The organism is Bradyrhizobium sp. CCBAU 51745 (genome assembly GCF_028128715.1).
In the GTDB taxonomy this organism is placed as follows: domain Bacteria; phylum Pseudomonadota; class Alphaproteobacteria; order Rhizobiales; family Xanthobacteraceae; genus Bradyrhizobium; species Bradyrhizobium manausense.
On the sequence record NZ_LBJP01000071.1, the window covers coordinates 1 to 57,671 of the forward strand.

At 57.5% G+C, this 57,671-nt stretch carries 36 protein-coding genes and 6 pseudogenes (1 of these 42 running past the window's edge); 22 read left to right on the forward strand and 20 right to left on the reverse strand.

Annotated features, from left to right (window positions below; all coding sequences use genetic code 11):
- Positions 1-1,152 (reverse strand): annotated as a pseudogene (locus XH98_RS17400) (NEL-type E3 ubiquitin ligase domain-containing protein); the annotation flags it as partial.
- 737 nt (positions 1,153-1,889) lie between these two features.
- On the opposite strand from XH98_RS17400, the gene XH98_RS17405 reads away from it, so the two are divergent.
- A complete protein-coding gene (locus tag XH98_RS17405) occupies positions 1,890-2,105 on the forward strand; it encodes a type IV toxin-antitoxin system AbiEi family antitoxin domain-containing protein (RefSeq protein ID WP_271619415.1) in 216 nt (71 codons plus the stop codon).
- Positions 2,106-2,283: 178 nt separating this feature from the next.
- On the opposite strand, the gene XH98_RS17410 is transcribed toward XH98_RS17405, so the two are convergent.
- From XH98_RS17410 to XH98_RS17425, 4 genes are all read right to left on the reverse strand, one after another.
- Entirely contained in the window at positions 2,284-2,490 is a 207-nt protein-coding gene (locus XH98_RS17410) for a cold-shock protein (protein ID WP_027575593.1), read from the reverse strand.
- Between the two features lie 731 nt (positions 2,491-3,221).
- Positions 3,222-4,712: a prolyl oligopeptidase family serine peptidase gene (locus XH98_RS17415; protein ID WP_271619374.1), complete on the reverse strand. Its 1,491-nt coding sequence runs from the start codon at positions 4,710-4,712 to the stop codon at positions 3,222-3,224.
- Between the two features lie 37 nt (positions 4,713-4,749).
- A complete protein-coding gene (locus XH98_RS17420) occupies positions 4,750-5,256 on the reverse strand; it encodes a hypothetical protein (RefSeq protein WP_271619375.1) in 507 nt (168 codons plus the stop codon).
- A 1,768-nt stretch (positions 5,257-7,024) separates the two neighbouring features.
- On the reverse strand, positions 7,025-7,237 hold the full coding sequence (locus tag XH98_RS17425; protein ID WP_271619376.1) for a helix-turn-helix domain-containing protein: 213 nt from the start codon (positions 7,235-7,237) through the stop codon (positions 7,025-7,027).
- 529 nt (positions 7,238-7,766) lie between these two features.
- Between XH98_RS17425 and aepX (XH98_RS17430) the strand changes: the two genes are divergently transcribed.
- A complete protein-coding gene (gene aepX, locus XH98_RS17430) occupies positions 7,767-8,693 on the forward strand; it encodes a phosphoenolpyruvate mutase (RefSeq protein WP_271619377.1) in 927 nt (308 codons plus the stop codon).
- Between the two features lie 323 nt (positions 8,694-9,016).
- Entirely contained in the window at positions 9,017-9,787 is a 771-nt protein-coding gene (locus XH98_RS17435; RefSeq protein ID WP_271619416.1) for a phosphocholine cytidylyltransferase family protein, read from the forward strand.
- 491 nt (positions 9,788-10,278) lie between these two features.
- Here the strand turns inward: XH98_RS17435 and XH98_RS17440 are convergent, their stop codons facing one another.
- Complete coding sequence (locus XH98_RS17440; protein ID WP_271619378.1) at positions 10,279-11,787, reverse strand: alkaline phosphatase family protein; 1,509 nt, start codon at positions 11,785-11,787, stop codon at positions 10,279-10,281.
- Positions 11,788-11,893: 106 nt separating this feature from the next.
- Positions 11,894-14,476 carry a CaiB/BaiF CoA-transferase family protein gene (locus XH98_RS17445; RefSeq protein ID WP_271619379.1) on the reverse strand — a complete coding sequence of 861 codons (2,583 nt, stop codon included), beginning with the start codon at positions 14,474-14,476 and terminating at the stop codon, positions 11,894-11,896.
- A gap of 1,102 nt (positions 14,477-15,578) precedes the next feature.
- Between XH98_RS17445 and XH98_RS17450 the strand changes: the two genes are divergently transcribed.
- From XH98_RS17450 to rpoN, 6 genes and pseudogenes are all read left to right on the forward strand, one after another.
- Entirely contained in the window at positions 15,579-16,178 is a 600-nt protein-coding gene (locus XH98_RS17450) for a methyltransferase (protein WP_271619380.1), read from the forward strand.
- Between the two features lie 35 nt (positions 16,179-16,213).
- Entirely contained in the window at positions 16,214-16,429 is a 216-nt protein-coding gene (locus XH98_RS17455; protein WP_271619381.1) for a hypothetical protein, read from the forward strand.
- 66 nt (positions 16,430-16,495) lie between these two features.
- Positions 16,496-17,269 (forward strand): thiamine pyrophosphate-binding protein, encoded by a 774-nt coding sequence (locus tag XH98_RS17460; RefSeq protein ID WP_271619382.1) that lies wholly within the window; start codon positions 16,496-16,498, stop codon positions 17,267-17,269.
- Positions 17,155-17,637, forward strand: a complete 483-nt coding sequence (locus tag XH98_RS41145) for a thiamine pyrophosphate-dependent enzyme (protein ID WP_442868603.1) — start codon at positions 17,155-17,157, stop codon at positions 17,635-17,637. The genes XH98_RS17460 and XH98_RS41145 overlap by 115 nt, the downstream gene beginning before the upstream one ends.
- A gap of 199 nt (positions 17,638-17,836) precedes the next feature.
- Entirely contained in the window at positions 17,837-19,279 is a 1,443-nt protein-coding gene (gene phnY / locus XH98_RS17465) for a phosphonoacetaldehyde dehydrogenase (protein ID WP_271619383.1), read from the forward strand.
- Positions 19,280-19,706: 427 nt separating this feature from the next.
- Positions 19,707-21,111 (forward strand): annotated as a pseudogene (rpoN, locus tag XH98_RS17470) (RNA polymerase factor sigma-54).
- Positions 21,112-22,279: 1,168 nt separating this feature from the next.
- Here the strand turns inward: rpoN and XH98_RS17475 are convergent.
- Together XH98_RS17475 and XH98_RS17480 are read right to left on the reverse strand one after the other, a co-directional pair.
- Positions 22,280-22,469 (reverse strand): annotated as a pseudogene (locus XH98_RS17475) (cold-shock protein).
- Between the two features lie 801 nt (positions 22,470-23,270).
- Complete coding sequence (locus XH98_RS17480; RefSeq protein ID WP_271619384.1) at positions 23,271-23,486, reverse strand: helix-turn-helix transcriptional regulator; 216 nt, start codon at positions 23,484-23,486, stop codon at positions 23,271-23,273.
- Between the two features lie 447 nt (positions 23,487-23,933).
- Here XH98_RS17480 and aepX (XH98_RS17485) point away from each other — a divergent pair, with 447 nt between their 5' ends.
- From aepX (XH98_RS17485) to XH98_RS17495, 3 genes are all read left to right on the forward strand, one after another.
- A complete protein-coding gene (gene aepX / locus XH98_RS17485; RefSeq protein ID WP_271619385.1) occupies positions 23,934-24,860 on the forward strand; it encodes a phosphoenolpyruvate mutase in 927 nt (308 codons plus the stop codon).
- A 1,302-nt stretch (positions 24,861-26,162) separates the two neighbouring features.
- Positions 26,163-27,212 carry an SIR2 family protein gene (locus XH98_RS17490; RefSeq protein ID WP_271619386.1) on the forward strand — a complete coding sequence of 350 codons (1,050 nt, stop codon included), beginning with the start codon at positions 26,163-26,165 and terminating at the stop codon, positions 27,210-27,212.
- Entirely contained in the window at positions 27,209-28,945 is a 1,737-nt protein-coding gene (locus XH98_RS17495) for an ATP-binding protein (protein WP_271619387.1), read from the forward strand. Before XH98_RS17490 ends, XH98_RS17495 begins: the two co-directional genes overlap by 4 nt.
- A 694-nt stretch (positions 28,946-29,639) precedes the next feature.
- On the opposite strand, the gene XH98_RS17500 is transcribed toward XH98_RS17495, so the two are convergent.
- Positions 29,640-30,353, reverse strand: a complete 714-nt coding sequence (locus XH98_RS17500) for a hypothetical protein (protein ID WP_271619388.1) — start codon at positions 30,351-30,353, stop codon at positions 29,640-29,642.
- 500 nt (positions 30,354-30,853) lie between these two features.
- Between XH98_RS17500 and XH98_RS17505 the strand changes: the two genes are divergently transcribed.
- Together XH98_RS17505 and XH98_RS17510 are read left to right on the forward strand one after the other, a co-directional pair.
- On the forward strand, positions 30,854-32,494 hold the full coding sequence (locus tag XH98_RS17505; protein ID WP_271619389.1) for a class I adenylate-forming enzyme family protein: 1,641 nt from the start codon (positions 30,854-30,856) through the stop codon (positions 32,492-32,494).
- Between the two features lie 820 nt (positions 32,495-33,314).
- Positions 33,315-34,637 carry an aspartate aminotransferase family protein gene (locus XH98_RS17510; protein ID WP_271619390.1) on the forward strand — a complete coding sequence of 441 codons (1,323 nt, stop codon included), beginning with the start codon at positions 33,315-33,317 and terminating at the stop codon, positions 34,635-34,637.
- Between the two features lie 250 nt (positions 34,638-34,887).
- Here the strand turns inward: XH98_RS17510 and XH98_RS17515 are convergent, their stop codons facing one another.
- From XH98_RS17515 to XH98_RS17540, 6 genes are all read right to left on the reverse strand, one after another.
- A complete protein-coding gene (locus XH98_RS17515; protein WP_271619391.1) occupies positions 34,888-35,922 on the reverse strand; it encodes an ABC transporter ATP-binding protein in 1,035 nt (344 codons plus the stop codon).
- The gene (locus XH98_RS17520) at positions 35,919-36,923 is read right to left on the reverse strand and encodes an ABC transporter ATP-binding protein (RefSeq protein ID WP_271619392.1); all 1,005 of its coding nucleotides are present in this window, start codon (positions 36,921-36,923) and stop codon (positions 35,919-35,921) included. The genes XH98_RS17515 and XH98_RS17520 overlap by 4 nt, the downstream gene beginning before the upstream one ends.
- A gap of 1 nt (position 36,924) precedes the next feature.
- On the reverse strand, positions 36,925-37,806 hold the full coding sequence (locus XH98_RS17525) for an ABC transporter permease (RefSeq protein WP_271619393.1): 882 nt from the start codon (positions 37,804-37,806) through the stop codon (positions 36,925-36,927).
- Position 37,807: 1 nt separating this feature from the next.
- Positions 37,808-38,749, reverse strand: coding sequence for an ABC transporter permease (locus tag XH98_RS17530; RefSeq protein ID WP_271619394.1), 942 nt, complete (start codon positions 38,747-38,749; stop codon positions 37,808-37,810).
- 7 nt (positions 38,750-38,756) lie between these two features.
- Complete coding sequence (locus XH98_RS17535) at positions 38,757-40,361, reverse strand: ABC transporter substrate-binding protein (protein WP_271619395.1); 1,605 nt, start codon at positions 40,359-40,361, stop codon at positions 38,757-38,759.
- A 121-nt stretch (positions 40,362-40,482) separates the two neighbouring features.
- Positions 40,483-41,892, reverse strand: coding sequence for an amidase (locus XH98_RS17540; protein WP_271619396.1), 1,410 nt, complete (start codon positions 41,890-41,892; stop codon positions 40,483-40,485).
- 928 nt (positions 41,893-42,820) lie between these two features.
- Between XH98_RS17540 and XH98_RS17545 the strand changes: the two are divergent.
- Positions 42,821-42,938, forward strand: a pseudogene (locus XH98_RS17545) (IS630 family transposase); the annotation flags it as partial.
- Positions 42,939-43,394: 456 nt separating this feature from the next.
- Here XH98_RS17545 and XH98_RS17555 read toward each other — a convergent pair.
- The gene (locus XH98_RS17555) at positions 43,395-43,574 is read right to left on the reverse strand and encodes a hypothetical protein (protein WP_271619397.1); all 180 of its coding nucleotides are present in this window, start codon (positions 43,572-43,574) and stop codon (positions 43,395-43,397) included.
- 1,005 nt (positions 43,575-44,579) lie between these two features.
- On the opposite strand from XH98_RS17555, the gene XH98_RS17560 reads away from it, so the two are divergent.
- Complete coding sequence (locus XH98_RS17560) at positions 44,580-44,813, forward strand: hypothetical protein (protein ID WP_271619398.1); 234 nt, start codon at positions 44,580-44,582, stop codon at positions 44,811-44,813.
- A gap of 295 nt (positions 44,814-45,108) precedes the next feature.
- Positions 45,109-45,669, forward strand: a pseudogene (locus XH98_RS17565) (integrase core domain-containing protein); the annotation flags it as partial.
- Positions 45,670-46,329: 660 nt separating this feature from the next.
- Here XH98_RS17565 and XH98_RS17570 read toward each other — a convergent pair.
- Both XH98_RS17570 and XH98_RS17575 read right to left on the reverse strand, forming a co-directional pair.
- Positions 46,330-47,583 (reverse strand): aminotransferase class III-fold pyridoxal phosphate-dependent enzyme, encoded by a 1,254-nt coding sequence (locus XH98_RS17570; protein ID WP_271619399.1) that lies wholly within the window; start codon positions 47,581-47,583, stop codon positions 46,330-46,332.
- 228 nt (positions 47,584-47,811) lie between these two features.
- On the reverse strand, positions 47,812-48,879 hold the full coding sequence (locus XH98_RS17575) for a KamA family radical SAM protein (protein WP_442868604.1): 1,068 nt from the start codon (positions 48,877-48,879) through the stop codon (positions 47,812-47,814).
- Between the two features lie 1,412 nt (positions 48,880-50,291).
- Between XH98_RS17575 and XH98_RS17580 the strand changes: the two genes are divergently transcribed.
- From XH98_RS17580 to XH98_RS17600, 5 genes and pseudogenes are all read left to right on the forward strand, one after another.
- Positions 50,292-51,197, forward strand: coding sequence for a GHMP family kinase ATP-binding protein (locus XH98_RS17580; RefSeq protein ID WP_271619401.1), 906 nt, complete (start codon positions 50,292-50,294; stop codon positions 51,195-51,197).
- Between the two features lie 8 nt (positions 51,198-51,205).
- Positions 51,206-52,243 carry a pyridoxal-phosphate dependent enzyme gene (locus tag XH98_RS17585; RefSeq protein WP_271619402.1) on the forward strand — a complete coding sequence of 346 codons (1,038 nt, stop codon included), beginning with the start codon at positions 51,206-51,208 and terminating at the stop codon, positions 52,241-52,243.
- 11 nt (positions 52,244-52,254) lie between these two features.
- Entirely contained in the window at positions 52,255-53,463 is a 1,209-nt protein-coding gene (locus tag XH98_RS17590; protein ID WP_271619403.1) for an ATP-grasp domain-containing protein, read from the forward strand.
- Complete coding sequence (locus XH98_RS17595; protein WP_271619404.1) at positions 53,396-54,916, forward strand: lyase family protein; 1,521 nt, start codon at positions 53,396-53,398, stop codon at positions 54,914-54,916. Before XH98_RS17590 ends, XH98_RS17595 begins: the two co-directional genes overlap by 68 nt.
- 60 nt (positions 54,917-54,976) lie before the next feature.
- Positions 54,977-56,147: pseudogene (locus XH98_RS17600) on the forward strand (IS3 family transposase).
- 443 nt (positions 56,148-56,590) lie between these two features.
- On the opposite strand, the gene XH98_RS17605 reads toward XH98_RS17600, so the two are convergent.
- A protein-coding gene (locus XH98_RS17605; RefSeq protein WP_271619405.1) for a class I adenylate-forming enzyme family protein crosses the window boundary here: on the reverse strand, positions 56,591-57,671 show its 3' portion. Its footprint extends 569 nt past the window's final position; only the last 1,081 of its 1,650 coding nucleotides appear in the window; its start codon lies beyond the right edge, outside the window; it ends in the stop codon at positions 56,591-56,593.

Below are 57,671 nucleotides of genomic sequence, written 5' to 3' on the forward strand. Positions count from 1 at the left end.
CAAATCGGAAAGGTGGGCGACATCGTCTCGGAATCCCCGGGCGACTTCATATCGGTACACCCGGGCGACTTCGTCGGAATCCGCACTGCCGAGGGCAAGCGACTGAAGTCCGGTCGGTAAGGTGTCGGGTAGGCGGGTCAACAGGTTGCCGCGGACATCGAGGTCCTGGAGCCCGGCCGGCAGGTTGTCTGGCAGGCTGGTCAACCGATTGCTGCAGACGGCGAGTGTCGAAAGGCTCTCCGGAAGCGTTTCGGGCAGCCCGCTCAGCTGGTTGCTGCCGATGACCAGAGACTGAAGTCCGGTCGGGAGGGTGTCGGGCAGGCCGGTTAACCGATTGTTGCTGGCGCCAAGCGTCCGGAGGCCGGACGGGAGGGTGTCAGGCAGGCGCACCAGCTCATTGTCGCTGACGTTGAGCGACTGCAGCCCGGGCGGAAGGGCGGCAGGCAGTGTCGTCAGTCCCAGATCATGCAGCTCCAGCCCTGCATAGACGTCGCCTGCCTCTGCCCAGGCTCTTATTCGCCTTACGGCCTCTTGGCGGTCTTCGTCTTGCGTCTGCCCCTCCTCGCCGGCCCAGGTGTCCAAGATGTGGTCGAGCCGCGATTGCCTGAGGACGGGGTCTTCAAGGTCCGTCGTACTGCCATCGCCCGGTCGACCAAGGATTGATGCTCCGAGATTTTGCTGCCAAGGAATTGCCGTGGTCGTTGGCCACTCAGGCACCGCATCACCGGCATCCGCCCAGCAATGCTCCTCCTGATCGAGACTTTGCGTCGGCCAATCGGCAGCTCCATCCATGCCGTGCCAACTATCCGTCAGACTGAAACTGTCGGTTGGCAACTGGCCACCCCGATCCGCGGCCGGAAAAAGCAGATCTTGATTGATCCCTTGTCCAGAGAAGGCGGGCGAATCCGAGGGCAACCGCGAGGTGCCTTGTCCGGCGCGATCCCCGTGCGGCATTCTCAAAAAATCCGCATCTCTGTTCGACGCAACGCGGTCGCCGAGGCTATTTGAATTCTGGGGCGGGCGCTCGTGCGGATGCCACTCGTTCAGGTGCTGCTGAAACCCCGCCCGGTACTCCTGCTGCTGTTCCAGCTCGTCGTCATACGCCTCGACATCTGGGGCCTCGAATGGGTGGAGGTGGTTGAACGGATCCATCCAATTCTCCTGTCTGAGCAGCGAACGCCGAACCTGGATAAACACGTTCTCGCTACGAGGCTTAGCTTTCGAGAAGCTGACGGGGAACCGAAATGATTGTAACTGCCCTGTTAGATCTCTGTGGGAGGCTTAGCACTTGAATGCCCGTAACGCAGTTCGACATGCGGAGCTCGGACCATCTCGGGGTTTCGAGAAGCCGTTTTCTGAGCCTCTCAAGAACGTCCGCGCTTGTGGGCGCCGGGCAATTCATGCTGAGAAGCATCGCAATGTCGGGACCCCCGTGGTCCACTGAACGTAAGGTCATATGTCCGTCGCTGCATGTTCCAGATCTTCCACCGCCTTGCTAGCGACCTTCTCCGGTCCTGCGCGACCTTGTCAGAGATCGGCCAATTGCTCCAAAGCGAGAGCCATGACCTAAGTAAAGACTCGCACATTGCCCCTGTCGCGGCTGGTAGAAGACCTTGTCTGCTGCGGGCAGATTGAGCTCGCGCCCCAACAGCCATTCGTAGAGAAACCAGATCCAGCGCGTGTAGAGCCGCGTCCGCTTTTTGGTTCACAAGGTGCGCAATCCTATCCCCCCTCACGGTGAGGAAGAGCCGCTTCAGGATGGCCCTCGCGGCGCTCCGCCGCGCCGGTTGAAATCGCAGGTTTGAAATACAGCTAAAATACTTAATACGACTGAGCGTTTTGGCAGAAAGCCAAACCTCCTCGAACATGCCTCCCGGCTGTTCGACGAGCTGGCGCATAGCGAGAGCTTCCAGGAGGCCGAGATGCTTGTTGATAGCTTGTGCAAGCTCAATCCCCACAAGCTGCAAAAGCTGCTGGGCAATTCCAGAAGCATGAAAGTCAAAAGGCTGTTCTTGTTTGCCGACCGGCACAACCATTTTTGGCTGAAGCAAATAGACCGTGACAAGGTCGATTTGGCACTGCGACCTGGCTGGGAAAGGCTGTAACTCTGGCTGCAGCGATTGGTCAACGGCTTCAGGAGATCGAGGCTCTCAAATGTTTTGCGAGACAGCCCATGCCTGGAAGAGGAGGTCGAAAGGCCGAATGCCCGGCACTGTGACACGGCATCGCCGGGCAGGTGCGAGAACATGCTTTGCAGAGTCCAGTTTCCGGAGACAGGTCAGATCAGCCCACCCGGAGATCCTCAGCCGACATCTTACCCGTACGCCCGGCCTTGAGCTGATAACTTACCCGGGCCCCCTCTTCGAGGGTGGTGTAACCGGCTTTTTCGACGGCACTGATGTGCACGAAGACATCGGGACTTCCGTCCTCAGGCCTGATGAACCCATAACCTTTGGTCGAGTTGAACCACTTCACAATACCCATTGCCACGGCGGCATCTCCATAGTGAACCGTTGTGATCTAGCGAAGAGTCTCCCGGCCATCAAGAGGGTTGGCAAGAGACGAGTCGCCGCGCTGCTCACGTGGGTGTTTTATCGCGTGGTCTAGCTGCGGCCGCATTGTGCAAGCGACAGAAGGGTCCTGACGTCAACGACACTTTGCCTCACGGCTTCAGCCCAGATGACGTTTGACCTTCGTTTCACTCGCCGCACGCGACTGGCTTGCAGAAGACCTGGGGAGCCTCGAACATGCCGCGCTCATCCAAACCGGCGGAATCGTTTTCATCGACGTTGAACGACAGGGCGGTCGTGAACTCCTTTGCGCAGCGCCGAGCAGGACTATCAATGCGAGCATGCCTGTATCGAAGCCACCTGACATGCTTTCTCAAGCGAAGACGCCGCAGGGCTGCGCTTTGGCGGTTCGTCTTCGGATGTCAATAGCACGTCGCGCCCTGTCGAACGAACAGGGTCCGCCGAGACAATCCTGAAGGAAGCCCATTTGGCAAGTTGTCCGCTCGTCTCGTTGTATTTGGGAAGCCGGAAAACCCGCTCGTCACCGGGGGAGCCTGTTCAAACCGGTAACTTGCGCCTCTGACGAACTTCATCGCGCCGCCGGCGGCTCTTCAGCCTCTCGCCTTGGGTTCCGACGAACTGAGCACCGTGAAGGCGTTGAGATAACCGATGGTCTCGATTTGTTTGCTTTGATCAGCCCGTCCACCGACTTTACTCAGAACAAAGCCGCCTCGATGCATAGGTGTATTTCAGGGCGAGTTGACGCGCATCTTCCACGAGATTGGCCATGGCGCTGTGTCCCCCGTCGATGTTCTCGTAATAGAAGTAAGGCTGGCCCAGCGCGGCGAGCTTCGCGGCAGCTTTACGGCCATGCGCTGGATGCGCACGGTCGTCCTTGGTGGAGGTAAGAATTAAGGGAGCGGGATAGGTCTTGCCCGCCACCAGCTTCTGATAGGGCGAGTAGCCTTCGATCCCCGCACGCTGCTCGGCAATGGCGGGATCACCGTACTCGCCGATCCAGGCGGCGCCCGCGCCCAGTTTGGTGTATCTAAGCATATCAAGCAGCGGCACCTGGATGATCGCCGCGTTGAAGAGCTCGGGACGTTGGGTGATTGCGGCGCCAACGAGCAGGCCGCCATGGCTGGCGCCAATCGCACCTAGCCGGCACGGACTTGTGATGTTCCGGCGGATCAAGTCCTCGGCAACGGCAATGAAATCATCCCATGTCGTCTGCTTCGTTGCTCCCTGCGCCGCTTGGTGCCATTGTGGACCAAACTCGCCGCCCCCGCGCAGATTCGCAACGACATAGGCATTGCCCTGTTCGAGCCAGAGCCGCCCCACCGGTCCCAGATACGATGGCAGAAGCGACTCCTGGAAACCGCCATAGCCATAGAGAAGTGTCGGAATCGTGCAGTCAAACTTTGCGTTTTTCGGCCGCACCAGAGAATAGGGAATTGACGTGCCATCGCGCGAAGTGGCTTCGAGCTGCTCCATGACATGATTGGACGCATCGAAGGCAGTCGGTGTCGTCTTCAATTCCTCTAGGCTTTTGCTTTCGGCATCAAAATACCAGACTGAGGTTGGCCTGAGATAGCTCGAAACTGTGAACATGGCCTGGTCCGCTTCATCGGAGATGCCTGACAGGCCGACATTTGCATGTTCCGGCAGCGGGATCGGCGTCGCCGACCAAGCTCCCTGATCGTACGTATATGCGAACGCTTTGCTCTGAATGTTTTCGAGGATCGTCAAGATCAACAAATTCTTTGTGGCGCCTAACCCGCTCAGGGCCTGCCGGGGCCCAGGTTGGAAAACAAGCGAAGGTCTGGCGCGCAGCGGATCCTGTTTCCATTCGTTGAGGTCATACGAGATCAGCGATCCGGCGGCGAAGCTGATATTGCCTGGCGGCATCCAATCTTCAGCAAGCGTTACAAGCAGGTTACCACCCGCTAGGCCATTCATCGCTGCCTTCTTCGGCAGATTGAGCTTGACGGGCCCATCGGCGCGGAAGACCACATACTCGAACTCAAAAGAGCTGATCGCGCGGCCCGCGCCGGTCGCATGAACATGACCCCTGCTGTCACGAACCACGAAGGGGTACGTCAGAACGTCGGTGGGCTCGCCACGAAAGATCTCACGAGCCTCACTGAGCGGCTCAGCGCGTTTGAGCTCCTTCACCACAAAGGGGTAGCCGGCTTCCGTCAAAGTCCCCTCACCCCAGTCCCGTGCAACAAGAAGTGTGTCACGATCGACCCAGCTGACGTGCTGCTTGCCTTCTGGGAGAGAAAAGCCGTGGTACGAAGGTCTTGGCGTCGCGGTCGAACTCTCGTATGGACACGGCATCCTTGCCGCCATCGGAAAGACTAATCAGGCAGAGGCGATCTTCAGGCGGAAGGTAGTTCGCACCTTGAAAGACCCAGTTTCTTTTTTCGGCGACGGCCAAGGCATCCACGTCGAGGATGGTCTCCCACTTTGGATCTTGACAACGATCGCTCTCAGGCGTGGCGCGCCGCCAGACGCCGCGTACGTGGTTCTCGTCTTGCCAGAAACTCTCCAAATCGCGCCCTTCCAATCGAACATCTGCGATCTGATCCTTGGACTGCAGGATGGAGAGCGCCTGTTCGTAGAAGCGCCGATAGCGAGGATCCGACTGGAGCACCCCGAGCGTTTTCTCGTTCTCGGCGCGAACCCAAGCCAACGCGCTTAGCCCTTCGATCTCCTCGAGCCAAAGGAATGGGTCGTCAGTCACCGCCGCATCCGCTCGCTCCTGTGAAAGCGCCGTGGAGGTGATGCAGGCATTCGAAAGCAGCGGGGGCGGAGAAGAGTGATGTATTCATGGACTTGCTCCGGCGGAGGTCGAGCGGTCAGGCTCGCGGGCCCTGGCGCGTCATGCAGAAGCGGCGGAAAGCACGCAAGCGCATGACATAGCGCGGCTTGCTCTATGTCGCGGGCCATCCATTGCAAGCTGCGTGCCGGCTAAAGAGACGCGAGTTTCAGCCGTTCGGGGCTGCACGAGCCTGTCCGGTTGCCGACATTAGATGCCAAGCGGACATCGCACCGTGTGGGTGGACCGCCTGTCGGACGACGTCAGCATTTTCGGTATCCAGTGGCAAAGACTCGGAAAGCAAAGATGCCGCTTTACCTCCGGATCTGAGGTCCTCCTTGCTGGCGTCTCCGGGCGGTCCTGTCGACGGGGCATCATCACGTGAAAAACCAGCGCATTGATCATCAGCCAGATTGACATCATGTAGTATGGTTGGCGATCTCCGACCCGTTGGTTGCAAGCATAGTGAAGTTGGAGGAGCTTTTCCCTGCAAAACACACGAGTGGGTCGATAACTCGCTTGCTTGACTGACTGCGGAGAGGATTGTGCTCAAGACCAGGAGAGTAGAAAGCGACGAGAATCGGTCTACGCTGCAATACGTTTTGAGATTGAGCCAACAATCAACAACAGGTACAAGCACCAGATCAGGTTCTTCGGCGGGCCGCCCGCTCCGACATCCCGACGGTACGATATGGACGGCCCAATAGGGCTCCTGGCGTCGTCCTCCGTGGCGCGTCAGCGCATCCGATGCGAGGTAGAAACCTGCAGAGAAGCCTCTTTCAAGCTGCCGCGGCCAGGAGCTTGGCTCTATCAGGTTGCGGCCCTGTGCGGTGATACGATCCCTTCCCATGACATGCCCCTTTCATACCGTGAGGAGGATACCTCCGATGTGGTCGGCTTGATGCTCTGCAGGCGGCACAAACAATGGCCAGCTCCCGACTATGCGACAGCGAAATTGCAGCTCGAATGTTTGACCAGTTTAATGGGGGCGTGCGTCGTTAATGGCTCCGTACGAGGCGTACCCACCTCGCGGAGATGTATATGAGCTGTTCATTGCGTACCGATTTGTGGTCGTGTTCCGCGCCTCGAATCCTCCTCAACGCCGTCCTGATAGTGCCAATTCGACGTCTCTGGTCGTGGTCCAACTCAGCCACATCGACTTCGGGTCACCTGCCGCAGAAAAGGCCGGATCGCGGCTCGCCGCAACGTGTCCAGCTTATGGCTCGAATCCGCTAGATTACCGAGAAACGCAACCTTCGCATTACCGGTCCGCGAAAGGATAGTTCAATCAGCTAGCTACGGTTGCGACGATCGCCCGCACTTGGTTGAGCGCGCAGAGCGCTCGCGTATGGTGCAACGTCTACCAGCGGCACGCTTTCGGAACTGCGTTACGAACTATCACTGCCGTCTGCCTATCCGGCCCAGGCCGTCTACCCCGCCGTTCCGATGAGCACGACTTCAGTAGCTAAGCCGCTACGATCACCTCTCTTCAACTTGCGACACGCATACCCGCGTCATCAGCAAAGGGGGGGGCCAGACCGATCACAACGTTAACATAGGGATCCGACGGCCTCGCGCATTGAAGAGCGATATCCGCGGGTGATCTCACCTCGCCTAGTGGTCCACGGCGCCCTGTGACGATCGGCGACGAAATAGAAGCACGCCCTCTTCAGCGGCAACGAAACTGCGGCCGTTAGTCAAGAAGACCCAGACACCGCGCCTTGACGACGCACTGGGTGCGGCTGGTCGTTTCCAGCTTTCGCATCGCATTCTTGATATGAAAGTTAACGGTGTTATAGCTCACGCCCAGGATGACTGCGATGACCCAGGATGACTTCCCTTTCTCCACCCATCGCAAACACTGTCTTTCCCGTTCCGACAGCACAACCTCTTGCACATCCGCCATGAATTTCTCCTGGACTCGAGAGAGCAGGAGAGGCATCAGCAAGTGCCATGCCACTCAATGGCACACGCAAACTCTCGCAGGAGGATAAGTTCTTGGGAGATTGCCGGCCTATTGTCGGGAGACTGCCATCGAACTGCAGCCCCCTCGACGGGATTGCGACATATGTCGCAACGCAATAGCAGCATTTACGACAATCGCAGCAGTCGATATTTCAACATCTGCGTGAGCTGGATATCACCCTTTTGGCTAGGCGCTCCTCCCGCCAAGGCTGAATGCTCTGTGAAGGGCCGTAGCACGTGGCTCACGAGCTCAGATCTTCATTTGCACCAAAGCTTCCCTTTCCAGCGTGTCGGCTCGACGCTCATCCGACCATAACGACAGGCTAGCGTTCGGCGCCAACCCTATGGCGATCATGCAGGCTTTTTGCGCCCCAATAAACTACCAACGCTGGTTATTGATCGACATCACGACAAAACGATATGAACAGTGAAATTTGAGCCAATAGAAGCTCGGCCTCCAGGATTTCCGTATGCAGTATCAGCCACAAGCCGTTCGGCCTAACGCAGGTCATCAATGCACTCGTCCGTCGGCAGTCGAACTACTTCGCGCCCAGGTCTGCTCGAATGATGAGCTCTCGTTTCTGATGGAAGCGCATGATGGTCTGTCCGCCACAATCGCCCAGCGCTCAGGATTTAAGGGGCTCTGGGCGTCCGGTCTGTCGATTGCCAGCTCGCTCGGCTTTCGCGATGCCAATGAAGCTTCATGGACCCAGCTCGTCCAGAGCGCGGAACGCATAGTGGACTCAACCAAGCTACCTGTGCTCGTTGACGGAGACGGCGGCTTCGGCAATTTTAACAATGCTCGCCTCCTCGCACGCAAACTTCATCAGGCTGGCGCGGCGGGTGTCTCGCTTGAGGACAGCTGCTTCCCGAAGCTAAATTCGCTCATTGGTGAACGGCATCCGCTCGCCGATATCGATGAGTTCTCCGGTCGTCTGCGGGCTGTAAAGGATGCGATCGCTGACAATCTTGTTCTCGTGGCCAGGATCGAAGCGCTGATCGCCGGGCACGGATTGAACGAAGCTATCTTGCGTGCACACGCTTATGCCGACGCGGGAGCCGATGCAATCTTAATTCACTCGCGAAAGAGTACCGCGGACGAGATGCTTTCGTTCGTCACCGAATGGCGAAACCGGCTCCCTGTCGTGATTGTTCCGACGACATACTTTCGAACGCCAGTCTCAGCCTACCGCGATTCGCGCATCTCCACAGTCGTCTGGGCCAATCACTCCATGCGAGCTGCGGCAGCTGCAATGCGGCGCATCTGCGACAGCATCGCAGCTCAAGAGAGCGTTGCGAGCATCGAATCTGATATCGCGCCGCTGAGTGAGATATTCGAACTCCTGAGGTATGACGAACTCGCCGTGGCCGAAAAGCAATATCTGCAGCCCAGCTAGTCCATGTCAGCGGGGGTGGCACTTAAAGTTTCCTTTTCAAAACCCAGCCGATGCGCCTCTGACTTCTCGTCGGGTCTCGCTCCAGTGTCACCCAGCAAGGCCGCGACCTAACATCCTGGGCAGCTCCCGACGTGGCTAAACATCTGCCCCTGATGCCTCAAGGAAGCTTACGCAGCGGCTGATGCAGGTGTATGCGTTGATGGCAATTCACGCCTACCCGATTCAATACCTGGTGTGGTCGGAAAAGTCCGCGGCAGGCAACACTGAACAGAGGCGTTCACGATGGTTGCGGAGCGACACTCGGAATGAAGAAGGCGAATGAAATGCCTCTGAATGTTCCCAAGCATGCTCTTATTCTAGCCGCGGGAGTGGGCTGTCGACTACGGCCGCTAACGGAGCTAAACCCGAAACCTCTAGTCCAAATTCATGGCACTCCCATCCTGCACAACGCGCTACATAACCTTGGGCGGGTCGGCGTGGAAGAGGTGACGATTGTTGTCGGGTATCGCAAAGAGGCGATCCAAGACGCCTGCGGCAGCCGCTTTGGCAGTGTTGCAATCAAATACGTAGAATCCCCGGTTTACGACCGTACTGGGAGCGCCTATTCGCTCTGGCTGGCGCGTGACGCGCTCGTTTCCGGGGACCACCTCCTTCTTGAGGGCGACGTCTTCTTCGAGGAAAACGTATTGCGGCGGCTGGTCTTCAGTGCAGCGCCCGACGCAGCTGCTGTCGCTCCCTTCCACGAGCTGATGCAGGGATCAGCCGTCCTGTTGTCCGATCTTGGCTTTATTTCAGAATTTCGTTTGAAACAAACAGTGAGAAATCTTATCGCGGGTGACCCGCCTCTTTACAAGACGATGAATCTGTTACGGCTGTCCGCGTCTACTCTGCGGACAGAAGTCGTTCCGGCCCTAGACGATATGATCAAGGCCGGAGCTACCCAGGGCTACACTGAGGAGCTTCTTTCCTATCTCGTGGAAACACAGGGCCTGCAAATTGCTGCCGTAAGATGCGATGATCTCAGGTGGTACGAAATCGACGACGCGGAAGATCTACGTACTGCAGAACGCATCTTCGCGAAAGCTGACGTTTGATCCAACCGCGCAGGGGCGCGGTTCACGACGATCGCGGAAGGTTTGACGCTGCGCCTTTTTACGACCTGCGCGGCTGGCTGCTCGCGCGGGCGATCTCGGTCGGCGTTTTGCAGTTGTCGCCGAGGAATCTGCGGCTTGAGGCATCTAAGGATCTTGCGTCGCCCTCCCTTACAAGCCCAGTCAGGAGGAACTATACAGTCCTTGGCAAGTAACGGAGCAAGAGCTAGGCTAACTCACTACGCTCGTGCCAACTATGGCCGCCGGAATCTGGCACAGCCCACGATAGCTTGATTGTGCTGGCCTGCTTCTGAAAGCGAACGGCATAGCTCTCTTGCTTCAAATCCGAGAGCATTGCTGTGAGCCCCACCTTGGACAGCCAAGCCGAGGCAATCTGACTCGCTGCCCTGCTTGACGCTTGCAGTTGCGGTCACCAGACCGAAAAGAGCGACAAGCGGCGCTTTTTCATGGGTCGTGATGACCTCCGCGTACGATCAACTCCGGTGATTGGATGAAGAAGCATCCGCCGAATCGACGTAGATTGTCGCGCCAACCTGCACGCGACGCAGTTCCTGCCGGTATCCACCGGCTCTCGCCTTATGAGCCGTCTCGATGGTTGGAGGATCCTCTGCACCGAAAATAAGGAGCTCCGCGAGGACGCGGCCGGTCATCGTGGACGGTCGCGAAATGCCAAGCAGACTGAGTACCGTCGGCGCAAAGTCGCAGATACCCGAAGGCACACGCGATTCCACGCCGCTTCTGATCAATGGGCCCGCTAGGATGCCGAGCGACGACATTTCCTTGGCGTGCAGCCCGCCGTGCACACCGAACCCAACCGGCGAATTCGGGCTCCAGCAGCGGCCGGGAAAGCCAAAGGAATCGAGACCATCGTCTCCCCGAAACGAAAACAATATGTCAGCCGACCGGGGATGATCGGCGAAGACCAGATGACGGGCAAGGCTACCTGAGGCGATCCCATCCTCCCCGCTCTTAGCGGCTGTAAAAACCGGTCCGCACCAAGGCCGTTCCATCATTGCCCCAACCAGGCGGCGGATGGCACGGTCGGATGGCTCCGTCAGGTAAATGGCGCCAACCTGACCCGATATGACGACCGCGTCGATCCCGGGTCCTGGCACTTGGCCACAACGCATCCCAGTCGCCTTCAACGTGTCCAAGAGATCAGCCTGAGCGTGCACCGTGACCTGACCATGCTCGGATGCGACGATAAGATGCACACCTTTGGGCGCACCTTCAGATTCCCACCAATCAAGCACCCGGCCGAACTGGCGGTCGAGAAAGCGGATCGCCTCCAGCGTCGGCGTCGCGCCGATTCCGCAATGATGCGAGGAGGTGTCAGGCTCGCCGAAGGAGAGAATTGCGACATCTGGCCGAATTTGAGGCCAGACCTCGTCAAGCAACGCCGAAGTCAGAAAGGCTTGAGCGGCCAGATCCGGCGTACCGTGAGGCGTCGGCGCGGGCGTCGGCCCAAGCCGCGCCTCTACCCTTTCGAGCATTGCGGCCGACGTGGCGACGCGAGCGAAATGACCCGAGAGCGTCACTTGGCTGAGGGATCGCGCCTTGTGGTTCAGCAAGCGAGTTGCTCCGGCCGAATTGGAGGCGAGAACCGCAAACGTCTTGCCGTTCGTTGCGAGGATCTCGCCCAGCGACGGCGCACCGACCAGATGGCCGCCGCTCGCGGCATCGAGGTCCTCGACCAGGCGGTCGTCACTCGTATCGATCAAGCGCGGCGCTGCGGCCACGCGGTCCAGAAACCTGTTGCCGACAATCCCATGACGATCCGGCGTTGCGCCAGTGATAAGGCTCGTCAGTGAATTCAGGGTTTCGCTGGGATAGGTTGTGCGCTGCCGCGCTAGCGTAGCACCGCGGCGCTTGAGTCTGTCCAGATTCGGCGTCAGCGATCGACTAATAAGATCGGGCCGAAGCCCGCTAAATAGCACAATGATAACGCGGTTTGGGCTTGATTGATCAGACATAGTGGTCATGCTCGCTTAGTGGTCATGCTCGCTTAGCTGTATGTTTCAAGGGTGCCCGCGGCTGCTCACTTGAAGCGCCGCGACACGGTGAGAGCTCGGCACAGGCTGGGTGAGACTATGCCACCGATACTTTTCGCGCCGTCCATGTGAACCTATCCGTGATCCCATCACGACTTTCGCCCAGGACGCGAGACCGTGCCGCGATCATCGCACACGACAGCCGCTTCCGGACACAATACCTGGGTCGATTGTCCTGAAGACGCACTCTTTGCCTTAAAGGTCCCTCGCAGAGCACTGTCGTCCCGGTGATGCCTTCTCTCGCCAACTCTGCAGCATCGCTATTGGAGAGCTCGAGAAGCCCAGTCAAGATCTCGCTATTGTGCTGCCCCCACGTCGGCACCGCCGCACGAAAGGTATAAGGTCCGATCCCTTCGCGGATCGGCATTGATGGCTGTAGATGCGCCGCTATGGAAGGGCGCTCGACTTGCGGCAGCAATGCGCGCGACCTTAGATCGGTATCCTGAAGCAGGTCGATTGGATGCCGAGCTACGCCAGAAGCAACCCTTATCGAGTGCAAATCGAACATCGCCTGATCTGCATCACGGCTGCACGTCCAGGCTTCGATAGCGTTCTCGATGTTGTCCTCAATGCTACGGCGGGCTTCTGTAGAATTAAGCGAGGCGTCCATGGCCCACTCTGGTCGACCAATAAGACTGGCAAGCCTCTGCCACATCTCATTGTCGGTGGCGACTACTACAAGCCAGTTATCCTCGCCCGCGCATCGAAAGCAGCCGTGAGGCACGAACTGCGGATGTCGATTGCCGTACCTTTTCGGCGGCATAGGATCGATCGACTGGATAGTGAGCCATGGCGCCGCAAATGGCAGCATGCATTCGATCTGGGCAAGGTCAATAAGCTGCCCCTGCCCGGCATCACGGGCACAAATCAGCGCGATCAGAACTGCGGCGCAGCCGTTCAATCCGCCGATAGCATCTCCGAAGGCAACATGGCTCATCACGGGCGGCAAGTCGGACTTTCCGACCACAGTCGGCAAGCCCGAGCCCTGTTCGAGAGTCGAGCAGTACGCCCGACAATCGCGATAAATACTATCCGAGCCAAACGACATCGACAGCTTAACCAGTCGAGAGTTGAGCGCTCGGAGCACATCACAACCAAGTCCGAGCTTCGGCAGGACATCCACTGAAAAATTATCGACAACAATTTCACCTTGCGCCAAAAGGCGCTTAACAAGAGCGAGACCTCGTGGCCGCGTGAGGTCGAGTGTAATTCCTCGTTTGTTGCGGTTCATGATGCAGAAGCATGGCGCCTGCTCGTACATTTTGTCTTCGATGAAAGCTGGGCGTCGGTCAACGCCGCGCCACCAATCCGGGCGTTGGATGGCCTCGATTTTGATGACGTCCGCACCAAGATCCGCCAGGATGCGCGTACACAACGGTCCTGACCACCCCATCGAGAAGTCTATTACACGAACTCCATCCAACGGCGGGCGTCCGGCATCAGTGCAGGCCGCTGAAGGTGAAGGCAGACGCCTCCGGACGTTCGTGATAGCTTGCTGTTCGCCTGGAACCGGAACCTTACCACCTCGGCGCGGCGGCGTTAACGTCAAGCGTTGCATCGGGCCCGCGGTCAGGCCCTGTTCTTCGTCAATGAGAAAAGGCACGATCGCGCCGCGCTCCTTCATCTCACCGTCGTGGAGAAGATCAGACATTTGGGGTACTGGCACGATAGGAATCTTACGTTTACGCCCCTCGGTAAACCACTGCTGCGCTGTACGCGTTTTCAGCCTCGGTGCGAATTGTTGTTCGATCTGTTCAATGTCCTGCAGACGCTCCTTGCCAAGGAGCAGATCCGAATTGTCTGCAAGTTCGGAAAGGTCGAGCATATCGCAAAACGCTCTCCACTGAGCCGGTGTGAAGGCTGTAACGCCAAGCCATCCTTTTTTTGTTTCGTAAATACCCGCTGGAAAGATCGGGCAGAAGCGATTGACGCCAAGACGGCGTACGACGTCGCCATGCGCCGAGGCCTCAAAGATGAGGTATTCACTCAGAGCGATACTCGATTCGAAAATATTGAGTGACCAGCCCCGGCCCTGCCCGCCGCGCATTCGAGCAACCACCGAAGAAGCCGCGGCTATAAAACCCCATAGGCCAGCAAGAACACCCGTCTGGAAATCTGGAGCGTGCGAAGGCGGCCCCTCTGCCGGCCCAACCAGCTTGACGAGGCCAGCAAGTGCACGGACGGTCGAATCTGTCGCTGCGAAGTCTGCATAGGGTCCTGCACGCCCGAACCAGCTCGCCTCAACGTGGATCAAGCCGGAGCGCCGGTCACGGATCGCAGCGACATCAATGGGCGGGCAATACGCGGACTCAACATCCCGACCATCGATCAAGACGTCGCAATCCTCGATCAGTGCAGTTAGACGCGTGATCGCGCCCGCCTCCGCAGGATCGATGATAGTGCTTGATTTGTTCAAATTGAGAAATGCGAAGCACGCACTATGGCCTCTGGGAGTGAGTGGCGCAGTACGGCGCATTCGATCTCCCCCCGGCGGCTCGATCTTCTGAACGTCAGCCCCAAAATCTGCGAACAATCGAGCGCAATAGCTGCTTGCGTCCGAGCTGCCGATCTCGATTAATCTCAGATGTGACAATACCCCCGGTTTCCTTTTGCTATCCATACCATGCCCCACATATCACTTGCCGAATCCGCATCTTTACGAGCGAGCGCGCCGCTGCTTAGCAGGCCATGAGTATCCGGCCGTCGTGGTACAGCGATCAAGGGCCCGTCGTGTAGCCGGTACTCGGAAGCGAGCCTGAGCACGGCGGAAATCACGTGGACCCGAGCGACAATGACTAGGACACTCAAGATCCGGCTCGAAGAAGCAAAATGCCATTAAGTGGCCGGCACTTGCCTGTCCACGGCGGGATGAACTGCCGAATCTATGCAGAATGCAGGAACAGCTAGATGCAGACAAGGCTGTATGCGCTCTTTTTGCTCTCGTAGAGGAAGTGAGGCCAACGCAGCAATAATTGTACCAATCGCGTCCAGCACGAAATTGATGACGCGAGACAAGGGCTAGACTTTGCATCTCGTCGGACTCAATGGCGCATTGAAGTAACTACCACAAAATGTGCGGAATGAGACAACGCGTCCGCTTGCGCTCGGCTATCTGCCGAACAAGATCTAATATGGTGGCGGCGTGTCGCTCTGTTCTTCTAGTCAACTACCAACCCTCGCAATTGATTCAGTGGAAAGACTTGCGTTACTGCAGATTAGGGCGAGCGCTTGCGTACCGTCAGCGGTCGAATGCAGCAGGAGCTCTCTAGCTCATGGAAGCGCATAATGGCTCGGACGCGCATTCGGCAAGCACGCTGGCTCAGATGTCACCGGAGATATTTCTGGCGTTCGTGCTGCCGATCGGTCCGCTCTCAGCCGCCGCATCCTCAGCGTCTTTCGTGCGGCCCCGGCTCCCTCAGAGGTGGCGGCCTTGATGAGAGATCTCATCTACTCTGAATGACTTTGATCTAGAGGGACATGCGATCATGCAATCGTCTGCATTATCATCTGGCGCCGCGTCAATATCGCAAGGCTCGCCCGATGGCCCTACTTGCGGGCCTGAGTTAGCGCAGATAATCAGGTGGCGTGACAGCTCGTATGCCGCGGATCTCTATATTGCGGGTGTCTCATGGCTTGATCTTTTCACCTACCTTGACGGTCATCCGGTAACGGAGGAGGAGCTTCGGGTCCATTTCTCCCTTCGGGAGCGTCCGACGCGGACCATGCTTCGCCTCTTTGAATCGTGGGGCCTCATCACCAACGAAGCCGGCCGGCTGACCGCAACCGCAGCGTCCGCTCGGTATCTGAGTGGCAAATCCCCGGACAGCGTCGCATCGTATATTGCAACGATGAAGTATAAGTCTTCTGTTCGAGAGCTTTACGAAGTTTTACGAGATGGAGGCGCCAACACCTGGCACGTTTGGCGCGGCGTGACAAAGAGCTGGGACGCCCTGATGCAGACCGACGAGTTCGCTGACCTGAACACACGCGGGATGGAGGAGCGAGGGCAGGTTTTTGCGCCACACCTCGCAACTCTTCTTGATTGCACGGATGAAAGTTCCATCATCGACGTGGGCGGTGGATCGGGCGTGTATTCCGCTTATTTGCTAATGCGCTATCCCGCACTCACAGCAACGATTCTGGAACGGCCGCCCGTTGATCAGCTGGCGCGGAGATGCCTCACGGAGCGGAAGCTTTACCCCGATCGCGCCCGAGTCATAGCTGGAGACATGTTCGTTGACCCGCTACCAAGGGACGCAAGCCTCCATCTTTATTCGCACGTTCTTCACAATTGGGGATCAGACAAGGTCCGCCTTTCCTGAACAAGTCCTACGACGCTCTTCGTTTAGGCGGGCGCGTGGCGATTTTCAGCTGCCACCCGGACGACCGTGGAGGCCATCCGTCTCCGGCTGCTGAAGCAGAATATTCCGTGCTGCTCACGGCAGGGTACGAGGGCTGCTGTTACAGCTTCGAGGACATCCGCACGATGCTTGAGGACGCTGGCTTCGAGCAAATCGGTTATCACAAATCCATCTGCAACCGCAGCTTGGTTGTCGCGCGAAAGACCACCTAAAAGATCAAGACAGCTCGAGGACGCATTTTATGCTGCCGCTGCTCTTCTTCAATTCGTGAGTGCGACATGCCGATTCAGACCAACGTTCTGTTGTCGAAGCTCCGGACGGCTGGGTACAGTCTCTTCTCCGGCGTCCCCTGTTCACACTTTGCTGACCTGTTCGACGAAGCAGCTCGTCAGCCTGGATTCCTGGCTATTCCCGCAGCTAATGAAGGCAGTGCAGTTGCCTTGGCCGCGGGTGCGGTGCTGTCTGGTCGCCGAGCGGTCGTGGCGCTTCAGAACTCCGGTTTCGGAAATATCATCAACCCGCTGACGTCACTATTAATGGTCAGCGAAATACCTGTCCTGCTCCTCCTATCCGTCCGCGGTCACCCCGATGAGCCTGCGGATGAGCCACAACACCTGATTATGGGGGCCAAGACAATGGCCCTCTTGGACTTGTTCTCTATTGAGTGGTGCGACTTCGATGGAACTGATACCGGCACGGATCGCGCGATCGCGCGTAGCGACGAACTATTACGCATAGGGGCACCGTTTGCGCTGCTCTTTCGGACTGGCCAGCTATCCAGTTGCAACGCAGTAAAGCGACCGCCTAGCACGATGGACCATGGGCTCAGCGTCGGGGAAGTCATCGAGACGATTTGCAAGCAGATCGACTCCGATACCCTCATTCTTTCTACGTCCGGATTTATCTCTCGTGAGCTGTCCGGGTCTGGGATCGCCCGCTGCATTTCTATGTCCAGGGCTCGCTCGGGCATTGTGGCGCGGTCGCTGCAGGACTTGCTCTTACGGCGCCTGCCAGAACGGTCCTGGCATTGGATGGAGATGGCAGCGTACTGATGCACATGGGGGCTCTGTCGACCATTGGCTACGCAAGCCCAAACAATCTGATCCACCTGGTGCTAGACAACGAAGGCTACGTTTCAATAGGTGGTCAGCTCTCGACCTCACGAACATCATCCCTCGACGCCGTCGCCTCAGGCTGCGGTTATCGCAGCGCCACCCTTTGTAAGCGGTCAGATCATCTCATAGCTGTCACGCAGCAATGCTTGAGGACGAGTGGCCCTCACTTCATAGTCGGCAAGGTCAATCGGCAGCATCCGTCGCGGCTTCCTCGCGTCACCTCTAGATATTCGCCTCTTCAAAACAAGACCACATTCCGGCGAGCGCTGCACAACCACGGCAGCGTGCCAGCTACAGCTTGGTAGAAGGAAATTGTGATGCACCGGAAGCCATCATATACGACTCGGGCCATCCTGCGCTTGGTCTTCATTGGCAATCCTTTCCAAAGCGACCGTCAATCAAACAACCGCCCCGACGGCTTCGCTCGCCGCCAGTGCATCTATTCGCGACGAAGACGCGACACATTCCAGCAATGTCACACTCACATCCCGATTGAGCTATCGCATGCCTGATATCGATCAAGACTATCATCCGATGCTCATAGCAGGTTCGCCTTCCCATTCGGACCTGACGATCGAAGTGAGTAATCCTTTCACGGCGATGCTTGTAGGCAAAGTGCCGCAGGCAAGACCTGACCATGTCCGCAAAGCGTTTGAGGCGGCCGCGCGAACTCGCCCTCGGCTGACTCGCCGCGAACGGACGGATATTCTCCTTGGAACCGCAAGCGCGGTAAGACGAGATCAAGATCAGCTTGCTCGGCTAATTACGTCGGAGACTGGTCTCTGCCTGAAAGACGCCCTGCATGAGACCAAACGCGCCTGCGACGTCTGGTCGTTTGCCGCCCACGCAATGATTCAGAGCGAGGGCGAGATTTATCCATGTGACATCGGCACAACTCCTCACGAACGACGCATCTTTGCCATGCGCAGACCTCTTGTTGGTGTGATCTTCGCAATCACTCCATTCAATCATCCTCTCAACCTTGTCAGCCATAAACTCGCTCCCGCCATCGCGACAAACAACCGCGTCGTCCTAAAGCCATCCGAGCGAGCTCCACTGACTGCCCTGGCACTCGGCAGGATACTATTCGAGCAGGGACTGCCGGAGGAGATGCTTTCAATCCTGACGGGAACCCCGGACTCGTTGGAAGATGCTATGTTCACCGACCCGGATGCGGAGCTCGTGACATTTACGGGGTCCGTTTGCGTGGGGCGATACATCGCCGAGCGGGCCGGATACCGGAAGCTCATACTCGAGCTCGGAGGTAACGACCCAATCATCGTTCTTGAGGATGCTGATCCCGAACGTGCAGCTCATTTAGCCGTCCAAGGTGCAATCAAGAATTCGGGTCAACGATGCACAGCCGTCAAGCGGGCGTTGGTAGCCGAAACTATCGCGGACCATTTTGCAGATCGCGCGCTCCATTACATGCGGCAGCTCATGACCGGCGACCCCAGCGATCCATTTGTGGACGTCGGGACCGTGATCAGCCAAGAGGCTGCTCAACTTATCGCTCGACGGGTTGCCGACGCGATTGATGATGGTGCGGTCCGGCTACTTGGCAGTCGGCCCGACGGCGCATTTCATCCACCTACACTCCTGGATCATGTTCGAGCGACCTCCGAACTTGTAGTTGAGGAAACATTCGGGCCCGTGCTGCCGATCATCCGTTGTCCAAACGATATCGATCAAATCATATCAATCGCGAACGCTACCAAGTTTGGACTTTCCGCGGGTGTTTGCTCTAACCGGATTGATCATGTCACAAGACTGATCAATGGTCTCGACGTAGGAAGCGTGAACGTGTGGGAAGTTCCCGGTTATCGGACCGAAATGACGCCCTTCGGCGGGATCAAGCAATCTGGGCTTGGCTATAAAGAGGGTGTTCTCGAGGCGATGCGCGGGTTCACGCAGCTGAAGACGTACTCACTCCCGTGGCCGGTCTAGGCCTGCAACGGGCTACAGCAGCCCGAAAATTGATTCGTGGAAAAGGCAAGAGCCTGTTTACCGTCAGCACTTGTGGACGAGTTGAGGACCCGCACAGAGCGAGGATTTCCAGTTCATCGTAGCCACCAAGAGCGGAGACGAAGCGGAAATCGGACCAGGTAAAGCGCCGACAGAACAAGTGCTAAAGCATTCAGCGTCAGACACGCCGGCAACGCTCGGAGAAGAGGATCAGCATCATACTGGAACGACGTAAGCATCCGGAGAGCCTTTCAATTATCCACAAATTCCTCCGGCATATCTGCCGTCCTTCCAGTCGTTCGCACGAGACCTCCCACGCCGACTCTGCTTTTGCGCGACATCAAATCGCGTGGATCAGCTCCTGACTAGATGAAGGAACCTCAGCTAAGTTCAGTATTGGTTCTGCTCCATGTCGATCGCGCAGAGACTAGAGTACCGGCGTTCGCAATCGTTGGTCATGTCACCGCAGTCGATGCAAATGATCAAGCTGCTGCAATTGTCCAGTCTCGATCTCACGACCTTCGTGGAGGAGGAGCTCGAGCCCGCCAGCGGCGAGGCATCTGGCGTCGATTTCCTGACTGCCGTCGATGAGGTCTGCGCCGAACAGCGGGCCGAGGCGGCCGCGCGCAATGCCCAGGACGCGGCGCCGACCACCTACACGGAATGGGCGGCGGCGCCTCGGGTGACGAAGACTCTCGAAGCCTTTGTCGCGGCCGAGACAGCGTTGTCGGACCATCTCGCCGAGCAGCTCTCGGTCGCCTTTCACCGCACCCGCGCAGCGCATGATCGGCCAGTACCTGATCGACCTCGTCGACGAGGCCGGCTATCTGCCGCCGGATCTCGGCCAGGCCGCCGAGCGCCTTGGCGCATCGCAAGCCGACGTCGAGTACGTCCTTGCCGTGCTGCAAAAATTCGATCCGCCCGGCGTCTGCGCGCGCAATTTGAGCGAATGCCTGGCAATCCAGCTCCGCGAGCTCGACCGCTACGACCCGGCGATGCAGGCCCTCGTCGAGCACCTTGGTCTCCTGGCCAAGCGCGACATCGCTTCGTTGCGCAAGCTTTGCGGCGTCGACGACGAGGACATCGCCGACATGATCGGCGAGATCCGCCGCCTCAATCCCAAGCCCGGCATGAAGTTCGGCTCGGCGCGGCTCCGGACCATGGTGCCCGACGTCTATGTCCGCCCGGGCCCAGATGGCGGCTGGCATGTCGAGCTCAACAGCGACACCTTGCCGCGCGTGCTGGTCAACCAGACCTATTATTCCGAGCTCTCCAATAAGATCGGCAAGGACGGCGACAAGTCCTATTTCACCGACGCGCTCCAGAGCGCGACCTGGCTGGTGCGCGCGCTCGATCAGCGCGCCCGCACCATCCTGAAAGTTGCGACGGAGATCGTGCGCCAGCAGGACGGCTTCTTCACCCATGGCGTGGCGCATCTGCGGCCGCTGAATCTGAAGGCCGTTGCCGACGCCATCCAGATGCATGAAACCACGGTGTCGCGCGTCACCGCCAACAAGTACATGGCGACAAATCGCGGCACATTCGAATTGAAATATTTCTTCACGGCCTCGATCGCCTCCGCCGACGGCGGCGAGGCGCATTCCGCCGAGGCCGTGCGCCACCACATCAAGCAGCTGATCGATTCGGAAGCGCCGTGGGCGATCCTGTCGGATGACACCATCGTGGAACGCTTACGCGCCTCGGGAATTGATATTGCCCGCCGCACGGTCGCGAAGTACCGCGAAGCCATGCGCATCCCGTCCTCGGTGCAAAGCCGCCGCGAAAGTAACAATCAACAGCCGAGCATCGAGTAGAGCTCGCCGTCCGTGAAGAACTCGCAAGCCGCTGATTGGGAGCCCGAAAGCGACCTTTGTCGTAACTACCGAAAAGGGGCCTTCGACTTCGTTGGGCGTTATTTGCTCGCCTCGGACTGCGTTGGCGAGGAGCGAGACGCGACGACTGAAGTGGTGCGAGATTGGAGAACAAGACGTTCCCGGCTCGGCTCGATCAGATGATCGAGATGAAGTCCGTTGGTAGCGCGGGGCTGGAGGGCAGACGGGGGTACTTGGAAGGCGCCATTCGAGGAGGTTTACATGATGATCTCGGCCGGCGCTGCTACCAAGGTGCGGCTTTGGACTAGATCATGAGTAACATTGCCCGAGGCAATACCGCCGATCGAGATGGGACGCGGCTTCTTCGCCTCAGGGATTTTGCGCTGCAGGTCAATGACGATAAAACTCAGAACGCAGTAGGTCCTACTCTGGTGCGTCTGCAGGGTCCCCCCTGCAAGCAGGTTGGCAAAGCCGCCGGCAGTGGTCTAGACAATTGCGCTAGGATAATCGTAGCCTGCAAACGGCACGAGCGGAAGCGGCACGGGCACCTCGCTTTTTTCGAGCCGGCGGCGAAGCCCGTCAGCTTCTCGCAGGGTTTCCGGCGTAACGGTGCCGTCCTTGTTTACGAAAGACGTGGTGAGCCCGGGACAATCACACCCATATGAGAGGGCGCTTTTGATGAAGGTCCAGCACTGCGTGGAATGATCGTGAGCCGGCCAGACGTCGCAAGAGGCCCTTGATCAGCAATTAGCGAATGCTCGCGAAACTTGCGCGATCCCGTCTCAGGTCGTGCTTACCAAGAAATAGATTGACGGAGCATCTTCAGCAGGCAATCCAGCCAGAGAAAACGCGCGGACCCACAGCCAGAGCACGGCGCGGAGCTAGTGGTGAAAACATCGCTGCGCCGGGAGCACGGTCACCTACTGGCACACGCCGAGAGACCTTTTTGTCCCGCGATAAGCGGGTGGCTCCTGCGTCACCCGCGCTTCACCTCTATTACGATCGCATGCGCCGGCGGTGCGGCCTAATCTACGTTCCTTACGCGGAAAGGGGCGGTCACGTCAGCGAGACGTCGCCACCACTGCACAATCATCCTCACAAGTTCAAGACAAGCCGTGCTCTCGTTTAGGGCGTCATCGGCGTGCTCGTATTAGCCAACCCGGAGATCCTCAGCTGACATCTTGCCCGTACGGCCGGCCTTTAGCTCGTAACCTACGCTGGCTCCCTCTTCGAGGGTGGTGAAACAAGCCTTTTCAACGGCACTGAGGTGCACGAAGACATCGGGGCCTCCATCCTCGGGCCTTGGTCGGATTGAACCACTTCACAATACCCATTGCCACGGCGGCACCTCCATGGTGAACGCTTGTGATCTAGCGAAGAGTCTTCCGATCATCAAGAGCAGCGATAACTAACGCCGCGGGCTTGATGCGAAGGGCTCGCGCTCTTTTTTGTCGGATGGCCTAGCTCTGCTCAATGGCGAACGATAGAAACCTCCCTGACGCAACAACACTTCAATTCCAGGCCTTAGGGTCCTGATCACGCCTTTGCCTCTGCTTCCGTTGCTGTGACTAACGGTTAACAGGAGAATTGCATGCATAGCACACGCAGCTCTAATCACTCAAAAGACGAGCTCGGGATTGGTGGGCCGCGAAGATCGTTCACCAAGCCAGCGCAGCTCCGTGGGCATCACCCGAATCAGGCGAGGCGTGTAGATCCGTAGAGTTCGAGCAACGTCTACGAGCAGCACGTTTTGGAAATGCGTCTGCCGACTATCACTGCCGCCCCCAAAGTCCGGCGCCATGTCCAAGCCGCCTTTAAATAGCTATAACTTCAGGACGTCTGCCGCTATGATCACCGGACTTCAACCTGTGACAGGTATATGCCCAGTGGGCTCGCAACCGGGAGACAGGCGATTGGGGCCGGGCTCACCGTCGAGCTTTCAAGAGTGTGACGCGCCGGCGGCACTACGTCGGCTCGCTCGTCCGCGTTGCGCCTCACCATTACGATAGGCGACGACATGGAAGCACGCCATGTTTATAGTATAGCGCCTCTTTGATCGCAGTACAGTTGGCAGGCCGCAATTTGCTTCGTATTTCGCCACAGCAATCCACGGCCTAATAAGCCCCGCCGCGAACCGCGGTCTAAATAAGACCCAGGCGTCGCGCTTTGACGACACACTGGGTCCGGGTGCTCGTTTCGAGCTTTCCCATCGCATTCTTGATATGGAAGTTGACGGTGTTCTCGCTGACGTTCAGGATGACCCCTATCGACCAGGATGACTTCCCCTTCTCGACCCATCGCAAACACTGTCTTTCCCGTTCCGACAGCACAACCTCTTTCTCATCGACATCCGCCATGACTTTCTCCTGGGCTTGAGAGAACAAGGACGGAATCAGCAAATGCCATACCATTCAGTCGCCCAGGCACACTCTCGCCGAATCAGAGCGAGTTCTTCGGAGATAGCGGCTCCACTTTCGCGAGGCTGCCATCTCAAGCCGGCCATATCGAGGAGCTCTCGCGCCATATGTCGTAAACGCCACAACGGCATTAGGACAATCGTAGGGTCGATATCAAACTTTGTGTGAAACATCACCACTTCACTAAGCGTTCCTCGCGCCAGAGAGCGGGATCAACGCCCATGCACTCATAACGGCGACTTTGCGTTTCACGTCAATCCTTGGCAATCATGCATGCCCTTTACGTCAAAACAAACTACCAAAGCTGGTCATTGATCGCCGTCAATCCAAAAGGATATGAACAGCGACGTTTGCTTCAATCGAAGCTCGGCCTTCTAGGATTTGTGCATGCAGTGTCAACCACAAGCCCTTCGGCCCACCGCAGCTCATCAATACACGCGGCCATCGACTGTCGAAAGGCTTCGTGCCGAGGTCTGTTCGAACGGTGAGCTCTCGTTTCTGATGGAGGCGCATGATGGCCTTTCGGCTAGAATTGCAGAGCGCTCGGGATTCAAGGGGCTCTGGGCGTCTGGTTTGTCGATTGCCAGCTCGCTGGGCTTTCGCGATGCCAACGAAGCCTCATGGAGCCAGCTCGTCGAGAGCGTCGAACGCATCGTGGATACGACTGAGGTACCGGTGCTCGTTGACGGGGATGGGGGCTTCGGCAATTTCAACAATGCCCGCCTCCTTGCACGCAAGCTTTGCCAGGCTGGCGCAGCGGGCGTCGCGCTTGAGGACAGCTGCTTCCCGAAGATGAACTCGCTCATTGGTGAGCGGCATCCCCTCGCCGATATTGATGAATTCTCCGGGCGTCTGCGGGCTGTGAAGGATAGGGTCGCGGAACATCTTCTTCTCGTGGCCAGGATAGAAGCGCTGATCGCCGGTCACGGATTGAACGATGCCGTCTTGCGTGCTCATGCCTATGCGGACGCAGGAGCGGATGCCATCTTGATTCACTCGCGAGAACGTACCGCGGATGAGATTCTTTCGTTCGTCACCGAGTGGGGGAACCGGCTTCCTGTCGTGATCGTTCCGACGACATATTATCAAACGCCGGTCTCCGCCTATCGTGATGCGCGCATCTCCACCGTCGTTTGGGCCAATCACTCCATGCGAGCTGCGGCAGCTGCAATGCGACGCGTCTGCGATAGTATCGCAGCTGAGGAGAGCGTTGCCAGCATTGAACCTCATATTGCGCCGCTCAGCGAGATTTTCGAGCTCCTGAGGTATGACGAACTCGCCTTGGCCGAACAGCAATATCTGCATCCCCGATAGCCGAAGACAGTAGGTTGACGCCTGACGTTTCCCTTGCTCAAAACCTGCCCGATGCGCTCTCACCTCTCGTCGGTCCTGCTCCGGTATCATCCAACGGGCTGCGACGTAAACTCCCGGAGACGCTATGGACATCGGAAAACCCCTGTCCCTACGACCTAAGGAAGCACACACAGCGGCTGATGCCAGTGTATGCGTCGACCACAAATCATGCATTCCTCGTTCAATCAGCGAGGCGGTCTGACACGTTCGCGGCAAGCTCGAACGGAGGCGTCCACGACGCCTTGAGTCAGGAAATTCGGGATGAAAACGCAAATGAAAAGGCTCTGAGTGCCTCCAAGCGTGCGCTCATTCTTGTCGCTGGAGCGGGCGCTCGTTTGTGGCGTAACGGATCTAAACCCGGAATCTTTGGTCCAGATCCATCGCACTCCCGTCCTACACAACGCACTACACAACCTGCCGCCCGATTGGGCCGAACGGAAGGCGGCTTCATAGAACCGTTTTTGTGAGGACGGAAAAGGAGGAGCTGGACGCCACTTTTCAGAGGCGCTCGTTTCAGCCTCGGCTTATAGCTGCCTCGGCCCGAATTTGGTCAGCCAAGTGGCCGACTTGATCCCCGCACCTCAGCTGGGCAACTCTAGGCATCGACCACACTTTACAAATATCGTTGGGACGCCACGGCTGCGCGCGATGGCTATAGATACCCTGACTCGCGATACCGAAGAGAGAGGTCACTCCACAAGAACCAAAAATCTCAATTCCTGCGGCGAAGCGCTCGTTCAGGCTGGAATTCTTCGTCAAACCTCGCTGCATTCGAAGAATTCAACATCTAGACTTGGTAAGTTGTTCTTGTAAGCCTTTACGCGGAAGCGACAACATCGATTTTGTTCGGCGGTGCGCCTCCCAGCATGAAGTAGCTACCACAAGACTGGCGCTTCGCTGGCGGCCAGAGCGGTGATCGTCTGAGAGCGTGAGCACCAGCTCATCGTCGCCAAAAATCAGAACCGAGGTGCTGTTCTTGGTAACGAAGTTCATTTGCGGAGCGACGCACGGAGCTACCGTTCGTTAGGCTCCCACCCGCCAGCAAACGAGCCTCTGATCTGGGCCCGTGAAGGAAACTACGTTCTAATTCGACCTTCAAGGAACTCAGAGGAACATTCACCCCGGCGCGCCGCTGCAACTCGCTGGTTGACGAGTGAAAAGCCGCGTTACGATTTCATAAACACGAGGTCTGCATTCATTTACCGCACGAGTTACGCTCCGCGGCCGAGCATCAGCCTCAGGATCTGATCGAAGCGAGACGCAATGGCAACAAAGAGCCAGACTGAGTTTGCACAGGAATTTGCACAAAGCGCGCTAAGCGCGGCCCCGGTGATCATCCTCGGAAGCGGCGCCTCGGCGGCGCATGGTGTCCCGGGCATGGGCGCCTTAGCAGCGCGTTTATTAGAGGCTCCGCTTCCAGCCGAATGGACTGGTGAAGAAAAAGCCGAATGGACGTCCTTCCTTGACAAGCTCACAACGGGAGCCGATCTCGAATCTGCGCTCCAGCAAGTACGTCCGACCGAGCGACAAACGCTGTTCGTTGCTGCCGTCACGCGGGAATTTCTACTGCCCTCCGATCTAGCCGCGCTGGCATCCGTGTTGGCCGACCGCCGCTCGTTGCCGCTCACCAGGCTCTATCGTCACCTCTTCGACAGCACTCATGCCACTGTTCACGTTGTGACACCCAACTACGACCGGCTCGCCGAATATGCAGCCGATGCGGCCGATGCGAGCACGTTCACCGGGTTTAGCTATGGCTACCTGCAAACACGCGCACAATCCCCAGACACCCGAGTGACGGTAAATGGACGACAATTACGTACCGTGGCGGTCTGGAAGGTCCACGGCTCACTCGATTGGTTCCAGGACGCCTCAAAGCAAATCATCGGCGTAAGAAGTGCTCTCACGGTCCCAGCCAACTATTCGCCGCTCATGATTACGCCCGGTATCGACAAGTATCGCCTAACCCACGGCGAGCCCTTCCGCACAATCCTGGGCCGCAGCGATGTGGCGTTACAGAATGCGCGCTCCTACTTCTGCGTTGGCTACGGCTTCAATGACGAGCATGTTCAAACAAAACTTATCGAGCGATGCGACCGCAATTCTGTACCCTTGGTTGTCCTCACAAAAGAGTTGACGCCTAGCGCCAAAGCGTTTCTCTCCGGTGGTCGGTGCCGGCGCTATCTCGCCATTGAAGACGGCAAGGCCGGCGCGCGCGCGTATATGCACCATGCACCCGCAGGATTCGACCTCGAGAAGCCGCTTTGGCGTCTCGACAGCTTTCTCGATCATTTCATAGGAGCCGACGCATGAGCATCTTGGACTTTGCTGATCACGAGACGCTCGGCCGCGTCCAATCGGTCGACACTGCCACTGTGATTGTTCGCATCGATGATATCGAGGCCTTGCGAGCCATCCAGGTCAACCGGCTGGTGGCACTGCAGAGCAGCTTGGCAGGCCACAAGCTGATCGGTGTGATATACAAGATTACGCGCACAGCGCTCGAAGAAGCGAAAGTGGCCGACGTTGACCTTGGTGAGGAAGCACACCCCGAGGTCAATCTCGTCCGTGTCACGTTGATTGGCACCCTGCTTGATCGAGACGGTAGCCGATCGAACGTATTTAGGCGCACGCTTGAGACTGTTCCCGAGATAGATGCATACTGCTTTGCTCTCGAAGGTGAACGGCTCACCCGCTTCATGAGCGTCATCTCCGACGTGACCGCCGGTGCCCAGCGTCTGTCGCTTGGAGCCTATACACTTGATCCCAAGGCCGAAGCATATGTCAATGGCAACAAGCTCTTTCAGCGCCATGCGTTGGTTGTGGGCAGCACCGGCTCCGGCAAGTCCTGGACGACCGCCCGCCTCCTGGAGCAAGTGGCCGAGCTCAAGAGCGCCAATGCGATCGTATTTGACATGCACGGGGAATATGCATCCATGGCTGGCGATGGTTTCGTGCATCTTCGGGTCGCAGGTCCGGGCGATATTGACGCGGGCAGAGGGCTATCTGATGGCATTCTTCATCTTCCGTACTGGCTGATGAGTTACGAAGCGCTTGTCTCGATGTTCGTTGATCGCACAGACCAGAACGCGCCCAATCAGGCTATGGTTATGTCCCGCGCGATTGTGGATGCCAAGTCCAGCTTTCTGGCTGATGGAGGACATAGCGAGATCCTGGCCAACTTTACCATCGACAGCCCCGTCCCGTTCGCAATGGGATCTGTACTTGCAACGCTTAACCGCCTGAATATGGAAATGGTCCCGGGCGCCAGAGGTGAGAAGCAGGGCGACTTTTACGGCAAACTCAGCCGTCTGATCCAACGCCTCGAAGGCAAACGCACAGACCGGCGGCTTGGGTTTCTGTTTCCAGCCGCTTCGATTGCCGATGGCTATGAATGGCTTGAGCAGGCGGTGACACTGTTGCTGGGCGGGCGAGCCGCCAAGGGCGGTCGAGGCGGGGTGAAGGTAGTGGATTTCTCAGAGGTGCCCTCGGATATCCTCCCACTTATTGTCGGAATGGTCGCGCGCATGACATTTCATGTGCAACAGTGGAGTGCACAGGGTGCTCGCCATCCCGTTGCGCTGTTCTGCGACGAAGCGCACCTCTACATTCCCCAGGATGCAGCCTCCGCCGCTGCCGAGAATGCGATCGCAATATTCGAGCGCATTGCCAAGGAGGGCCGAAAATATGGCGTCGGCCTGGTCGTGATCAGCCAACGGCCCGCAGAGGTAAATCGTACCGTCGTCAGTCAGTGCAACAATCTGATTGCCATGCGACTGACCAATGGTGACGACCAAGCGGTGGTTCGCCGACTGTTGCCCGACAGCCTCGGCAGTTTCGGCGAATTGCTGCCAGTCCTCGACACCGGCGAGGCTCTGGTTGTTGGTGACGCCATCCTATTACCAACACGTATCCGGATTGCCAAGCCTCTCAACGAGCCGCTCAGCGGCACGATCGAGTTTTGGGACCGCTGGGCAGATCCAGCGGCTGCAGCCGCTCTAGACAAGGCAGTTGAGAGCTGGCGCCGTCAGACGCTCATCAAATAGCAAGCATCACGCGACTACTCATCAGTTCGTCCGCAATAGTTGTTCGACTCTCCGGAGAGGACGGCGCTTGTGGCGAAGGCACTTTTAAGAGGCTGGCCGGTCGGGCCTTTTGTATCGACTCCACAGGAGCGGGCGCACTTGGAGCGGCAAGACGCTCACCGTGTAGCGCAATCGCTACGCCACGCGATCCTGCGGTGTGGTGCTCTGCAAAGCACGTGTGACAACGAAACAGCTGTCACGCGCGCCGGGCTTCGGGAGAAAGTCGATGCCAACATGCCGCGGCAGTGTGGACAAACGTGAATTTCGCATTTTGCGAGGACTCCTCGCTGCCTTTTTCATCAGTCGGAGCACTGAGAAGGCCAAGAAGTTGATGGCAACGGGCCATTTTACCGTTCCGTCCACCATCGACAGAAAGTCATGGTGGTGCATCCGGTGCAAGCCTTCCGCCAACTTGTGCGCGAGAAAGCGGCGAATGCCTCATCGGCATGACAGAACCCCGGCTGACCGGCAGCGCGGCGACACTCCCGCTCCAGCGCACCTTTCTCACAGTGGATGAGCATGCCGCCCCGAACGTAGCTGAACACCGCGCCCGTTCAATTGTCCCCGCACGCACAATCTCCTAATCCCATCGGAGCCAATGAACCACGATCGCCGCCAGCACGTCTTCAGCGTTGCTAGATCAGACCACTATCTTTTACGGCGCGACCAAAGGATCGCAACGGACTTCGCTCTTCAACTCTTCACCAGTTACCCACACAAGCCAATTATCCTCAGCAATATTCTCTCTAACCAGCCGCAAGATCGATCCGTCGGGTTCATGATGATAATAGTGTGGAAGCCCCTTATCCACTCGCCAGCGAGCGACAAGCGCGCATAAGAAATCGGGAGCCCACATAGCATAAGCGATGCGGCGCGTAACTCGGGCTATCATTCTCGGGACACCCTGTCCTCTGAGATCTCTGCGCACCCAAAGATCCCCATTGTAGGCTATTTTTCCGGTCATCTCCTCTGCGGCGGGTGCTATGCAAGCGCAACGATCATGATGATGCGCATGTGTGATCGGCTCACTGTAAAATGCTCTCAGCGACCGAAGATGCTCTGCAAAGTTACTATGCGAAAGGTCATACAGCCGAGTGGCATTTGTAAGCACGACGTCGTTGTTCTTGTCGAGGCCAATGACCCAAAATCCCTCGCCCGGGTGAATTGTCGATCGGTCAGGTCGAAAATTGGGAAATGTTCGTCCTTTTGTCGGAGTTGCTTGCGTAACTGAGACATATTCATGAAAATCGAAGCCCATCAGCAGGTTGATATCCTTCTGAGCGGCGACGATGTCGTATATTGGAATGGACCGTGTAACATCCACGGGAATGTGTGCGCACGTTACTGCCGCACATTCGTCTACCGTCATGAGCCACCTCGTAGGCTAGTAGCGAGCAAATACGATACTCTTGGAATGATGGTTGCCGTACTACCTGTTCTTGTGGCCGGATTTGCAGGGCAGGTTGTGGATGGGTGCCATTTGGCGTGTGGGGGATGCGGCGTACGCAGGTACACACGAGAAGTGCGGTCCATGGAACCTTGTCATTGATGCGCGCCGCTACCGGTTCTTCTTATCCTCACCAGAGTCGGTAGTGTCCAGATTATTGTCGGTGATGTACCGTCAACCACTAATGGCCAACTAACGGGCACAGACGCTGATCACGGACCATAAGGTGCAGCAATTGGAAGGATCGTTCATAAATGTGAGTGAGCCGCGCATTACTGAACTCGAGCTCGCCGTAAGTGCCGCGCCGACAATCAACATCGTATCTGGGGGCATTGATTACGCCCTGCGCCTGGTTGTAGGCAGGCAGCTTGTCACCGGAACCGTTAGTCGGTGTTATTCGTCTCCTGGACCTGAGGATTGTTATGACAACTCCCAACACCTGGACATCAACCCAACTGCACGCGCGCGTGGAAAATGCCTTGCGCAGGAGCGAGGTGCTTGAGGCCGCATATAGAGCCACAACAGTGGGGCAGCTTGTTTCAATGCAGGCGCGAACACACGCGTCCACAACTGCGATCGACATCTTCGAGCGCGGCGAGCGCGCAACCTATTCTGAGTTGGACTGCAGGTCTAACCGCTATGCACATGCGCTGCGCGCATTTGGAGTGCGCAAGTGCGATCGCGTCGGAGTGATGTTGCCCAATCGCATCGAATGGCCGATTGTGTGGTTCGCGCTTGCAAAGCTCGGTGCTGTGATGGTCCCGATCAACGCACAATACACGCCGAGGGAGGTCGAATACATTATCAGCGATACCCAAGCCACATTTGCCATCGTCGACGAATCTGCGTGGTCAACGTTCGGCGCGATGAATCCTTGGCCGCAAGGACTTGCCAAGGAGCGAGTAATTCATGTAGGGCAGCCTCCCGGCGGGACGACTGTCGCGCTCCATCAACTATTCAACAGCGTCAACGATTCGCCGGTGGACCAGGATGTCCGCCCCGAGGACCTGCTGACCATCCAATATACTTCGGGCACGACGGGCTTTCCGAAAGGCTGCATGTTGACGCACGATTATTGGGGAGTCGGCTCGTACGTATCTGCCAGTGTTGTTCCGTTCAAGAAGTATCTGAGTTGGGCATCCTTCTCCTACATCAGTTGGCCATATATTCTTTTGAACTCATATGTACAGGGCGGAACGGTGTACGTCAGCCAGCAAATAGACGCATCGCAATTTATGGATTGGGTGAAGAACTTTCGCATCGAGTGGTGCGCGTTGCCGAGGCTCATAGCAGAACGCGACGATAACGTACCGACGAGCTTGAAGCAGGTGTGGCAGTACGACGGCTGGAGTGTTCAGACGGTCCACCGATATCGCGAACAGTTTGCGGTGCGCGCCAACAACTCTTTTGGCATGACGGAAATCGGAACCGGCACGCAAATTCCTGCTGATCTCGCAGACATAAATGAGACCGGTTCGCTCGGGATTCGCGCCCCTTTTCGGGAACTGCGCTTGGTTGACGACGACGGCAGCGCCACCCCAGTCGGCGGAGTTGGCGAGCTCTGGGTAAAGGGACGCGGCATGTTCAAGGGCTATTGGAATAGGCCAGAGGCAAATGAGGCTTGCTTCGAAGGGGAATGGTTCAAGACTGGTGATCTTTTGCGCCGGGACGACCTCGGCTGCTATTGGTTCGTAGGACGTAAGAAGGACATGATCCGTCGCTTTAGCCAAAATATCGCTGCGTGTGAAGTGGAGGCCGTCATCCGTGAGATTCCAGAGATCGCGGAGGTGGCCGCGGTGCCTGTCCACGATAATAAATGGGGCGAGGAGATCAAGATTTATGTCGAATTGAAAAAGGGACTCACGCCGGCCCACCTGCAGGTGGAGCGCATTCTCGAGCATGCTCGTGCCCGCCTTACGGCATTCAAGGTACCACGTTACATCGCCTTTACGCCGGCGCTTCCGAGAACGGTCACCAGCAATAAAGTGCTCAAGCGTGAGCTGATGGCCATCAGCGATCCCTTGTCGGACACATACGACGCTGAGGAGAACCGCTGGCGCTGATGCCGCTGCTTTGGTCCAGGTTTGCGTGGCCGCGCAGGTAGCTCGATAGTTCAGCGATCGGCCGTGGAATCTCTTGCCGCCAATGAGTGTCGTGGATTTTCCGGTCCAAGCTTCGGTTCGCGTTGCAAGCTTTTGCGGTTTGAGACCTCGGAAGCTTGCAGTTTGACTCTTCAGGAGTCGCTCAAACGAGACTCGTAGTTATATCATGACATCGGAAAGTGCGACGCGAAAGGAACGAGGATCAGGCCTATCTTCTGCGCTCAAGGTTGGACGCTATTATGGAATGACTCGGCGATCCGACCGAAATACGTCGTGGCAGCGCGGTGGCCAATATGGTGGACAACTTGAGAGCATGGCAGCTGATGAGATACCTGAGTGTCACCTTTTACTGAGTAAAATCGGCGCACTTTTACGCTACTCACGAAAAAGGGGTGTGACATATGTGGACTGATGCCGATCATCTAGGATCCCTCCGATCCCCGACACTCACAGTTGCTGGGAAGGCATTGTGCGCGATTTTAACGGCGGCACAGGCTGGCCTATTTGGCGAAAACAACTGGTTTCTCATTGGGCTTGCCGGCACTGCGAGCCTAGGACGGGCTCGGCACCGAGCGTTGGCTGCTCTGACTCGCGCAGTCGTCTTCAGGGGCTGAACCTTCGAAGCGGGGAGTGCAAGAACCGCCCTGTTCTTGCGAATGGTTTCCACGGCACTAATCCGCACTTCATCGAGCCAAATCCCCGGCTCTCAGGCGGCCGGTGCCGATGAGCCGTCTCACCTTGCAAAGACGTCTGGGCTTGAACTGGAAAATGGAAACTCGTGATGAACGAAATTAGGCATAACTTAGATCTCGCTCGCGCTCTGACGGACGCGGAAGAGCGCTACTCCAGACAACACCCGCTGAGCCTCACCTATATGCAGCGCGCATCTCAATTCATGCCCGGGGGAAATACGCGATCCGTTCTGTTCTTTAAGCCGTTTCCTTTTTTCGTAAAGACGAGCTCGGGGTGTCGAGTTCAAGATGTCGACGGCAATGACTATGTTGATTTTTTGTGTGAATACAGCGCGGGGCTGTTCGGACACTCTGAGCCGACGATCAAAGCAGCTATTCAGCATGCTATTGAAACGGGCTGGGTGCATGGTGGACACATCGAAAACGAGGCGCGCTTGGCGGCTTCCCTGTGCTCGCGCTTCCCATCCGTCCAACGCATCCGGTTCACGAATTCGGGCACCGAAGCGAATCTCATGGCGTTGGGGACAGCCAGAGCCTTCACGAAACGATCGCGAATTATGGCTTTTCGCGGAGGTTATCACGGGGGAGTATTGCATTATAAATCTGGCGATTCTGCTCAAAACGCGCCTTTTCCGCTCGTACTCGGCACTTACAACGACATAGAACACACAGTGGCTGCGATTGATCGCGAAGCGCGTGACCTAGCGGCGGTTATCGTTGAGCCGCTGCAGGGTTCGGCGGGGTGCATTCCTGCGAGTCGGGAATTCCTGTCAGCAATTCGCAGCCTTTGCGAACGGCATGGAATCATTCTCATCTTTGACGAAGTGATGTGCTCTCGTCTTGCGCCAAGTGGACTCCAAGGTGTCCTCGGAGTTACGCCAGACCTCACAACCCTAGGTAAGTATCTCGGGGGCGGCGCTTCGTTTGGCGCCTTTGGCGGGCGCGAGGACATCATGGCGCTCTACGATCCAAATCGGCCAACTGCCCTTGCTCACGCCGGCACATTTAACAACAATGCCATCTCCATGGCTGCGGCCGTGGCCGCGGCAACAGTGCTGACGAGCGAACGTCTTGTGCAACTAAACGCCATGGGCGATGCATTGCGGGCGAAGCTCAACGGGATCGCGCAAGCTCGCGCACTGCCCATACAGTTCACCGGAAGGGGTTCGATGATGAACATCCACTTCCGTGAGGGCGACATCCGAACTATCGCGGACACGCAGACCGAAGATCCGAATGCCAAGCCCCTCTTTCACCTGGAGATGTTAGAGCGGGGCCAATATCTGACCCGCAATGGCATGCTCAATCTGTCCCTACCGATGTTGGCGAGTGAGCTCGACGGGGTTGCAAGCGCATTCGAAGATTTTCTGGAGCTGAATGGGAGGTTGATCGCAGCCTCTTGCAGCCCATGACATAACTGCCGAGAGAGAAAGCCCGCGAGAAATACGCAAAGTGGAGTGCGGTCTAGGGCCGGTGGCCCCCTCTTTCGTAGAAGGCCGCTTTTGCTCGTCGAGTCTAAGCCCATCGAGCCGGGCCGACCGGCGAGCGTACGTGAGCGGCGCGATCTTTGCCCGGATGTCATTACTTGCGAGACTGTTCTTTGTGCCGATGTCGATGCTCGTATCGGCGGTGCGCACAAAATATTCGATCACGTCAAAATGTCTATTGCTGTGCCATAGGAGAGAGCGAAGAATTGGCCGTGATTGGCTCGGCCGGAATGCCCATAGTCGGGGCGCGCACATGGCAGGCTACGACGCGCCCGTCAGCCATCGGCACCAAAGGCGGCACTTCGATCCGGCAGCGCTCAACCGCAAGCGGGCAGCGCGGGTGAAACGCGCATCCCTTCGGCGGTTGGATGGGACTTGGCACCTCACCCTGCAAAGGCACCTCCAGCCGGATCCGTGTGGGGTCAGGGACAGGTGCAGCCGCGATCAACGCCTCGGTGTACGGATGAACGGGCCTTGCGAAGAGCGCCTCGCACGGCGCGAGCTCTACGATCCGCCCCAAATACATGACGGCGACTCGCTGGCCGATGTGTTCCACCACCCTGAGGTCATGGGAGATGAAGATAAGGGCAATGCCTGTCTCCTGTTGCAGATCCATGAGAAGGTTAAGGATCTGTGCCTGCACTGAGACATCAAGTGCCGAGACTGCCTCATCGGCGATGATGAGCGATGGCCTAAGCGCCAGCGCCCGCGCAATGCCGAGACGCTGACGCTGACCGCCCGAAAGCTCTGAAGGAAGCCTGTGCATCAGCTCAGGCGACATCCCAACCTTTCGCAGAAGTTCCACAGCAAGGGCTTGACGCTGCCTTCGGCTGAGACGCCCGAAGTTCTCTGCGGGCTCGGTAATAATCTGCCCAGCCGTGAGACGCGGATTCAGTGACGAGTATGGATCCTGAAAGACCATCTGCATCCGCCGTCGCCAATCTCGAAGTAGATTTTTCTTGAGACCGGCAATGTCGAAGCCCTCGATCAGCACACGGCCGGCTGTCGGCTCCACGAGCCGCATTAAGAGGCGCGCAAGTGTTGACTTGCCACAGCCAGATTCGCCGACGATGCACAGCGTCTCGCCGGCCTCAACCGAAAAAGATACGTCGGTGACCGCCTGAACCACCGGGATGGTCTTCTTCAGAAATCCTGCACCGAGCGGATAATGCTTGGTCAGGTTCTCAACTTTCAGAAGAGAGCCGCTCATTCGTGCACTAACTCTTCTGCGCGCCAGCAAGCCGCGGTATGGCCCGGCCCCAAGTTGCAGAGGTTGGGCGTCTTCTCCCGGCATATATCGATAGCGAAAGGGCAGCGGGGCGCAAAGCTGCAGCCCTGGATAGGCTCGCGCAGGCTTGGCACAACGCCTGGAATTTCCGGAAGGCGCGCGCGACCGTGCCCCCGGCCAGGCACCGACCGCATGAGGGCCTGCGTATAGGGATGCTTGGGGCGCGCGAATAGATCAAGTACGGGCGCTTGTTCTACGATGCGACCAGCATACATGACGATCACTCGTTCGCACGTCTCCGCCACGACTCCGAGATCATGCGTGATGAACATCACGGCGGTTCCCATACGCTCTTTCAAATCGAGGATAAGCCGTAGGATCTGCGCCTGAATAGTGACGTCGAGCGCGGTCGTTGGCTCGTCGGCTATCAGCACTTCCGGTGAGCAGGCGAGAGCCATAGCGATCATGACACGCTGCCGCATGCCGCCTGACATCTCGTGCGGATAGTTACTAACGCGACGCTCGGGATCCGCGATGCTGACGAGCCGAAGCACCTCTTGCGCCTTTGCCATCGCATCTGATCGGCAAGCTTTGGTGTGGATCCGCACCGTCTCGGCGATTTGGCGACCAACGGTATAAACTGGGTTTAGACTCGTCATAGGGTCCTGGAAGATCATCGCGATCCCCTCCCCGCGGACTCGTCGCATTTCTCCTTCTGTGAGTTTCAGCAGATCGCGTCCGTGAAACCGGATCTCGCCGCTGACGGTCTTCGCGCTTAGCTTCGGCAGCAGGCGCAGAATGGAAAGGGCCGTGACGCTCTTCCCGCAACCCGATTCGCCCACAATGCCAAGCGTTTCGCCACGCTTGACCTGGAAGCTAATGCCGCCCAATGCGCGGGTGATGCTTTCTTCGCCAAAGAAGTGTGTCTCCAAGCCTCGAACATCCAGGAGCACGTCACCCCCAATGGCCTCTTGCATTTGCATGTCAGGCTCTGCCTTTTGGGCGGGGATCGAACAGGTCGCGCAAGCCATCGCCGAGTAGGTTGACGGCAAGCACCGTGATTACAAGGCAGACGCCGGGAGCGAAGACCGTGAACGGGGCGAGAGCGAGATACAAGCTTGAACCAGAGATCATGTTGCCCCAGCTGGGGATCTCTGTCGGCACGCCTACGCCAAGGAAGCTCAGCCCGGCCTCAGTCAAAATCGCCGACGCGCAGACATTGGCGCTCTGCACCATAAGGGGCGGAATGGTGCTCGGGAGGATATGCCGCCACAGCAGTTTCGGCAGGCGCGCCCCGCCGCAGAGCGCAGCCTCCACATAGGGACGCGTGCGAACGCTCAGAACCACCGAACGGACCAGCCGCGCAACACTTGGAATTGAAGGCATCGTGATCGCGATAATGACGATTCTGATCCCGGCGCCTGTCAGGGAAATAAGCGCGATGGCCAGCAAAATCGTCGGGATCGCCATTAGGCCATCCATGACCCGCATGACGATATTATCGAAGCTGCGACTGTAACCAGCGATGACACCGATCAAAAGCCCGCCCAACGCAGCGCCCACCGCCGAGGTCAATCCTACCATGAGGGAGATGCGGGCCCCGAACACCGTTCGGGCAAACACGTTACGGCCCAGATTATCGCTCCCAAACCACATCTCGGCTGAAGGCGGCTGCAGCCGTTCGAACGGATCCATGTTCAGTGGATCGCTGGCGTAAAGCGGCGCAGCAAGCGCAAGTATGATCAACAGCACCAAGAGCCCACCCCCTGTAAAGACCAGCGGATGTCGCCTTGCAAGACGCGAAAGGCCGGATGGCCGCAGCCAACCGACCGACAGGGATTCAACTGGAGTCGAGAGAAGTGTCATATCAGTACCGGATACGGGGGTCGATAAGGGTGTAAGCTAGATCGACCGCGAGATTGATCAGCACGTACAGGCCCGAAGCGAGGATGAGAACCCCTTGAATAATGGGATAGTCACGATTGTTGATGGCATCGACCACCAACCGGCCGACACCAGGAATGTTGAACACCGTTTCCGTGATGACGACCCCGGAAATTAGATATGCGAAACTTAGGCCGATGACGGTGAGGATGGGGACACCCGCATTCTTGAGGGCGTGGTGGAAAAGCATGGAATATGAAGACGCGCCCTTGGCGGCAGCCGTTCGCATATAGTCTTCCGACAGGACTTCAAGCATGCTCGCGCGCGTGATCCGGGCGATATAGGCGACATACGGAAAACTCAAGGCCAGGGTAGGCAGAATCAGGTGCACAAACCAGGACCCGAGGCCGTGGCCAATCGGCTGGTATCCCTGGACCGGTAGCCAACGCGCGCTGATGGCGAACCAGTAAATGAGAAAATAGCCGACGACAAACACCGGGACAGAAAACCCAAGCGCCGCAAACGCCGCGAGAGTGCGGTCGAAGACGCCGCCGACGCGCCACGCGGCGAGCATGCCGCAAGCGACCCCAGTCAGGACCGAAAGGATCATCGTCGATATCGCAAGGGAAATGGTTGGCTCCAACCGCTGCGAGATGAGGAGGAGAACCGGTCGTCCCGTGAAAATGGAGACCCCGAAATCGCCACCGAGAATGCTCAGCGCCCAATGTAAGAACTGGACTGGCAGCGGATCGTTAAGTCCCAGCTGTTCGCGAATGCCCGCGATCATCTGCGGCGTTGCCGCGTCGCCGGCGATGATGGCCGCCGGGTCGCCAGGCGAGAGCCTGAGAAACAAAAAGATGAAAGTCCCGACCATTGCCATGACGGCAATGGTCGAAAGCATCCTGCGAAGAATGTAAGTGGCCATTGTGCCCTCAAGCCTTCTGCACATTCCACATCGGAAGAGCACTCGGCATCTCGATGAGGCCGGTTAGCATCTTGCGGCGCGCGGCTGGATAGACAACTCGACCCAGCAGAACGGTGGGGACGAAGTCCCACCAGACTGCTTGCATCTTGCGGGCCAGCGCCCGCCGTTCGGCGAGGGTTGCGATATCCGCCCATTGAGCGCGAAGGGCCTCGTATTCGTCGTTCTTCGGCCAGCCAAAGAACCCCTTGTCGCCGTCCGCGGCTAGCACGGGTGTGCCAATCGGATCGCTGAGGGTCACATTGGGTACGCCCGTGATAAAGATGCTCCAGCCCCCTTCCTCAACGGGACCCTTGTTCGCCCGACGCGTGACAACCCCGCCCCAGTCGCTTGGCGCCAGCTCGGCATTGACTCCAATCTTCCGCAGCGCGCCCGCCAGGAACTGCGAGGCATTGCTGTACCCCGTGGTGTTCGTAGGTTGGAGAATGACGACCTTCTCGCCGGCATACCCGCCTTCCTTGAACAATTGCTTGGCTCTTTCCGGATCGCCGCCCTTCTTGTACCATCCCGTATTCTCGTCGTTGGAATAGAGTGTGTCGTTGCCAAACATCGAAGTAACGGTTTTGGAGTATTTTGGATTGGGGGAAATAACGCGCGAGAACGCCTCCTGATCGATCAGGTGAAGCATCGCTTGGCGCGCCTTCACGTTGTCGAACGGCTTCTGCAGACAGTTCATGCGCACAAAATTGACCCATCCCATCTTGTCCAGAATTTGGAGCGCAAGGTTGGGATCGCTCTCGATCGCTGAGTAAAGATCGGCGAGCGGGGTTTCGAGGAAATCAACCTCACCGGCGCGCAAGGCCGCGAAAGCCGTCTGCGGATTGGTGATGTTCTCCCAGATGACACGATCGACCTTGACGATCTTCCCGCCGGCGAATCCGTCTGGCGGCTCGCTGCGGGGCACGTAGTTCTCATTGCGGTCGTAGGTAAAGCTCGCGCCCGGCTTGGCCAGAGCCTCATTGAACTTAAACGGCCCCGATCCGATATTCGCGGTCACCTGCTCGGTCGCGGGTCGACTTGCGTCCTTCTCCCGCATGATGAACAGGAAGGGGGTTGACAAACTCGCCAGTAGATCAATCAGCAATCCCAGCGGCTCCTTGAGCTCGATTGTGAAGGTTTTATCGTCCTTCTTCGAGATATCCTTGGCCCGTGCCATGATCAATTTGCCCGCAGGAGCGACCTCGGCCCACCGACGGATGGAGGCGACACAATCGGCCGCAGTAAGGGGCGTGCCATCATGCCAAGCCAGGCCATTCCGGAGCTCAAACGTATAGGTCTTCTTGTCGTCGGAAACCCTCCACTTGCCCACCATTTGCGGTTGCGGGGTAAGTTTGGAGTCCAGTGCGAACAGCGTATCGTAGATCGCATAGCCGTGATTGCCGGTGATGGTAGCTGTCGTAAAAACCGGATCGAAGACTCGGAGGTCACCCGACATTACCATGCGGACCGTCCGCGCGGCGGTAGAGGCATTCTGTGCAGGGAGGATTGATGGCATCGATACGACGGTGCCGGCAACCAGACTTGTTTTGATGAGGTCGCGCCGAGTGATTCCCATGTTAGTCCCTTCTGAGTCCGTCGCACGGTTGATCTGCGGCCAGTTGCTGGACAAATACAAAGAGGTCCGGCAACGATTGGAGCCTTGCCGTCGTGGGATCATTGATAAGTCGTTTGCAACCTTACCGCGGAGAGCCTGGTGCGCTCCTCGGGGGGGCGAGACGCCCGAATGCACTTTCAAGAACGCGTGCTGCGGACAGGACCGTCATGTCCTTGTAGCGCGCACCCACTAATTGGAGGCCGACGGGAAGGCCGTTGCTATCTAGGCCACAGGGCAAAGAAGCTGCTGGTTGCTGCGTGAGGTTGAAAGGAGTTACGAAAGCCGCCCAATCTGGACGGTTAGAGGGCCGATCCAGTCCGACCGGGAAGGGCGCCACCGACATCGTCGGCGAGATCAGGAGGTCAAATTTTTCATGAAACGCCGCCATCTTGGCAGTAAGTTCGACGCGGGCTTCTTGAGCATCGAGATATTCGGACAGAGTGAGGGACAAACCTCGTTCAGCCACTTCCAGAGTGCTTGCCTCGAGCATGCTACGTTGCTCTTTGTTCAGTCGGCTAAGGAGTCGAGCGGCACCCGCGCGCCAAAACGTGTTGAACGTTTTCTCAGGATTAACAAAACCTGGATTAATCTCGATTACTACTGCGCCGAGGGACTCGATTTTCTGAGCAGCGGCATCAGTAACGCTCAGAATCCCATTCGCCACATCCACATATCCGAAGTCTCGGCTATACGCCACTCTTAGTCCTTTTAATGACGATGCCACGGGGACGTCACCGAATGGATATTCCGGGCCAGCGTATCCGTCCCTCACATCCTTTTGGGCGAGAACCCTCATCATAAGAGCCGCGTCGGCCACTGTGCGAGTCATCGGCCCGATATGCGAGAGCATAGTAAATACGCTTGCTGGCCACTGCGGGACATATCCGAAGGTCGGTTTGAGACCGAAGATGCCCGTGAAGCTTGCAGGTATCCGTATCGATCCACCACCGTCGCTTCCTAGATGCAGACAGCCGAGATTTAGTGCTGCGGCAACCGCCGCTCCTCCGGACGACCCGCCCGGTGTGAGGCTTGGATTCCAGGGGTTGCGAGTGACCCCGTAAAGCGAGCCATGTGTAACTCCTTTGAAGCCGTATTCTGGAGTAGTCGTCTTTCCCAAAATGATAGCCCCGGCCTCGCGCAGACGCGCCGCGGCCGGAGCATCGACGTCCCACGGTCCGTCACCGCGACTTGATCTCGAGCCCCAACGTGTAGGCATTCCGCGATTGAGCGTGACGTCCTTTAAAGTTACCGGAACTCCATCAAGCAAACCGATCGGCTCGCCTCGCATCCACCGAGCCTCTGAGAGTCGCGCTTGGGCTCTCGCTTGTTCAAAGTCAATGAAGCAGAATGGATTGAGCTCTGGATTTGCTTCTTCGATACGCTGCAAGCAGTTATCAATCACATCAACAGGCGATAAGTCGTGGTTCTTATAAAAGGCACGACAATCCTGCGCAGTGAGATCTGCAATCCCCACTGTCGGTTTCGTAAGCATTTGTTCTCCCCCATTGTATTGGCGACCACAGCCGTTTGACGTTGAGGGCGCTTCTGACTAGTATTTCTTGAACATATTCCATACCCGCGCCCGTTTCGTGCAAAACTCTGCCAGCCCTCAGATAAATCCGGCGTTGTGAGCAGGCGAAACGAGGAATACGTACTGAGACTTTCGGCGCGAGAGCGCCTCGAATGGCGTCCACGTCCGGGACAACGCTCATTGCACTTTCTCCTCGTTTAAACCTCCAGCAGCCAAGCCCGTCGGCCACCGTCGCCAAGGTGCTCAACGCCACCTCGCAGCGCTGCCGCGCGTGGTCCGTGAAGCACCAAATTGACTGATTCCGTTCTTGTCGGCGATTTGCGATCGGGGGAGCAAACGAGATCTGGGGCGCAAGGAGAGGATCAGTTAGAGCTCTTCATTACTAGCTCGCTCAAACAGTTCGTCCCAGATGGATCGTGTCGTGTGCTGGCTGAGGAACAGGTCAGCGACTGCTGTTGCGCCAGCGGCGGGTCGGCTGGCTCAGGAAGTCGCGGTGCGGCTGATGCTTGCCGGTCTACTCACCGGGACCGTACACGACCGCAAGCTGATGCGTGGCCTCAGGTCAACATCGCGATTTGTTTGCTGGTTAAGATTCACGAGCAGCAACCGCACCATTTAAGCCTCAGGCGCATCCGTCTGCACTGGGGCGACGAGCGGTTCCGTAGAGTCTTCAAACGAAGGTCGAGGCCTGTTTGAAGGCCAAGATCGCCGCTACCGATGTGATCCAGGTAAATGCGTCGCTGATCCGTGCTAATGTAAGTTGGGACAGCCTCACCGAGCAAATTGTGGTCTGATTGTACTAAGCGGAAGTTCGAAGCGAGGATGAAAGTCAATTATCTGGAACGCAACTTCGTCACATTAGTTGATATCTCTACAGACGAGAGTGCGAGTGGCGAATAAGGGTGAGCGAGGCCGGCCGATCGCGCCGCTCGTGCTGAGTGCGCAGGAGCGAGCGTACTTGGAGGCAGGTTCGTCCTCATCGCGTAGCCCGGTGGCTAGCTGAGCGACGAGTGCGCCCGGTGTGGGCGCGATTGCGCCGAAAGGGCGGGTTAACAAGGCAGTTGTGTCAGTGAGGATTATCCTGCACTGCTCCGCGCCTGCCGCCGCCGCGGGCGATGGAGCAGCCAGGATCGACGGCTCTATCAGCGCCATCGCTGCCGGTTAGGGGACTCCCACGGCGAAACGAAGACCTGGTACGGACTTCCGTGCGCCAGGGGCTCTACCGAATATGAAGATCCAGACGTACTGACGCCCGCCGCCATCAACCTGAAACGGCTGGCAGAATCTCTTCTCCCGCCTGTTCTGCCTCAGATTGTCCCTTATATCGTGTCTTCAGATCATGCTGTAGCGCAGGTTTTAACGCGAGAGCTATGACGAAGCGGGTCGCAGCATGGCGCGAAATCTCTCGGCCGTTTCTTCAACGACCGCCGCGTGGACTTCATGCGCCACGCGCGGGCATGCCGCTAAAACGGCCGGCGCGTCGTTTCCGCCTTCATCGGCACCGCTTTCGCCAGGATGATGCCGAGGCTGCGAAGCAAAAGCTCGCTGATCAACTCCGGCCCAAGCTGCACAAGCTTCCGGCCCGCACTCGAAGATGAGATCGACAGCAATTTCTTCATGCCTGAGACGACGATTGCGGACATCGCTGTGAGTCCATTCTTTTGTTCGGCTGCGCCACGGGCCGTTCCGTCCGGCCACAGATCTGGTAGCCGCCGCGCGCGGGGGACGCCGGCCGCATTTGCGGCCACCGTGCGGCTTGGCCTTGAACACGCCCGCAACCAGTTGGAAGGGACCACATTCCCACATTCCTATCCCGCCTTACCATCAGCCGCGATTATGGTTGTCGGGCGTGGCGCCCCCGTGGCGAAGCGTGATGCGTCGGCTGCAAGCGTCACCGTATTTTGCCTCGCCTAGCTGAGACGCCCGCGGGTCGGCTTTTTGGCCGCCGCGGCTTCCATTGCGACACGAGTCGTCGTATCTTTGCTCCGCGTGGGTGCCGATCAGCATTCTCGCGCTCGCGCAGCGCCTTAATGTTGTAGGCATAGCCTATCGGCTACCTTTCTTTTGCGGATTTTTCGCTTGAAGTTGCATCGAGCGGGCCTTCTGTAACCGGCGTGACGCCCTCTCAATTCCCACAATCTCTGCTCCGACCATGGCGCCCACCGCGATATCCATGAGGCGTGACAGCTTGCGCACATGACGGTATTGCTAGGCGGCGGATCGCTCCTGCGGGCGAGATAACCGCCGAGGCGTGCGATCTTGGTCAGTATTTTCCGTCGAGCTTGCGGTTTTTCATTCACGAGGCCATCGAGCAGGGCGACTTCAAGCGCGGTCAGCGCAAGGCTGGTAGTGCCTGTGGAGTTGGTCGATTGAGCACCGTCATCCAGAAGACACACGCACCAACCGAGGATGCAAAAGGCCTATATCAGGTTGGTTGAACGCCGGCAGTCCGGAGCTTCGATTCCTCAGCTTTGCAGCCTGGTTTAAGGATCTGGTGGAAGCCTTCGATTTCTCAAGGCATACCATTCGAGCCTATAATAGCGTCCGCGTGGGAGCAAAAAGGGCAGATCTTTGATCAGCTTCGACTCGCACTTCTTTCTCTTCCTCGGCCTCACGCGCTCTTCGGCATGGATCCGTCGGGGGTCTGCATGGGACAGCGCTTCTGCTTTCCGATCGGCGGTAAGACGCGAATCCTGACATCTAATCTCGGTGACGGCTTCATCGGTATTGCCGTTGTTGTCTCTGGAGTCGATGCGATGCGGTCATTTAACCGCGACCTCGTCCATTTCGTCGGCGATCGTGTGATCCCCATCCCCAGCCAAGCGCAAGTCCGGATCACGAGAGGGGTTCCAACTTCTCGAGCCGAGCAGAACAGCTCATAGATGTCGCTCTCGCGATTACCAATACGGGTGCATCGATGCATCCTTTCGGATCGCGCAGCAGCTCTGTGTGATCGGCGGACATTGTCCGGCCGTCGAATGCTTTCCTTCTTCTCGATGGGAGTGCGCGTAGGAATGACGCGCGGCAGTCCCTTTGTATTTCTTCCGAGTCCAGGATTTGACAACCGTCAATCCAAGCGGCAGCCCTTCGGTCGTTACCGCCAGGCTCTAGTGCATCAGGATGCCGCAGACGGCGTGCGATCTCAGGCGGATGCCTTGTCGCACCCGCTGTTTACAGTCGTTGGACTTCGTTCATGACCAGTTCGCCAACTGCCGGCGCTTGCGCATTCTCAACGTCGTCGATGACGTGACCAAGGAGTGCCTGGGGGCATTCCGGATAAGTCAATCTGAAGGCGTCGCCCGCGAGCTGACGGCAATCGTCCAGCGACGCGGCAAGCCAGGAATGATCGTGTCCGACCATGGCACCGAATTCACCTGCAACGCCATGCTCGCTTGGCGCAAGGACGCAGCCGTCGATTGGCACTTCATTGCGCCGGGAAAGCCGATGCAGAACGGCTTCGTCGAGAGTTTCAATGGCCGGATGCGCGATGAGCTACTCAACGAGACCCTGTTCTTCGATCTCGATGACGCCCGCGCCAAGATCGCCAACTGGGTCGCCGACTACAATCTCAAGCGTCCCCACTCGTCGCTGAAATACCTGACCCCCGCGGCCTACGCCGCCCACCTCACCGCAACGGACGATCGGCTGCGCAACCCCGACCAGCTCCGCCGATCGTCCGTTGCTCCATCCGCGCCACTTGGCGTACAAAACCCCGAGACTCTAACTACCGCTGGATAAAAATGCAGTGGCAGGTCAGCACCATACCGTCACGCGTCGATTGAAAGTCACCAACCAGCGAGGCAACATTTTTATGCGCTTCCCTCAGCCCACTCGGCTACCTTTTGGTAATTGAAAGCTTCGCCGGACGGATACGCTTTCTCGATCACTGGGTGACAAACGATTGCTTCACCAAGCTTCGCCTGAACCCGCACCGCACCGAACAAAATCGTTTGTGGGGCGCTGCGCGGCCGAGTTTGCTGCCGATGCTACGATGCTCTGACTAGCCTCTGAGTTTGCATTCAGCAGCGACTAGCATCTCACGGGTTCTTGAACTTTGGACTACCCAGAAAGCGTTTTGTCCGTCTGTCACAATGGCCGAAATCTCACTTCCTTGCAGCGCCCTTTCCAGTATCCGGCCGCGGTGCAGGTGAACCGCCGCTGCAGCCCCCGCTGAGGAGCGGGAGCGAACCTCGGCGATCGTGAGCACGCAAGTTTTGTGCCGTCGCCAATTGAGTGCAGATAAATTCCATCGCTTAGGCTCGTTCGATTGTGTGGCCCGCTTGCCGTCCTCGGACAGCTCTGGCTTCCCCGCGCTTGGGCGTTTTGTTGAGCAGTCCAGGCAAATTCCCGATAGATCCGCCGTATCCTGTTTGTCCTGTCGTCAGCCACGGACCAGCTTCAATTTAGGGCCTCCGCCAAGGCTTCTTCAAATATATCTAGGCCCTGATTGAGAGTCGCTCTGTCAATCGTGAGTGCCGGCAAAAATTGTATGACCTCATCAGCCGAAGGGCATCGTTTAATAAACAGCCCCTTGCCGAAGGCGTTACGTGTGGTCGCTTCCGCGATTTCGGACCTCCGGCAATCAAAGCCCAGCGCCAGCCCTCTCCCCCGAATAGAAAAACTGTTTCCCTGGTATGATGCAATGCCATTCAGCCGGCGGCGCGCAAGCTCTCCCATGCGTTGCACCTCCTCCGAAAAGATGCAGTTGCGCCAATAAATATCTATGGCAGCCGTAGCAGCTGCAAAAGCAAGGTCACTTTCCGTACCGGCGTGCTGCACAGGCCACGTGTGGTCGATGTCATCTTTAATCAACAGCATTGACAACGGCAGACCACAGCCACTCAGAGAATTCGACATCACAACAATGTCCGGCGACAAGCCTGCGAACTCGAAGCTAAAAAATTCGCCCGTACGGCCACAACCCATTTCCCTATCGTCAAGTATCAGAAGGGCACCGAAATCTTTCGCGATTGCCTGAATAGACTGCAACCACTCCTTACGAGCTACGCTCATGCCACTCTTTCGCTGTACAGCTTCGACCAGAATGGCGGCTGGGCGATCAATGCCGCTGTACTGGTCCAGCAACATCTTTCGCAAGTAGTCGGCCGTGCTAACGGTTGGCCCAAGATAGCCGTCATAGGGAGCAACGGTTAGTCCGCATGGAGACACCTGAGCGATGGTACGGCGAAGCCAACTACTGCCCAGAGCAATTGATCCTAGACTCACTCCAATCTGGCCGCGCGCGAACAAGACAATGTTCTGACATCCAGTGACTTCGCGTGAAAGATCTAAAGCTGCGTCGACAGCACTGGCAGCAATTGGTTCAGTGAATTGTACATTGTATTGCGGCAGCCCCCGTTCACGAAGCACGACAGACGTGAAAGTATCTACAAAATTGAGCTTGGCGGAAGTAGTCATGTTAAATCCATGGACTACTGCATCTGACACCAGATACTGGGTAATTGCATCCCTGATCTGATGATTGTTGTGACCATAGTTTAGTGAACCAGCTCCTGAGTAAAAGTCGATAATCCTCCGACCATCCACCGTTAAAGCAATGGATCCGCGCGCTCGACTCAAAACGATTGGAGATGACTCCGAACAAAAGCGGCCCTTCAATTCTAGGAACTTCAAATTGTGCATTTCACGCATGCTGCGCAAGCCTTTCGTGCCCTGCGATCCTTTAAATAGCGAACAGCCCGGCGCCCATTTGGCATGACAGCAAGTATTCCCGAAAACAGGCTACCCACTCAACGGAGGAAGCTAGAGCAACCCTATCTACCCCGGCGGGCCACATTCGAACCTACACAGAACTTCATCCTGCCAGCTTGACGTGGTTTCACTCTCGTCTGCACTTTTCGATTCCATTGAGTATTGCTCCTACGCCTGAGTTGAACCATCATTCGGCAGATCATCCAACCAGCAAGCGGACTCGACGTATTGCCTTGAAAAGATCTTCCCGATTTTTTCCGGGATCTTGTTTTGATGATATCGCATATAGATACGTCCATCATCAGCCAGATCAAGAATCTCGATCTTCCCGGTGTAATGCGACATGATGTATTTGAAAGTCTTTTCGATGCCCGCCAGACTTTGGTTGACGCCGTTCGCGATCTCTATTGCGCGACGAAGCGGCACCTGAAAATGGGACGCACCCTTTACCGGCCTTGCTTGAAAGAGATAATAAGGCCGGACCCCAATTTGGTGGCACTTAGCGAAAGTCGCTGTCAAGATCTCCGGATTGTCATTTATGCCTGCAAGCAACACAGATTGGTTGAGGAACTGCACTCCTTGTGCACCCAAGGATCGGATATTCCGCTCAGCATCGACCGAGATCTCACCGATGTGATCGAAGTGCGTGACAAGCACCGCAGTCTTGCCCGCATCACGTATTCGTTGAAAGAGAGCAGGTATAGCGGGATCCTCGAAGCGCTTTGGCTCAAAGGCGAACAGTTTCGTGCCGATTCGAATGGAAGCCAGATGCGGAATCGAGAGCAGATGAGCAAGAATCTCGTTAAGCTTTGCCGTACTAAGAACAAAGGGGTCGCCTCCCGACAGCAGCACGTTTGTCATCTCAGGATGGCAGCTAATGTACTGACCGACTTTCTCCACATCCGGGACGATCTCATCTGATTCTCGGCCGACTAGTCGCTTGCGGAAGCAAAACCGACAATATGAGGCACAACGGTTAGTCACAAGCAGCAATCCCGTCTGTGCGTACTTGTGCTGAAGTCCAGGCACCACGGTATTGTCATGCTCACCACTCGTGTCCAAAACGCCCGGACTGTCGAGCTCCTTAACTGAGGGCTCCACAATATGTCTTAGCTGCTCGTAGTAACCACTGTTGCCGATCTGCTGACGGTAGAATTTTGTGACATGATGACGTGTGATGCTACGGGCTTGCAGCTCCGTCGCATCAATCTTGCGATCGCCTTCTATAAATCTCATGACCACGGTGCGGGGGGATGCCTCTGGTTGGGCGGACGACAAGCGAGGCGAGAGGCCTCCAGCAGCCGTTAATTCGTCTGGTGCACTGCCCGCGTCAGCTGTTTGAGTCAACGGAGAGGGTTTCATTTGAACTCCTTCGGAACGGAGCGAGATCGTTCCGCAATGACGTAATTCGTTAGCCCCCCAGCAATCCGCGTGCCAATAAGACCTGGTGCTCCATGATCGCAACACAGCAGACTCAAGGCGCCTCCCAGGCTGTTCGAGTAAACAGTTGTTGCCTGTTTGTCGGGCATCAAACAGGATGTCCTTAATTGGACATAACTCCGATGAGACAAGAAGGCTCATTCGCTTCGACCATCGACCGGTTGAAAGTCAGGCCGGTCCCACCGATCAGACACCAGGGGCCAATGTTCAACGATCACAGGAAAGAGGTTTTCCTCGCTACGGCGGACTCTCAGAGCGTTGGTAGCAGGCCGTACTCGTCCCATGAGATCGGCGACCGCGAAGGATAGCTCGCTCCGATCGAAATAGACGCCACTTAGATCGTGCGCTTTTCCGCGGAGACCAAGCCACCCAACTAATCGGCGATTCCTGAGCTCAGGCCAAAGACGGATTCGAACAGGAGCAATCGGTCTGCCACGACATTGCAGGGCGAACAACGAGAGCACTACTCCCTCCAGATTTGAAACAATACGAAAATGAACCGCACTGTCCCCCCGGACCACCCTCTTTGAAGATGTGCGCGGTTGCTCGCTGCCTCTACTACATTGCTGCGGCCAACAGGATCAACGAGCGCTGCCGGCCGCCTTGGTAACCTACCAAGTCGAGTTCGCGGAGGCGAATAACTGCAACAAAGATGTAATTCCATCGCGGGGCTTCAATCCAGCCACGCACTGCTCGAAGTTGAATATATCACGGAGCGCCGGGGAACAACAGTGCTTACCGGACATCTCCGTATGCCCCGACGGCCGCTGAGACGTGATTTCGCGAGCCTACTCCCTCTGTTGGTAGGTGCGCACATCTGTACGCCTCGCTAAATGTGTTGCTGCTCTAGTAAGTCAGTCCGGCATGTTACCACGAAAAGCATGCGGTCACCGGAGCGCCGACACACTTATAGCCACGATCGTCAGTTCAAAGGTAGCAATGCAAATCAAGCGCTGGCTGGCCTCAATGGCGTTCTTCATAGACGGACATCACAGGATGAGAGCCCGGTTTCATCGGCTTCTATGCCATCTTCAACGCAAGTCTCTTGCTCCTCCGTCGCGTGGCCGCGGTAGAGGAACGATATGACGGAGACACTTACGAGAACTCCAGGCGACGGCAGGATTGCTAGCTCCTACTCGCTCGCGAAGCCATGCGGAGTGGCAACCTGCCACCCTCACTTCGGCGAGCTGCTACAGGGAGCTTTCGCCGTGGAAAAAGGGGCGGACCGCCGCACGGTGCGCGCGCTCGTTTCAGTTCACATGCCGCATGCCGATGGGTCGGAAGCCCGTGCGACGTTGGAGCCGAGCCGCGTCGGGAAATTTGCGCCTCAAGTCGGCCGCACCGGCATCCAAGTGACACCGAATCATTTCTACAAATGTGAGCTCGCCGCTCGACTTGCCCTCGATGCCTTTGGATTGAGGAATATGGCAGCTACTCTTGAGGTCAGGACTTTTGTTCCGGAAGGCGCCGGCATGGGCTCGTCGACAAGCGGCGTAGTGGCCTCTATCCGTGCGATCGCTAAGTGCGCCGCAGCCTATCGGGGATCACGGTTGCTTCTAGCGCCCCATCTCCAGGCGAAGCTTGCGGTGGCGGCCGAGCATGCGTGCGACTCCCTGATGTTCGATTGCACAAGCAGCACCATTCTTTTCGCCCAACGAATGGGCAAGGTTGTCCAAGTGTTCAACGGTCCTCTCCCGCAAATGTACATTTTGGGGTTTGACACAGGCGCGGCCAACGGTGGCATTGGAACCGACCACCTCCCGCGAGCGCGCTACTCGCGTGATCAGATCGCCGCCTTCGGGTGCGCATTGGCCGTCTTGGAGCGTGCAATTGCAGAGCAGAGCGTCGCACTCGCCGGCCGGGTGGCGACTTTCTCGGCGATACAGAGCGAGACCGCCCTGCAGAACCCACTCAAGAAGCCGAAGTTTGACGAACTCCTCCGCATTAAGGAAGATACCGGATCGGCTGGTATTGTCGTCGCACATAGCGGCACGGTCGCCGGCTTGATCTTCGACCCAAATTTATCCGACCTTCGGAGCCGAATCGATGAGGCTAAAGCCGAGATCGGTCGCCTTGGCTTCGATATCCGCTGTACTTTTTCGACCCCGTATTGAGATGGACGATGGCGCACACGCTCTCCGACACTGTCGACGCCCATTCGCCCCTCAAGATCGTTTCTTTGCGGCCTGAAAACCTGGCCGCGATCGATTTCAGAGTCATGAAGGTATTTCCTGCCTTCAACATCATCGAAGCAGGCCTTCGCGATGGGACAATCGGCCCTAACACCACGATTGTTGAGACGTCGAGCGGAACGATGGCTCTCGGTCTCGCCATCGTTTGCATGCAATTCTCGCTCAAGTTACACATCTTCGGGGACCGCGCTATCGAGCCCCCCCTTAAACGCACGATGGAGCAGTTGGGCGCTCAAGTTCACCTAGTGGAGGCCACAGCGTCGGATGCGAACGTCCAGCAGCTCCGTAAAAAGGCGCTCCTCGACTTTATGGAGCGGACCGGAGCTACTTGGTCACGACAGTATGACAACCTTGGCAACCATTTTTCCTATGCGCGTCCAGCTGCGGAGGCGATGAGGCGCTTCGGCAAGATCGACGTTCTGGTTGCAACCGTGGGCTCCGGAGGCTCATCCTGTGGCCTTGCCCGCTATTGCCGCGCATTCTTTCCCGAAATGAGACTCGTCGGGATCGACACCTTCGGTAGCGTCTTGTTCGGCCAACCGGCGAGGCGACGTGATTTGCGCGGCCTCGGCAATAGCATTCTCCCAGGCAACTTATTCCACGAAGCTTTCGATGAAATCCATTGGCTCGGCGCTAACGAAGCATATCAAGCTGCGCACCGACTTCACCGGGAGACTTCGTTAAAGCGTGGGCCCACGAGCGGAGCGGCCTACCTCGTCGCTAAGTGGTGCGCCGAGCAGTCCCCAAAAAGCAAGGTGCTCGCGGTATTTCCTGACGACAGCAATCGCTACGAGCACAACGTTTACGATCCCACGTGGATGCGCGCCAACGGCTATCAGGCCGCACTCGCCGCGACCGAGCCTGTCCTTGTTTCTCATCCGCTTTATGCTGATAGCGGCTGGTGCCGTTTCAACTGGAGCCGTCGCTCGTTGACCGAGGTGATGGGTTGTCAACCTTGCCCCAACTGAAGCATACACAAGTGACCAACTCAGCTGCGATCTTTATCGAATCCAACACCACAGGCTCGGGCGCCGACTTTATTCTCCGAGCGCGAGAACTTGGGCTCGTTCCGATCTTTGTTACAGCCTCACCTGAGCGATATGGCTTTCTGAGTCGCATTTCGAACGTCGAGCTACACACATGCGACACGTTTTCAGAAAGCGATGTTAGAGCTGTAATCGATAGCATCGCGACGGACATGCGGATTGCGCTATTAACGACTTCCAGCGATTTTTACCTTTACACAGCAGCGTTGGAAGCCAGGCGGCGGGGGCTTACCGGTCCGGATCCAAATGCAATCGCACTTTGTCAAGATAAAGAGCGCCAGGCCACCGCCCTGAGGGCGGCAGGTATCGGCGTGCCCCATAGCGCGACAGTGCGTGCGGAGTGCGATATCAGCCACGCGATCAAGAAAATCGGGTTGCCTGCAGTAGCCAAGCCGATCAGCGGGACCGGCAGCATCGGCGTCACCTTCGTGGACACCGAAACAAGCGCCGCTGACGCTTTGCGCAAGCTACTCGGGACTACGAATGACGTGCGTGGCCGCCCGATCCAGCCCGGTGCTCTTCTTATGTCGTATGTCGCCGGCGAGGAATATTCCGTCGAAGTTCTCGATAGCAAGATCATTGGCGTAACCCGGAAGCACCTTGGACCTTTGCCGCATTTCGTTGAAATCGGACATGATATACCAGCACCGATGCTGTCCAGGTTGCGCGTGAAAATCGAAGATGAGGCGCTCCGTGCCATCCAAGTTCTCCGCCACGTGAAAGGACCAGCTCACGTCGAACTCCGGGTCGGCGAGGATTGTGTCACGATAATCGAGGTCAATCCACGTCTCGCTGGTGGTTCGATCCCCACTCTTTTTCGTTACACAACTGGTTTTGATCCGGTCCTCGCGGTCCTGCGCAGCCTGCTCGGAATGTCCTCGCTCCCTTTGAGGGGAGGCGCTCACGGCTCAATACGATTCATCGTGCCGGCGCGTGAAGGCCCCTTTGCCCTCCCTCAATGCGAGCATCTTGTCGATCGCTTCGGGCTGGCGGAATTCGTACTCTACCATACTCCCCCAATAGAGTTCAGGCGGCGCAACGATTTCCGCGACCGGATCGGTCACGTCATTGCAGTTGGCGACGACCCAGCTGCTGTTGCCCGGCGCGCCGAAGCTGCCGTTGCTTTCATCCGTGGCGCATGAGGAGATATCCTTGCAAAGCACAGGCCGCATCAAATCGACTCTTCATCCTGAAGCCAGCGCTATCGTTTTCGACAGTGATCTACAACGTGCAGCGAAGGACGAGCTACCCTTTTACGCCGATATCGATCGAGCTCAGGCCATCATGCTTGAGCGAGTGGGATTGATCGACCGCAATCTCGCCCGAAAAGTGCTGACCGAGCTCGATAAACTGCAAGCTGAAAACTTTCAGAGCATTGCAACTCGCCTTTCTCCCCGTGGCTCCTATCTCGCTTATGAGGATCATCTCCGTTCAGTAATTGGCAACCGAGCCAGCAATCTACATCTTGGCCGGAGCCGAAACGATATCAATGCGACCCTCCTGAAGCTCAAGCTGAGAACGCCGTATCAGGAGCTGTCAGACGAACTACTAAAGCTTCTGCGACTGCTGTGCAGTCTCGCTCGCGAACACCTTGAGACCGTCTTCCCGCTGCACACCCACCGTCAACCAGCATTGCCGTCCAGTCTTGCGCACCATCTGACGGCCTTCGCCACCGCGCTCGCGCGCGATCTAGATGCGCTTCTGACCGTGCATCCTATTCTCAACATTTCGTGCCTCGGGGCCGGCGCCGGCGGTGGCACGACCTTGCCCATCCTCCCGGAGTTGACAGCCGGGCTGCTCGGCTTCTCGAGCCCGACACTTAACTCGATCGACAGTGTGGCCTCTCGGGATCTGGTTCTTCGCCTACTGGCAGCTTGCACGATCCTAGGATCATCTCTAAGCCGGATCGCCGAGACGTTGTTGCTGTGGGTTGGCGAAGACGGATTGGCCACTCTACCAGACGAACTAGTGGGATCGAGCTCCGCGATGCCTCACAAGCGCAACCCTTTCCTTCTGGAGCAGGTCCAAGGAAAAACAGGCGCGATCGTTGGCTGTTTCGTGGCTGCAGTGACCGCCATGCATAGCACTCCCTTCACGAACTGCGTTGCAGTCGGAACGGAGGCTACGCGCAATGTCTGGCCCGGGATCGACCATTCCATTGGCGCCGCGTGTCTCATCCGGTTATGTTTGTCGGGTTTGACCATCGCCGAAGACAAAGCATCCGCAATGCTCGAAACGTCGTTCGTGAATGCCATGGAAACGGCGACGCGCCTCACGCTCGGCGGGGAAGTTGATTTTCGGTCCGCTCACAATCAAGTCGGGGAGCTCGTTACGATCGCTATCGAACGTGGCTCACCAAGTCTGACGGCGATTGCACAAGATGGCGGGATGCTTAATCCCGACATTTCGCCACCTCCAGGTGTTATTGCGAGAACGGCTCGCGCTGGGGGAGGCCCCGCTCCCGACGCGGTTGCAGCAGCGCTCGAGGAACTCGAAGATGCCATCGAGCAAAACGCTGCGGTCATGGGCAATGTCACCGCTGGCTGGAACCGTGCCCGAGAAGAACTTCGATCCGCAATCGCGCGCCTCCGTTGACCTGCCACTGCGTATTTCCTCCAGAAGGAGTTAGAGTCCGGCCCGAAGAAGGACGGACAGATGAAGCGAGCAAGGTTCACGGAAGAGCAGATTATCGCGGTATTGAAGGAGCATGAGGCCGGGGCGAAGACAGCCGACCTGGCTCGCAAGCACGGTGTTTCCGAGGCGACGATCTACAATTGGAAGGCCAAATTCGGCGGCATGGACGTTTCCGAAGCGAAGCGGCTGAGGGCCTTGGAAGAGGAGAACGGGAAGCTGAAGAAGCTTCTGGCCGAGCAGATGCTCGATGCGGCCGCACTTCGCGAGCTCCTTTCAAAAAAATGGTAGGGCCCGCCGCCAAGCGCGCTGCGATCGCGCATCTGCAGGCCGTCATGAGCCTGTCGGAACGGCGGGCCTGCTCGATTGTGGGGGCGGATCGGAAGATGATCCGCTATCGCTCCAGCCGCCCGCCGGACGCAGTTCTGCGTGGCCGATTGCGCGACCTCGCCAACGAGCGGCGGCGTTTCGGCTATCGCCGGTTGTTCGTCTTGCTGCGGCGGGAGGGCGAGCCATCGGGGATCAACCGGATCTACCGGCTTTACCGCGAGGAAGGGCTTACCGTCCGCAAACGGCGGGCTCGCCGCAAGGCCGTGGGGACCCGTGCCCCGATCCTGGTCGAGGCGAGGCCGAACGCGCGCTGGTCGCTGGACTTCGTCCACGACCAGTTCGCCAATGGCCGACGCTTCCGCATCCTCAACATCGTCGACGACGTCACCAAGGAATGCCTGGGCGCCATTCCGGAGACGTCGATCTCGGCGAACTGACGGCAATCGTCCAGCGACGCGGCAAGCCAGGAATGATCGTGTCCGACCATGGCACCGAATTCACCTGCAACGCCATGCTCGCTTGGTGCAAGGACGCAGCCGTCGATTGGCACTTCATTGCGCCGGGAAAGCCGATGCAGAACGGCTTCGTCGAGAGTTTCAATGGCCGGATGCGCGATGAGCTACTCAACGAGACCCTTTTCTTTGATCTCGATGACGCCCGCGCCAAGATCGCCAACTGGGTCGCCGACTACAATCTCCAGCGTCCCCACTCGTCGCTGAAATACCTGACCCCCGCGGCCTACGCCGCCCACCTCACCGCAACGGACGATCGGCTGCGCAACCCCGACCAGCTCCGCCGATCGTCCATTGCTCCATCCGCGCCACTTGGCGTACAAAACCCCGAGACTCTAACTGCCGCTGGATGAAAATGCAGTGGCAGGTCAATAGGGTTCAAGGATCCGAAACTGATCGGTTTGATCGACACTTACCGCCGGGTGTTATTTGCTGCTGCATCTCATTCTCCGTCCTGATCAAGCAACGATTTGGCAGTCGGCTGCTAGCTGCGCCCAAATCCAGAGCCGAGATCGCACTCAACACCACTTTCTCAAGAACTCGGTCGAGCCGAGGTACAAACGAACTTACGATCGACTCCCTGTTTTCGTCGCTACCAAGTCAAACAACTCTAAAGCGCGTTCAAGGCTTATTGCTAGCTGCGCTGCTGCACAGAAGCGCACAATAGATCACCGTCTGTTGCGGCACATTGGGCTGCCCTTTTTGCAGCGATTGCAAAGGAAGCGCTACGTGTGGAAGGCATAAGCGGTTTCGTGGTAGGCCTTGGCATCTGCTCACGCAAACGGTGAAAAGACGTTCAGCGCCAGCGCTTCTCCTCTGTATCATAGGCGCCGGCAAGCGGATCAGTCACCGCCGTCAGCTCACGTTTGAGCACTTTGTTGCTGGAGGCGGCTCTTGGAAGCTCCCGAGAGAAGCCGATGTAACGCGGCACCTTGAATACCGCCAGGCGCGTGCGCGCATGCTCCACAATGCGCTTAACCATCGAATTGTCTGGCGTGAAGCCTTCCCTCAGCTCGACGTAAATCTTAACCTCCTCGCCCCGCTTGCTATCGGGAACCGACACGGCGGCTACATCTGCAATTTCAGGAATCTCTCGGATGACCGCTTCCACCTCGCGTGCCGCGATATTCTCGCTCGAACGGCGGATCACGTCTTTCATGCGCCCCACCAGCCAATGAAATCCGAGTTCATCGCGACGCATCAGATCGCCGGTCCTGAACCATTCGGACTCGAACGACGCAGCGTTTGCTTCTGGATTCTTCCAATAGCCGCTGAAAACCCCGCGTCCTCGAACCCACAGCTCGCCGATCTCGCCAATCGGCGTGAGGCTGCCATCCTTGTTCATCAACCGCAGCTCCCGAAAAGGTGCGCGAATCCCCACCGAACCCGAGTCGGCTAGTTCGTTAAATTCGTTCGCCATGCGTGTGCCGAAGCCGATTTCCGTCATCCCGTAAGCCTCCTGCGTGGGCACTCGAAACCGCTTCCGGAATTGGCGTATCGTATCCGGACCCCAGCCCCAATTCAGGATCTGCTTTAGGCATGTCACCCCGTCTTCGTCTCTTGCCTCGGCCTGACGTGCCATCAGCTCGGGAAATTGGCACCACTCGATGCGGTGCTGCTTGATCCAACCGACAAATCGACTCGAACTGAGCCGAGGAGCCAGGTAGTGCGTGCCACCTTGTCTATATGTCTGCAGAAGATGCCATGGCCCATCGACATAAAAGAAAGGCTGCCCGGAGAGGTATCTTTGGTACGGCCGCTCGTCCCAACTTGCCGCTTGGTATGAGAACACACTCCAGTAGTCGTGCGTTAACATGCACCCTTTCGGAAAACCTGTCGTGCCTGAAGTATACTGAATGTTCAACAGGTCGTCGGGG

Bases quoted from the DNA above. Each gene is read 5' to 3' on its own strand.
- XH98_RS17425 (WP_271619376.1), bottom strand. From the start codon at position 7,237: ATGGCGGATGTGCAAGAGGTTGTGCTGTCGGAACGGGAAAGACAGTGT.
- aepX (WP_271619377.1), top strand. From the start codon at position 7,767: ATGCAGTATCAGCCACAAGCCGTTCGGCCTAACGCAGGTCATCAATGC.
- XH98_RS17435 (WP_271619416.1), top strand. From the start codon at position 9,017: ATGCCTCTGAATGTTCCCAAGCATGCTCTTATTCTAGCCGCGGGAGTG.
- XH98_RS17440 (WP_271619378.1), bottom strand. From the start codon at position 11,787: ATGACCACTATGTCTGATCAATCAAGCCCAAACCGCGTTATCATTGTG.
- XH98_RS17445 (WP_271619379.1), bottom strand. From the start codon at position 14,476: ATGGATAGCAAAAGGAAACCGGGGGTATTGTCACATCTGAGATTAATC.
- XH98_RS17450 (WP_271619380.1), top strand. From the start codon at position 15,579: ATGCTTCGCCTCTTTGAATCGTGGGGCCTCATCACCAACGAAGCCGGC.
- XH98_RS17460 (WP_271619382.1), top strand. From the start codon at position 16,496: ATGCCGATTCAGACCAACGTTCTGTTGTCGAAGCTCCGGACGGCTGGG.
- phnY (WP_271619383.1), top strand. From the start codon at position 17,837: ATGCCTGATATCGATCAAGACTATCATCCGATGCTCATAGCAGGTTCG.
- XH98_RS17480 (WP_271619384.1), bottom strand. From the start codon at position 23,486: ATGGCGGATGTCGATGAGAAAGAGGTTGTGCTGTCGGAACGGGAAAGA.
- aepX (WP_271619385.1), top strand. From the start codon at position 23,934: ATGCAGTGTCAACCACAAGCCCTTCGGCCCACCGCAGCTCATCAATAC.
- XH98_RS17490 (WP_271619386.1), top strand. From the start codon at position 26,163: ATGGCAACAAAGAGCCAGACTGAGTTTGCACAGGAATTTGCACAAAGC.
- XH98_RS17495 (WP_271619387.1), top strand. From the start codon at position 27,209: ATGAGCATCTTGGACTTTGCTGATCACGAGACGCTCGGCCGCGTCCAA.
- XH98_RS17500 (WP_271619388.1), bottom strand. From the start codon at position 30,353: ATGACGGTAGACGAATGTGCGGCAGTAACGTGCGCACACATTCCCGTG.
- XH98_RS17505 (WP_271619389.1), top strand. From the start codon at position 30,854: ATGACAACTCCCAACACCTGGACATCAACCCAACTGCACGCGCGCGTG.
- XH98_RS17510 (WP_271619390.1), top strand. From the start codon at position 33,315: ATGAACGAAATTAGGCATAACTTAGATCTCGCTCGCGCTCTGACGGAC.
- XH98_RS17515 (WP_271619391.1), bottom strand. From the start codon at position 35,922: ATGAGCGGCTCTCTTCTGAAAGTTGAGAACCTGACCAAGCATTATCCG.
- XH98_RS17520 (WP_271619392.1), bottom strand. From the start codon at position 36,923: ATGCAAATGCAAGAGGCCATTGGGGGTGACGTGCTCCTGGATGTTCGA.
- XH98_RS17525 (WP_271619393.1), bottom strand. From the start codon at position 37,806: ATGACACTTCTCTCGACTCCAGTTGAATCCCTGTCGGTCGGTTGGCTG.
- XH98_RS17530 (WP_271619394.1), bottom strand. From the start codon at position 38,749: ATGGCCACTTACATTCTTCGCAGGATGCTTTCGACCATTGCCGTCATG.
- XH98_RS17535 (WP_271619395.1), bottom strand. From the start codon at position 40,361: ATGGGAATCACTCGGCGCGACCTCATCAAAACAAGTCTGGTTGCCGGC.
- XH98_RS17540 (WP_271619396.1), bottom strand. From the start codon at position 41,892: ATGCTTACGAAACCGACAGTGGGGATTGCAGATCTCACTGCGCAGGAT.
- XH98_RS17555 (WP_271619397.1), bottom strand. From the start codon at position 43,574: ATGTCCGCAATCGTCGTCTCAGGCATGAAGAAATTGCTGTCGATCTCA.
- XH98_RS17560 (WP_271619398.1), top strand. From the start codon at position 44,580: ATGGGACAGCGCTTCTGCTTTCCGATCGGCGGTAAGACGCGAATCCTG.
- XH98_RS17570 (WP_271619399.1), bottom strand. From the start codon at position 47,583: ATGCGTGAAATGCACAATTTGAAGTTCCTAGAATTGAAGGGCCGCTTT.
- XH98_RS17575 (WP_442868604.1), bottom strand. From the start codon at position 48,879: ATGAGATTTATAGAAGGCGATCGCAAGATTGATGCGACGGAGCTGCAA.
- XH98_RS17585 (WP_271619402.1), top strand. From the start codon at position 51,206: ATGGCGCACACGCTCTCCGACACTGTCGACGCCCATTCGCCCCTCAAG.